This is a genomic window from Citrobacter sp. CK199 (assembly GCF_030333285.1).
GTDB classification, from domain to species: Bacteria; Pseudomonadota; Gammaproteobacteria; order Enterobacterales; family Enterobacteriaceae; genus Citrobacter_B; species Citrobacter_B koseri.
The window spans coordinates 1-57,671 of the sequence record NZ_JAOWGF010000023.1; the positions used below are offsets into that span (position 1 = coordinate 1).

General features: G+C 54.9%; 54 protein-coding genes and 4 tRNA genes (1 of these 58 running past the window's edge). 14 read left to right on the top strand and 44 right to left on the bottom strand.

Annotation, left to right across the window (positions count from 1 at the left end; translation table 11 throughout):
- Window positions 1-100 precede the first annotated feature (100 nt).
- From hemG to pepQ, 4 genes are read right to left on the bottom strand one after another with little or no spacing between them, the layout of a single operon-like run.
- Window positions 101-646 (bottom strand): menaquinone-dependent protoporphyrinogen IX dehydrogenase, encoded by a 546-nt coding sequence (gene hemG, locus OGX75_RS03770; RefSeq protein WP_047459942.1) that lies wholly within the window; start codon window positions 644-646, stop codon window positions 101-103.
- Window positions 647-657: 11 nt separating this feature from the next.
- Complete coding sequence (gene trkH, locus OGX75_RS03775; RefSeq protein ID WP_012131195.1) at window positions 658-2,109, bottom strand: Trk system potassium transporter TrkH; 1,452 nt, start codon at window positions 2,107-2,109, stop codon at window positions 658-660.
- Window positions 2,110-2,146: 37 nt separating this feature from the next.
- Entirely contained in the window at window positions 2,147-2,761 is a 615-nt protein-coding gene (locus OGX75_RS03780) for an IMPACT family protein (protein ID WP_012131194.1), read from the bottom strand.
- Entirely contained in the window at window positions 2,761-4,092 is a 1,332-nt protein-coding gene (gene pepQ / locus OGX75_RS03785) for a Xaa-Pro dipeptidase (protein WP_286451060.1), read from the bottom strand. Before pepQ ends, OGX75_RS03780 begins: the two co-directional genes overlap by 1 nt.
- A gap of 188 nt (window positions 4,093-4,280) precedes the next feature.
- On the opposite strand from pepQ, the gene fadB reads away from it, so the two are divergent.
- Window positions 4,281-6,470 carry a fatty acid oxidation complex subunit alpha FadB gene (fadB, locus tag OGX75_RS03790; RefSeq protein WP_071258148.1) on the top strand — a complete coding sequence of 730 codons (2,190 nt, stop codon included), beginning with the start codon at window positions 4,281-4,283 and terminating at the stop codon, window positions 6,468-6,470.
- A gap of 9 nt (window positions 6,471-6,479) precedes the next feature.
- On the top strand, window positions 6,480-7,649 hold the full coding sequence (gene fadA, locus OGX75_RS03795; RefSeq protein ID WP_286451061.1) for an acetyl-CoA C-acyltransferase FadA: 1,170 nt from the start codon (window positions 6,480-6,482) through the stop codon (window positions 7,647-7,649).
- A gap of 156 nt (window positions 7,650-7,805) precedes the next feature.
- On the opposite strand, the gene fre is transcribed toward fadA, so the two are convergent.
- Both fre and ubiD read right to left on the bottom strand, forming a co-directional pair.
- Window positions 7,806-8,507 (bottom strand): NAD(P)H-flavin reductase, encoded by a 702-nt coding sequence (fre, locus tag OGX75_RS03800; protein ID WP_012131188.1) that lies wholly within the window; start codon window positions 8,505-8,507, stop codon window positions 7,806-7,808.
- Window positions 8,508-8,548: 41 nt separating this feature from the next.
- The gene (gene ubiD, locus OGX75_RS03805; RefSeq protein ID WP_286451062.1) at window positions 8,549-10,033 is read right to left on the bottom strand and encodes a 4-hydroxy-3-polyprenylbenzoate decarboxylase; all 1,485 of its coding nucleotides are present in this window, start codon (window positions 10,031-10,033) and stop codon (window positions 8,549-8,551) included.
- A gap of 243 nt (window positions 10,034-10,276) precedes the next feature.
- Between ubiD and rfaH the strand changes: the two genes are divergently transcribed.
- Window positions 10,277-10,765, top strand: coding sequence for a transcription/translation regulatory transformer protein RfaH (gene rfaH / locus OGX75_RS03810; RefSeq protein ID WP_104867953.1), 489 nt, complete (start codon window positions 10,277-10,279; stop codon window positions 10,763-10,765).
- 7 nt (window positions 10,766-10,772) lie between these two features.
- On the opposite strand, the gene tatD is transcribed toward rfaH, so the two are convergent.
- The 9 genes from tatD to udp all read right to left on the bottom strand — a co-directional run bounded on the left by tatD (window position 10,773) and on the right by udp (window position 18,705).
- Window positions 10,773-11,555: a 3'-5' ssDNA/RNA exonuclease TatD gene (tatD, locus tag OGX75_RS03815; protein ID WP_058668356.1), complete on the bottom strand. Its 783-nt coding sequence runs from the start codon at window positions 11,553-11,555 to the stop codon at window positions 10,773-10,775.
- A 41-nt stretch (window positions 11,556-11,596) separates the two neighbouring features.
- Complete coding sequence (tatC, locus tag OGX75_RS03820; RefSeq protein ID WP_012131184.1) at window positions 11,597-12,376, bottom strand: Sec-independent protein translocase subunit TatC; 780 nt, start codon at window positions 12,374-12,376, stop codon at window positions 11,597-11,599.
- 2 nt (window positions 12,377-12,378) lie between these two features.
- On the bottom strand, window positions 12,379-12,927 hold the full coding sequence (gene tatB / locus OGX75_RS03825) for a Sec-independent protein translocase protein TatB (RefSeq protein WP_012131183.1): 549 nt from the start codon (window positions 12,925-12,927) through the stop codon (window positions 12,379-12,381).
- Window positions 12,928-12,930: 3 nt separating this feature from the next.
- Complete coding sequence (tatA, locus tag OGX75_RS03830; RefSeq protein ID WP_012131182.1) at window positions 12,931-13,197, bottom strand: Sec-independent protein translocase subunit TatA; 267 nt, start codon at window positions 13,195-13,197, stop codon at window positions 12,931-12,933.
- 73 nt (window positions 13,198-13,270) lie between these two features.
- Entirely contained in the window at window positions 13,271-14,911 is a 1,641-nt protein-coding gene (ubiB, locus tag OGX75_RS03835; RefSeq protein ID WP_012131181.1) for a ubiquinone biosynthesis regulatory protein kinase UbiB, read from the bottom strand.
- Window positions 14,908-15,513 carry a ubiquinone biosynthesis protein UbiJ gene (gene ubiJ, locus OGX75_RS03840; RefSeq protein WP_012131180.1) on the bottom strand — a complete coding sequence of 202 codons (606 nt, stop codon included), beginning with the start codon at window positions 15,511-15,513 and terminating at the stop codon, window positions 14,908-14,910. The genes ubiB and ubiJ overlap by 4 nt, the downstream gene beginning before the upstream one ends.
- Window positions 15,514-15,526: 13 nt before the next feature.
- A complete protein-coding gene (ubiE, locus tag OGX75_RS03845) occupies window positions 15,527-16,282 on the bottom strand; it encodes a bifunctional demethylmenaquinone methyltransferase/2-methoxy-6-polyprenyl-1,4-benzoquinol methylase UbiE (protein WP_012131179.1) in 756 nt (251 codons plus the stop codon).
- Between the two features lie 94 nt (window positions 16,283-16,376).
- On the bottom strand, window positions 16,377-17,804 hold the full coding sequence (gene rmuC / locus OGX75_RS03850) for a DNA recombination protein RmuC (RefSeq protein WP_024130102.1): 1,428 nt from the start codon (window positions 17,802-17,804) through the stop codon (window positions 16,377-16,379).
- A gap of 139 nt (window positions 17,805-17,943) precedes the next feature.
- Window positions 17,944-18,705, bottom strand: a complete 762-nt coding sequence (gene udp / locus OGX75_RS03855) for a uridine phosphorylase (RefSeq protein ID WP_012131176.1) — start codon at window positions 18,703-18,705, stop codon at window positions 17,944-17,946.
- Between the two features lie 258 nt (window positions 18,706-18,963).
- Here udp and OGX75_RS03860 point away from each other — a divergent pair, with 258 nt between their 5' ends.
- Window positions 18,964-19,773, top strand: a complete 810-nt coding sequence (locus tag OGX75_RS03860; RefSeq protein WP_286451063.1) for a dienelactone hydrolase family protein — start codon at window positions 18,964-18,966, stop codon at window positions 19,771-19,773.
- 96 nt (window positions 19,774-19,869) lie between these two features.
- Here OGX75_RS03860 and metE read toward each other — a convergent pair whose 3' ends face one another.
- On the bottom strand, window positions 19,870-22,131 hold the full coding sequence (metE, locus tag OGX75_RS03865) for a 5-methyltetrahydropteroyltriglutamate--homocysteine S-methyltransferase (protein WP_012131174.1): 2,262 nt from the start codon (window positions 22,129-22,131) through the stop codon (window positions 19,870-19,872).
- A gap of 248 nt (window positions 22,132-22,379) precedes the next feature.
- Between metE and metR the strand changes: the two genes are divergently transcribed.
- Window positions 22,380-23,333: an HTH-type transcriptional regulator MetR gene (gene metR, locus OGX75_RS03870; protein ID WP_012131173.1), complete on the top strand. Its 954-nt coding sequence runs from the start codon at window positions 22,380-22,382 to the stop codon at window positions 23,331-23,333.
- Here the strand turns inward: metR and OGX75_RS03875 are convergent.
- The 3 genes from OGX75_RS03875 to pldB all read right to left on the bottom strand — a co-directional run bounded on the left by OGX75_RS03875 (window position 23,221) and on the right by pldB (window position 26,037).
- Window positions 23,221-24,120 carry a carboxylate/amino acid/amine transporter gene (locus OGX75_RS03875; protein ID WP_115609805.1) on the bottom strand — a complete coding sequence of 300 codons (900 nt, stop codon included), beginning with the start codon at window positions 24,118-24,120 and terminating at the stop codon, window positions 23,221-23,223. The genes metR and OGX75_RS03875 overlap by 113 nt on opposite strands.
- 80 nt (window positions 24,121-24,200) lie before the next feature.
- A complete protein-coding gene (gene yigL / locus OGX75_RS03880) occupies window positions 24,201-25,001 on the bottom strand; it encodes a sugar/pyridoxal phosphate phosphatase YigL (protein WP_012131170.1) in 801 nt (266 codons plus the stop codon).
- A 43-nt stretch (window positions 25,002-25,044) separates the two neighbouring features.
- Window positions 25,045-26,037 carry a lysophospholipase L2 gene (gene pldB / locus OGX75_RS03885; RefSeq protein ID WP_012131169.1) on the bottom strand — a complete coding sequence of 331 codons (993 nt, stop codon included), beginning with the start codon at window positions 26,035-26,037 and terminating at the stop codon, window positions 25,045-25,047.
- A 111-nt stretch (window positions 26,038-26,148) separates the two neighbouring features.
- Between pldB and rhtB the strand changes: the two genes are divergently transcribed.
- The gene (gene rhtB, locus OGX75_RS03890; protein ID WP_047459975.1) at window positions 26,149-26,769 is read left to right on the top strand and encodes a homoserine/homoserine lactone efflux protein; all 621 of its coding nucleotides are present in this window, start codon (window positions 26,149-26,151) and stop codon (window positions 26,767-26,769) included.
- A 165-nt stretch (window positions 26,770-26,934) separates the two neighbouring features.
- A complete protein-coding gene (locus OGX75_RS03895) occupies window positions 26,935-27,807 on the top strand; it encodes an Rpn family recombination-promoting nuclease/putative transposase (RefSeq protein WP_047459979.1) in 873 nt (290 codons plus the stop codon).
- 40 nt (window positions 27,808-27,847) lie between these two features.
- On the opposite strand, the gene rhtC is transcribed toward OGX75_RS03895, so the two are convergent.
- The 3 genes from rhtC to pldA form a co-directional block, all read right to left on the bottom strand.
- Entirely contained in the window at window positions 27,848-28,468 is a 621-nt protein-coding gene (rhtC, locus tag OGX75_RS03900) for a threonine export protein RhtC (RefSeq protein ID WP_012131165.1), read from the bottom strand.
- 63 nt (window positions 28,469-28,531) lie between these two features.
- The gene (recQ, locus tag OGX75_RS03905; protein WP_012131164.1) at window positions 28,532-30,361 is read right to left on the bottom strand and encodes an ATP-dependent DNA helicase RecQ; all 1,830 of its coding nucleotides are present in this window, start codon (window positions 30,359-30,361) and stop codon (window positions 28,532-28,534) included.
- Window positions 30,362-30,451: 90 nt separating this feature from the next.
- Window positions 30,452-31,321, bottom strand: coding sequence for a phospholipase A (pldA, locus tag OGX75_RS03910; protein ID WP_012131163.1), 870 nt, complete (start codon window positions 31,319-31,321; stop codon window positions 30,452-30,454).
- A 165-nt stretch (window positions 31,322-31,486) separates the two neighbouring features.
- On the opposite strand from pldA, the gene yigI reads away from it, so the two are divergent.
- On the top strand, window positions 31,487-31,954 hold the full coding sequence (gene yigI / locus OGX75_RS03915) for an acyl-CoA thioesterase YigI (protein ID WP_024130101.1): 468 nt from the start codon (window positions 31,487-31,489) through the stop codon (window positions 31,952-31,954).
- A 43-nt stretch (window positions 31,955-31,997) separates the two neighbouring features.
- A complete protein-coding gene (gene rarD, locus OGX75_RS03920; protein ID WP_047459986.1) occupies window positions 31,998-32,891 on the top strand; it encodes an EamA family transporter RarD in 894 nt (297 codons plus the stop codon).
- Between the two features lie 77 nt (window positions 32,892-32,968).
- Here rarD and corA read toward each other — a convergent pair whose 3' ends face one another.
- The 8 genes from corA to lptM all read right to left on the bottom strand — a co-directional run bounded on the left by corA (window position 32,969) and on the right by lptM (window position 40,029).
- Window positions 32,969-33,919, bottom strand: coding sequence for a magnesium/cobalt transporter CorA (gene corA, locus OGX75_RS03925; protein WP_012131160.1), 951 nt, complete (start codon window positions 33,917-33,919; stop codon window positions 32,969-32,971).
- A 154-nt stretch (window positions 33,920-34,073) separates the two neighbouring features.
- Complete coding sequence (gene ysgD / locus OGX75_RS03930) at window positions 34,074-34,130, bottom strand: YsgD/CorL family protein (protein WP_213164972.1); 57 nt, start codon at window positions 34,128-34,130, stop codon at window positions 34,074-34,076.
- Window positions 34,131-34,396: 266 nt separating this feature from the next.
- The gene (uvrD, locus tag OGX75_RS03935) at window positions 34,397-36,559 is read right to left on the bottom strand and encodes a DNA helicase II (RefSeq protein WP_110494856.1); all 2,163 of its coding nucleotides are present in this window, start codon (window positions 36,557-36,559) and stop codon (window positions 34,397-34,399) included.
- 86 nt (window positions 36,560-36,645) lie between these two features.
- On the bottom strand, window positions 36,646-37,362 hold the full coding sequence (gene yigB / locus OGX75_RS03940; RefSeq protein ID WP_012131157.1) for a 5-amino-6-(5-phospho-D-ribitylamino)uracil phosphatase YigB: 717 nt from the start codon (window positions 37,360-37,362) through the stop codon (window positions 36,646-36,648).
- Window positions 37,362-38,264, bottom strand: a complete 903-nt coding sequence (xerC, locus tag OGX75_RS03945; protein WP_012131156.1) for a tyrosine recombinase XerC — start codon at window positions 38,262-38,264, stop codon at window positions 37,362-37,364. Before xerC ends, yigB begins: the two co-directional genes overlap by 1 nt.
- Complete coding sequence (locus OGX75_RS03950; RefSeq protein WP_286451064.1) at window positions 38,261-38,968, bottom strand: DUF484 domain-containing protein; 708 nt, start codon at window positions 38,966-38,968, stop codon at window positions 38,261-38,263. The genes xerC and OGX75_RS03950 overlap by 4 nt, the downstream gene beginning before the upstream one ends.
- Window positions 38,965-39,789: a diaminopimelate epimerase gene (gene dapF / locus OGX75_RS03955; RefSeq protein ID WP_024130100.1), complete on the bottom strand. Its 825-nt coding sequence runs from the start codon at window positions 39,787-39,789 to the stop codon at window positions 38,965-38,967. Before dapF ends, OGX75_RS03950 begins: the two co-directional genes overlap by 4 nt.
- Before the next feature lie 36 nt (window positions 39,790-39,825).
- Complete coding sequence (gene lptM, locus OGX75_RS03960; RefSeq protein WP_286451065.1) at window positions 39,826-40,029, bottom strand: LPS translocon maturation chaperone LptM; 204 nt, start codon at window positions 40,027-40,029, stop codon at window positions 39,826-39,828.
- A gap of 138 nt (window positions 40,030-40,167) precedes the next feature.
- Between lptM and cyaY the strand changes: the two genes are divergently transcribed.
- On the top strand, window positions 40,168-40,488 hold the full coding sequence (cyaY, locus tag OGX75_RS03965) for an iron donor protein CyaY (protein ID WP_047459992.1): 321 nt from the start codon (window positions 40,168-40,170) through the stop codon (window positions 40,486-40,488).
- Between the two features lie 79 nt (window positions 40,489-40,567).
- Here cyaY and cyaA read toward each other — a convergent pair whose 3' ends face one another.
- Window positions 40,568-43,114, bottom strand: a complete 2,547-nt coding sequence (gene cyaA, locus OGX75_RS03970; protein WP_012131151.1) for a class I adenylate cyclase — start codon at window positions 43,112-43,114, stop codon at window positions 40,568-40,570.
- A gap of 387 nt (window positions 43,115-43,501) precedes the next feature.
- Between cyaA and hemC the strand changes: the two genes are divergently transcribed.
- From hemC to hemY, 4 genes are read left to right on the top strand one after another with little or no spacing between them, the layout of a single operon-like run.
- Window positions 43,502-44,443 carry a hydroxymethylbilane synthase gene (gene hemC / locus OGX75_RS03975; RefSeq protein WP_286451066.1) on the top strand — a complete coding sequence of 314 codons (942 nt, stop codon included), beginning with the start codon at window positions 43,502-43,504 and terminating at the stop codon, window positions 44,441-44,443.
- Window positions 44,440-45,180 carry a uroporphyrinogen-III synthase gene (gene hemD, locus OGX75_RS03980; protein ID WP_049008262.1) on the top strand — a complete coding sequence of 247 codons (741 nt, stop codon included), beginning with the start codon at window positions 44,440-44,442 and terminating at the stop codon, window positions 45,178-45,180. The genes hemC and hemD overlap by 4 nt, the downstream gene beginning before the upstream one ends.
- A 21-nt stretch (window positions 45,181-45,201) precedes the next feature.
- On the top strand, window positions 45,202-46,383 hold the full coding sequence (gene hemX / locus OGX75_RS03985; RefSeq protein WP_012131148.1) for a uroporphyrinogen-III C-methyltransferase: 1,182 nt from the start codon (window positions 45,202-45,204) through the stop codon (window positions 46,381-46,383).
- Window positions 46,384-46,385: 2 nt separating this feature from the next.
- Window positions 46,386-47,582: a protoheme IX biogenesis protein HemY gene (gene hemY, locus OGX75_RS03990; RefSeq protein ID WP_047460000.1), complete on the top strand. Its 1,197-nt coding sequence runs from the start codon at window positions 46,386-46,388 to the stop codon at window positions 47,580-47,582.
- A 624-nt stretch (window positions 47,583-48,206) separates the two neighbouring features.
- Here hemY and OGX75_RS03995 read toward each other — a convergent pair.
- From OGX75_RS03995 to rffG, 13 genes are all read right to left on the bottom strand, one after another.
- A tRNA-Pro gene (locus OGX75_RS03995) sits at window positions 48,207-48,283 on the bottom strand.
- Window positions 48,284-48,326: 43 nt separating this feature from the next.
- Window positions 48,327-48,413, bottom strand: a tRNA-Leu gene (locus OGX75_RS04000).
- 19 nt (window positions 48,414-48,432) lie between these two features.
- Window positions 48,433-48,508: transfer RNA gene (locus OGX75_RS04005), tRNA-His, on the bottom strand.
- Window positions 48,509-48,562: 54 nt separating this feature from the next.
- Window positions 48,563-48,639 (bottom strand) — tRNA-Arg (locus OGX75_RS04010).
- A gap of 102 nt (window positions 48,640-48,741) precedes the next feature.
- Complete coding sequence (gene thrP, locus OGX75_RS04015) at window positions 48,742-50,127, bottom strand: bifunctional threonine/serine APC transporter ThrP (RefSeq protein WP_199972392.1); 1,386 nt, start codon at window positions 50,125-50,127, stop codon at window positions 48,742-48,744.
- Window positions 50,128-50,333: 206 nt separating this feature from the next.
- The gene (wecG, locus tag OGX75_RS04020; RefSeq protein WP_012131145.1) at window positions 50,334-51,074 is read right to left on the bottom strand and encodes a lipopolysaccharide N-acetylmannosaminouronosyltransferase; all 741 of its coding nucleotides are present in this window, start codon (window positions 51,072-51,074) and stop codon (window positions 50,334-50,336) included.
- Window positions 51,075-51,076: 2 nt separating this feature from the next.
- Entirely contained in the window at window positions 51,077-52,429 is a 1,353-nt protein-coding gene (wzyE, locus tag OGX75_RS04025; RefSeq protein WP_012131144.1) for an ECA oligosaccharide polymerase, read from the bottom strand.
- Window positions 52,426-53,505: a TDP-N-acetylfucosamine:lipid II N-acetylfucosaminyltransferase gene (locus tag OGX75_RS04030; RefSeq protein WP_248623318.1), complete on the bottom strand. Its 1,080-nt coding sequence runs from the start codon at window positions 53,503-53,505 to the stop codon at window positions 52,426-52,428. Before OGX75_RS04030 ends, wzyE begins: the two co-directional genes overlap by 4 nt.
- On the bottom strand, window positions 53,502-54,752 hold the full coding sequence (gene wzxE, locus OGX75_RS04035; RefSeq protein WP_049009038.1) for a lipid III flippase WzxE: 1,251 nt from the start codon (window positions 54,750-54,752) through the stop codon (window positions 53,502-53,504). The genes OGX75_RS04030 and wzxE overlap by 4 nt, the downstream gene beginning before the upstream one ends.
- A 1-nt stretch (window position 54,753) precedes the next feature.
- Window positions 54,754-55,884, bottom strand: coding sequence for a dTDP-4-amino-4,6-dideoxygalactose transaminase (gene rffA / locus OGX75_RS04040; RefSeq protein WP_049009039.1), 1,131 nt, complete (start codon window positions 55,882-55,884; stop codon window positions 54,754-54,756).
- Window positions 55,885-55,888: 4 nt separating this feature from the next.
- Window positions 55,889-56,566: a dTDP-4-amino-4,6-dideoxy-D-galactose acyltransferase gene (gene rffC, locus OGX75_RS04045; RefSeq protein WP_286451068.1), complete on the bottom strand. Its 678-nt coding sequence runs from the start codon at window positions 56,564-56,566 to the stop codon at window positions 55,889-55,891.
- Entirely contained in the window at window positions 56,544-57,425 is an 882-nt protein-coding gene (gene rfbA, locus OGX75_RS04050; protein ID WP_012131139.1) for a glucose-1-phosphate thymidylyltransferase RfbA, read from the bottom strand. The genes rffC and rfbA overlap by 23 nt, the downstream gene beginning before the upstream one ends.
- A gap of 17 nt (window positions 57,426-57,442) precedes the next feature.
- A protein-coding gene (gene rffG, locus OGX75_RS04055) for a dTDP-glucose 4,6-dehydratase (RefSeq protein WP_049009044.1) crosses the window boundary here: on the bottom strand, window positions 57,443-57,671 show its 3' portion. 839 nt of this gene lie beyond the right edge of the window; only the last 229 of its 1,068 coding nucleotides appear in the window; its start codon lies off the right edge, out of view; it ends in the stop codon at window positions 57,443-57,445.

Consider the following 57,671-nt stretch of genomic DNA (forward strand, 5'->3'; position numbering starts at 1 on the left):
TTGTTCCGTGTCAGTGGAGGCGCATTATAGGGAGTTATTCCGGCCTGACAAGGGGAAATTCAAAATTATTTTCCGACTGCGTGTTTTTTATTCTTTACGTTTATTTTGCCAACGATTTGTTGGTTAATTGGGCGATGTCGCGGGCAAAATTCGCCACTTGCTCCCAGTCGGTATAGACCACTTCTTTACTCGTATCCGTTTCACCGCCAGACATCTTCATAATGAGTTTAATCATCAGACGGTCATACCAGCGGTAACGAGGGTAACGAAGCGCGCCTGCAATAACAGCGCAAAGATCGGGTCGCCACTGCGAACTCATCAGAAACTTACGCGCGTAGCTGTTGGTCTGCGGTGTGCGCTTTTCAGGTTTACGCGCGACCAGGTTAACGGAATAAAACGCACTCGGCATCGCGTTCAGGCGCGTAGCGTGCTTCTTCACAAACTCCTGGAAAGCGGCATGGTAATGACCATAACGAATAGAGGCGCCAATCACCACGCGATCGTAACTTTGCCAGTCCAGCTCTTCAGTACGATGGAGATTAATCACATCCGCCCAGATCCCCAACTCCTTTAATTCCGAGGCCAGATAAGAAGCTATCTCGCGCGTTTGTCCGTCCCGGGTAGAAAAAAGAATCAATGTTTTCACGTGTTACTCCATTATTCACGCCAGAAGGTAGGGGTAAAAAGTACCAGCAAAGTAAAGACTTCAAGACGACCAAATAACATATTGGCGATCAGAATCCATTTCGCAACAGGGTTCATGCTGGCAAAGTTGTCCGCAACCACACCTAACCCTGGCCCCAGGTTGTTAAGGGTCGCCACAACGGAGGCAAACGCGGAAAAGTCATCCACGCCAGTCGCGATGATGGCCAGCATACTGACAATAAAGACTAAGGCATAAGCAGAAAAGAATCCCCATACCGCTTCGAGGATACGTTCCGGCAGCGCACGGTGCCCCAGTTTTATACTGTAAACCGCATTCGGATGGACCAGACGCTTCAGTTCACGGTTCCCCTGTTTGAACAGCAGCAGGATGCGGATCACCTTCAGCCCGCCGCCCGTTGACCCCGCACAGCCGCCGATAAACGCAGAGCATAACAGCAGCACCGGCAGAAAGAGCGGCCAGCGGGCGATGCTGTCAGTGGTAAACCCGGCGGTTGTCGCCATTGATACGACCTGAAAGAACGCCTGGTTGAGCGTGGTCAGCGCCGAGTTATAGATATCGTGGAACCACAGCACCAGCGTACAGATCACCACCAGCGTCAACTGAACGCCAATGAACATGCGAAATTCAGGGTCACGCCAGTAAACTTTCAGGCTGCGCCCGCTTAATAAAGAGAAGTGCAGACCGTAGTTACAGCCAGAGATCAGCAAGAAGATAGCCATGATGCTGTTAATGGTCGGGCTATCGAAATAACCGACGCTGGCATCGTGCGTAGAGAAACCGCCGATCGCGATAGTAGAAAAACTGTGCCCAATGGCGTCAAACGCGGGCATTCCGGCGAACCATAGTGCCAGCGCGCAGGCCACCGTCAGTAACACATAAATCAGCCATAGCGTCTTTGCCGTTTCCGCAATACGCGGGCGCATTTTATTGTCTTTCAGCGGCCCCGGCATTTCTGCGCGGTAGAGCTGCATCCCCCCAACGCCGAGGATAGGAAGAATCGCCACCGCCAGCACAATGATCCCCATCCCGCCAAACCATTGCAGCATCTGGCGGTAAAAGAGAATCGCGTGCGGTAAAGAGTCCAGCCCCACCAGCGTCGTCGCGCCCGTTGTCGTTAAGCCGGAGAATGATTCAAAAAAAGCATCGGTAATGGTGAGGTTCGGGCTTTCAGAGAAGATAAACGGCAACGCCCCCACGCTTCCCAGTACGGTCCAGAACAGCACCACAATGAGAAACCCTTCGCGGGATTTAAGCTCGCCTTTCTCCCGGCGGTTGGGCCACCACAGCAGAGAGCCGATCACCAGTGCGACAAAGAATGTCTGCGTGAATGCCCGCCCCGCCCCATCACGGTAGATCAACGCAACCAGTCCAGGGAGGATCATTGTTCCCGAAAATAAAATGACCAGCAGTCCAACGATTCGGGTAATGGCGCGAAAATGCATCTCTGCCGCTTCCTTTGTTCTTCAAAATGAGGTGGGATTATTCTTCAATCGCTAACAATTGCAATGAACCACGGCTAAAATCCGCCAGCCTTGCTGAAAATTCATCCACATTTGCATAAGGAAGCGCCACCCTGAGCCGAACGAATGCCTGATAATCGCTGGTAACGATTTGACCGGCAAACTGCCCTAATAATGCTTCTATTCCGGCCAGTTGGCCGTACTCACACTGCAAAGTATATTCGGTTAACGGCGTCTTGCGCTGCGTCGTTAACTGACGCAACGCCTGATTCACGCCGCCGCCGTAGGCTTTTACCAGCCCACCGGTGCCGAGCAGAATACCGCCATAGTAACGCACCACGACAGCGGTGATCTCGCCAACGCCGCTGCCCATTAGCTGGGCAAGCATCGGTTTGCCCGCCGTTCCCGCCGGTTCGCCATCATCAGAAAATCCCAGCTGTTGTGAATCATCCGGCGCGCCCGCCACCCATGCCACGCAATGATGACGCGCATCTGGATGCGCCGCTCTGACAGCATCAACAAAGGCTTTCGCCGCTTCAACACCGTCCGTGTGGGCGAGCAGCGTAATGAAGCGGCTTTTTTTGATCTCTTCCTCGACAGTGACCGGCGCCGCAGGGATTAACCAGCTGTCCATCACGCCAGTTTCAAATCCCGCGTCATATTTTCAACACCGTTTTCGTGAATCGCCACGTTGTCTTCAATACGAATGCCGCCGAACGGTTTCAGCGCTTCAATTTTCTGCCAGTTGAAATGCTTGCTGAATTGCCCCTCGCGCCACGGCACCAACAGCGATTCGATAAAGTAGATCCCCGGCTCAATGGTCAACACCATGCGCGGTTGCAGCACGCGGGTGCAGCGCAGATAAGGGTATTTCGACGGCGCGGCCAGATGCGTCCCGGTATCGTCCTGCATAAAGCCTGCAACATCATGAACCTGAAGACCCAGTTGATGGCCAATACCGTGCGGCATAAACGGCCCGGTGAGATTGTTCTCGACCATCGCTTCTTCGCTGATATCGGTGACAATCTGATGCTTACGCAGCAATTTCGCGATGCGTTGATGGAACTGAATGTGATAATCCACGTAGCTGACGCCCGCTTTCATGGTCGCAATCAGCGCCAGCTGTTCGTCATTCACATCTTTGATTAACTGAGCGTAATCGGTGTCATTGTTTGCCGCCCAGGTACGCGTCAGGTCTGCGGCGTAACCGTTATATTCCGCCCCGGCATCCAGCAGGAAGCTGCGCATTTCAGACGGCGCGCGATGATCCAGTTTGGTGTAATGAAGAACCGAAGCGTGCTCGTTGAGCGCCACGATATTGCTATAAGGCACATCGGTGTCACGGTGGCCGGTTGCGGTCAGGTAAGCCAGGTTAATGTCGAACTCGCTCATACCGGAACGGAACGCTTCTTCTGCGGCACGGTGTCCATTCACCGCCGTTTTCTGCGCTTCACGCATACAGGCCAGTTCGTAATCCGTTTTGTACGCACGGTAGTAATGCAGGTAATCGATCACCCCTTTCGGGTTGATGTTGCTGGCGGTGATATCCAGTTGCAGCGCACGCTCCGGCACCGGACCGATGTAACCGATATTACCGCGCGCGGCAGGGAGCTGGCTGCCAATACCGTCGGCTTTCGGCAGGGCAATCACCTCTACCTCTTCTGTCCAGAATGACGTGGGCAGCGGCTCAACGTTGTGCCAGTAATCCACCGGCAGGTAGAACCACAGTTTGGGTTTATTCACGCCATCGACCAGCAACCAGCAATTTGGAACCTGTGTGACCGGTACCCAGGCTTTAAACTGCGGGTTAACTTTAAACGGATAGGGATGGTCGTCGAGGAAGACGTTGATAAGCTCGCCGGAGTGAATAAGTAGCGCATCCAGCTTAAAACGCGCCAGTGCGTCACGCGTCCGTTCTTGTAAGGTAACGATATGATTTTTATAGAGTGCGGCCAGTGATTCCATTTTCTACCCTTCTGTTTTTTTGACCTCGAGTCTCCGCATCTTAGCACATCGCTCCGGGAGAGCGTGATTTCTGCCGAGCGTGATCGCATCGGCATTTTTTTAATCTCTCATTTGCATTTTTTTAACACAAAATACACACTCGCTTCATCTGGTATGACCAGATCACCTTGCGGATTCAGGAGACTGACATGCTTTACAAAGGCGACACCCTGTACCTCGACTGGCTGGAAGATGGCATCGCCGAACTGGTGTTCGATGCCCCAGGATCGGTCAATAAACTCGACACTGCGACCGTCGCCAGCCTCGGCCAGGCGCTGGACGTGCTGGAAAAGCAAACAGATTTAAAAGGGCTGCTGCTGCGCTCTAACAAAGCAGCCTTTATTGTCGGTGCCGATATCACCGAATTCCTTTCGCTGTTCCTTGTTCCTGAAGAACAGTTAAGCCAGTGGCTGCACTTTGCCAACAGCGTCTTTAATCGCCTCGAAGATTTACCGGTGCCAACGCTTTCCGCCATCAACGGCTATGCGCTGGGCGGCGGCTGCGAGTGCGTACTGGCGACCGATTATCGTCTGGTGACGCCGGATCTGCGCATTGGCCTGCCAGAAACGAAGCTGGGCATCATGCCGGGCTTTGGCGGTTCTGTCCGTATGCCGCGTATGCTGGGCGCTGACAGCGCGCTGGAAATTATTGCTGCCGGGAAAGACATCGGCGCTGAGCAGGCGCTGAAAATCGGCCTGGTCGACGGTGTCGTGAAACCGGAAAAACTGCTTGATGGCGCAATAGCGGTATTACGTCAGGCGATTGACGGCTCACTGGACTGGAAAGCCAAACGCCAGCCGAAGCTGGAACCGTTGAAGCTCAGTAAAATTGAAGCGGCGATGAGCTTTACCATCGCCAAAGGTATGGTGGCGCAGACAGCCGGGAAGCATTACCCCGCCCCGATGACCGCCGTGAAAACGATCGAAGCCGCCGCACGCTTTGGCCGTGAAGAAGCGCTGAATCTGGAAAATAAAAGCTTTGTCCCGCTGGCGCATACCAATGAAGCCCGCGCGCTGGTCGGCATCTTCCTCAACGATCAGTTCGTGAAAGGTAAAGCGAAAAAGCTGACCAAAGACGTTGAAACACCGAAGCAGGCAGCCGTACTGGGCGCAGGTATTATGGGCGGCGGCATCGCTTACCAGTCAGCCTGGAAAGGCGTGCCGGTGATCATGAAAGATATCAACGACAAATCCCTGACGCTGGGCATGACCGAAGCGGCGAAACTGCTGAATAAGCAGCTGGAACGCGGCAGGATCGACGGACTGAAACTGGCGGGCGTGATTTCAACAATTCACCCAACGCTGAACTACGCCGGTTTTGATCGCGTTGATGTGGTGGTCGAAGCGGTAGTGGAAAACCCGAAAGTGAAGAAAGCGGTACTGGCGGAGACCGAAGACAACGTCCGCCCGGATACCGTGCTGGCGTCAAATACGTCCACCATTCCAATTAGCGAACTGGCAAGCGCGCTGAAGCGCCCGGAAAACTTCTGCGGCATGCACTTCTTTAACCCGGTACACCGGATGCCGCTGGTTGAAATCATTCGCGGCGAGAAAAGCTCGGATGAAACCATCGCTAAAGTCGTCGCCTGGGCCAGCAAAATGGGCAAAACGCCGATTGTGGTCAACGACTGCCCCGGCTTCTTTGTTAACCGCGTACTGTTCCCGTATTTCGCCGGTTTCAGCCAGCTACTGCGCGACGGCGCCGATTTCCGCAAAGTCGACAAAGTGATGGAGAAACAGTTTGGCTGGCCGATGGGCCCGGCTTATCTGCTGGATGTGGTCGGGATCGATACCGCGCATCATGCACAGGCAGTCATGGCGGCCGGTTTCCCACAGCGTATGCAGAAAGATTATCGTGATGCCATCGACGCGCTGTTTGACGCCAGCCGCTATGGTCAGAAAAACGGTCTGGGTTTCTGGCGCTATAAAGAAGACAGCAAAGGCAAGCCGAAGAAAGAAGAAGACGCGGCCGTAGACAGCCTGCTGGCAGAGGTCAGCCAGCCGAAGCGCGACTTCAGCGACGAAGAGATTATCGCCCGCATGATGATTCCGATGGTTAACGAAGTGGTGCGCTGTCTGGAAGAAGGCATCATCGCCAGCCCGGCAGAAGCGGATATGGCGCTGGTTTACGGTCTGGGCTTCCCTCCGTTCCACGGCGGCGCGTTCCGCTGGCTGGATACGCTCGGCAGCGCAAAATATCTCGATATGGCGCAGCAGTATCAGCACCTCGGCCCACTCTATGAAGTGCCGGAAGGTCTGCGTAACAAAGCACGCCATAACGAACCGTACTATCCCCCGGTTGAGCCAGCCCGCCCGGTTGGCGACCTGAAAACGGCTTAAGGAGTCACAATGGAACAGGTTGTCATTGTCGATGCAATTCGCACCCCGATGGGCCGTTCAAAGGGCGGCGCATTTCGTAACGTGCGGGCAGAAGATCTCTCCGCACACTTAATACGCAGTCTGCTGGCGCGTAATCCCGCGCTGGAAGCAACCGCTATCGACGACATTTACTGGGGCTGCGTGCAACAAACGCTGGAGCAAGGTTTTAACATCGCCCGCAACGCCGCGCTACTGGCTGAAATCCCCCACTCCGTTCCGGCGGTCACCGTTAACCGTCTGTGTGGTTCCTCCATGCAGGCGCTGCACGATGCCGCACGGATGATCATGACCGGTGACGCACAGGCGTGCCTGATTGGCGGCGTGGAGCATATGGGCCATGTGCCAATGAGTCATGGCGTCGATTTCCATCCCGGCCTGAGCCGCAACGTAGCCAAAGCCGCCGGGATGATGGGGCTGACGGCAGAAATGCTTTCCCGTATGCACGGCATCAGCCGTGAAATGCAGGATGCGTTTGCCGCACGTTCACACGCCCGCGCCTGGGCAGCCACGCAGTCCGGCGCGTTTAAAAACGAGATCATCCCGACCGGCGGTCATGACACCGACGGCGTGCTAAAGCAGTTTAGCTACGACGAAGTCATCCGCCCGGAGACCACCGTCGAAGCGCTGTCGACTCTGCGCCCCGCGTTTGATCCGGTCAGCGGCACCGTGACCGCAGGCACTTCTTCCGCCCTCTCCGATGGCGCAGCCGCCATGCTGGTAATGAGCGAAAGCCGTGCGCGTGAGCTGGGTCTGCAACCACGCGCCCGCATTCGTTCAATGGCGGTTGTCGGTTGCGATCCCTCGATTATGGGTTACGGCCCGGTTCCGGCGTCAAAACTGGCGCTGAAAAAAGCAGGGCTTGCCGCCAGCGACATCGATTTGTTTGAAATGAACGAAGCGTTCGCCGCGCAGATCCTGCCGTGTATAAAAGATCTGGGACTGATGGAGCAGATTGACGAGAAGATCAACCTCAACGGCGGCGCGATCGCACTGGGCCACCCGCTGGGTTGTTCCGGGGCGCGCATCAGCACCACGCTGTTGAATCTGATGGAGCGCAAAGACGCCCAGTTTGGCCTGGCGACGATGTGTATCGGATTAGGTCAGGGTATCGCGACAGTATTTGAGCGAGTTCAATCATAGAGCGTTATTTATTGCAGGCCGGGCAAGCGAAGCGCCCCCGGCGACCATGCCGGATGACGACGCTCAGGCGTCTTATCCGGCCTACAACGCAAATGCCACTCTATAACAATTTAGTTGCCGTTCTTCCCGCCTGTCAGGGGCGGGTTTTTTTATTGCTTAGATAAAGGCAAACGCATCGCCAAACAGGCGATCTTCCCGCGCGTTACGCTCATTGCAGAACAGGTCACGAGCGATTTTCGCCATCTCAAAACGACCGGCAATGTAGATATCATGCCCCGCCAGCGTACCGTGATCCTGCAATACCGCAGTTAATACCGTACCCGTGCGGCCACGCCAGCCTTCTTCCGGTTGTTCAACCACCGGCTCAACGCGCAGATTCGGATGTTGAACCGAAAGCGCCTCCAGCTCAGCGAGATCGTAGAGATGCTTCTCTTCACGTCCGCCCCAGTAGATCGTCACGTCGCGATTCGGATTACGCGCAAGCGCCGTCAGCAAAATTGAACGGACATAGGAGAAACCCGTTCCCCCCGCAATCAGAATCAGCGGGCGTTCTTCATCATCACGCAGCCAGGCTTCGCCATGCGGAATATCGACGACAATTTCTCTGTCTTTCAGAATGCGATCCATCACCGCCATCGCATACAGATTAAGCTCCGAAGCGCCAATGTGCAGCTCAATGAATCCGTGCTCATCCGGCGTGGAGGCCATAGAGAACGGACGCTTATCCCTCTCATCCATTACGACCATCAGATACTGACCAGCGCGAAAGGAAAACGCCGCGTCTGGCACTAAACGAACGCGATATACGGTATCGGTGATAGCTTCTACCGAGGTCACTTTACAGCTTAAGGTTGTCATGCGCTCCCTCTGTCGGGTCTATAGGGCAAAACGATCGCGCCTCAGGCGCCTTTACCGTCGTTAAAGATGGCCAACTCATCCCAAATCGCGTCAATACGCGCAGTCACTTCAGGATCTTTCTTGATAGGACGCCCCCACTCACGTTGGGTTTCGCCCGGCCATTTGTTTGTGGCATCCAGTCCCATTTTTGAACCTAGCCCGGAGATCGGCGAGGCAAAATCCAGATAATCAATGGGGGTGTTTTCTACCAGCACCGTATCCCGCGCCGGGTCCATACGGGTGGTGATCGCCCAAATCACATCATTCCAGTCGCGTGCGTTGACGTCGTCATCGCAGACGATAACAAATTTGGTATACATAAACTGGCGTAAAAATGACCAAACGCCCATCATGACGCGTTTCGCATGACCCGCGTACTGCTTTTTCATCGTTACAACGGCCAGTCGATAAGAACACCCTTCCGGCGGAAGATAGAAATCAACAATTTCCGGGAACTGCTTTTGCAAAATCGGGACGAAGACTTCATTCAACGCCACACCGAGCACAGCAGGTTCATCAGGCGGTCGGCCGGTATAAGTCGAGTGATAAATGGCGTCTTCACGCTGCGTAATGTGCGTAACGGTGAAAACCGGGAAGTTATCCACTTCATTGTAATAACCGGTGTGGTCGCCATACGGCCCTTCCGCCGCCATTTCGCCCGGTTCAATATAACCTTCCAGGACGATTTCCGCACTTGCAGGTACTTCAAGATCGCTGGAGAGACATTTAACCACTTCCGTCTTTGTGCCACGCAGCAGCCCTGCAAACGCGTATTCCGACAGTGTATCCGGTACGGGAGTCACTGCGCCGAGAATGGTGGCCGGATCGGCGCCCAGCGCCACGGCAATCGGGAAACGCTCGCCAGGATGCGCCGCGCACCACTCCTGGAAATCCAGCGCGCCGCCACGATGCGACAACCAACGCATGATCAACTTGTTTTTGCCGATCAGTTGCTGACGGTAGATCCCCAGATTTTGCCGCTCTTTGTGAGGGCCACGCGTCACGGTCAGCCCCCAGGTAATAAGCGGCGCGGCATCTTCCGGCCAGCAGGTCATGATGGGAATACGCTGTAAATCAACGTCGTCGCCAGAGAACACTTTCTGCTGGCACGGCGCGCCGCGTAGTCGTTTGGTCGGCATGTTCAGCACTTGCTTAAACTGCGGCAGCTTATCAAACAGGTCACGGAACCCTTTCGGCGGCTCCGGCTCTTTCAGAAACGCCAGCAGCTTGCCGACTTCGCGCAACGCGGTGACATCTTCCTGGCCCATACCCATTGCGACGCGTCTGGGCGTGCCAAACAGGTTGCACAGCACCGGCATCGCATAGCCTTTGGGATTTTCAAACAACAGAGCTGGCCCGCACGCACGCAGCGTACGGTCAGCAATTTCAGTCATTTCCAGATGAGGATCTACCGCAAGCGTAATGCGTTTGAGTTCACCCTGCTGTTCCAGCAGCGTCAGGAAGTCGCGTAAGTCGTGATATTTCATGGCGTCAGTTGTGGCCTCTTTGTAAGCGCCTCATTATACGGCGTTCATCATCGTGATGCTGTATTTTTGTTAAATTAGCGTGAACTCTGACGGTACAGGGGAACCCGGGGGTTATCTACCCAATAAATTTCAGATTGCGGCGAGGTAGCCAACAAAGAAGCAGCCTGAAATACAACGGGTATAATTAACTTAGCGCATGGCTTTTGTTATGCTTGCGCCCCGGACAAGCGGATAAGAGTTATTATGCAATCCTGGTATTTACTGTACTGCAAGCGCGGGCAACTTCAGCGTGCCCAGGAACACCTCGAAAGACAGGCGGTAAATTGCCTGACGCCGATGATCACGCTGGAAAAAATGGTGCGCGGCAAACGTACCGCCGTTAGCGAACCGCTCTTTCCTAACTATCTGTTTGTTGAATTCGACCCGGAAGTGATTCATACCACCACGATCAACGCCACGCGCGGCGTCAGCCACTTCGTGCGGTTTGGCGCGCACCCTGCCACCGTTCCGTCCAACGTGATTCATCAGCTTTCTGTCTACAAACCGGAAGGCATTGTTGATCCCGAAACGCCCTACCCAGGGGACAGCGTGATTATCACTGAAGGCGCATTTGAAGGTCTGAAGGCGATTTTTACCGAACCGGATGGCGAAGCGCGCTCCATGCTGCTGCTTAACCTGCTGAATAAAGAGGTGAAGCAGAGCGTGAAAAACACCGCGTTTCGTAAAGTTTAAGCGCGCTTTAGAAGGCAATCCCAAACAGCGTTTTGACATTGGCATCCGTTGTGGCCGCCAGCCATTGCGGGTCTTCCCCGCGCCAGTGGGCAACGCGCGCAAGAATGTGCGCCAGATGCGCCGGTTCGTTACGCCGCGAAGCCGGTTTAGGCGTGAGATCGCGCGGCAACAGGTAAGGGGCGTCGGTCTCAATCAACAGTTTTTCCGCAGGGATGAAGGGCAGCAACTCACGCAATTCAAGACCACGACGTTCATCGCAGACCCAACCCGTGATACCGATATAAAGCCCTCTGTCTATGCACTCCTGCATCTCCTTACGCGTACCGGTAAAGCAATGCAATACCGCGCCTGGGAGTTTATCCAGCCACGGCTCAAGCAGCGCCAGAAAACGCGCATGCGCATCCCGACAGTGCATAAAAACGGGCATCTGCAACTCAGCGGCAATGCGCAACTGCGCCTGGAAGGCGCGTTCCTGTTCTTGCGGCGTGGAAAAATTACGATTGAAGTCCAGACCACATTCGCCAATCGCCACCACGTCCGGCTGGCTCGCCAGAGCCACGATCGCGTCTTCAGTTTCTGATTGCCACTGGCTGCTGTCATGCGGATGTACGCCAGCCGTCGACCAGCAGCAGGCGTAACGCTGCGCCAGTTTTTGCGCCTGCTGGCTTTCATGTAGATTGGTTCCGGTCAGAAGCATACCCGACACCCCGGCCGCCAGCGCGCGCGTCACCACGTCATCGCGATCTTTCGCAAATTGCGAACTGGTTAAATTAACGCCGATATCAAACATGCTTCCTCCCATATAACAACCGCCCTGACGGGCGGTTGCGTTTATTCTTCAGTTTTCCCGGCCTGCTCAGTCTCGGCCTCGTCATCTTCTTCTCGTGGACGTCGTTTACCGACATAGAAGCGAGAGAAGAACACGCCAACCTCAAACAGGCAGTACATCGGTATCGCCAGCAATGTTTGTGAGAAGACATCTGGCGGCGTCAACAGCATCCCCACGACAAACGCGCCAACCACGACGTAAGGACGCTTCTTACGCAAGTCCTCAGGGGTAGTTACCCCCATCCAGCAGAGCAGGACAATCGCGACGGGCACCTCGAAAGAGACGCCGAATGCCATAAATAACGCCATCACAAAGCTGAGGTAACTGGCGATATCGGTAGAAACCTGTACGCCCTGCGGCGCGGTATTGGCAAGGAAACCAAACGCGAGCGGGAAGACCACAAAGTAGGCGAACGCCATGCCGATATAGAACAGCAGCGAGCTGGACACCAGCAGCGGCACGACAAGACGACGTTCATGCTTATACAGCGCAGGGGCAATAAACGCCCATACCTGGTACAAAATCACGGGCGCAGACAGGATCAGCGACACCATGAAAGTCAGTTTGATAGGGGTGAAAAACGGCGAGGCCACGTCGGTGGCGATCATCGTCGCACCCTGCGGCATCTGTTCGATCAGCGGCGCGGCAACCATGTGATAAATGTCATTGGCGAAATAGACCAACGCCAGAAAAATCACAATAACCGCAATAATGCAGTTCAACAGACGCTTACGCAGTTCAATCAGATGCGTAATAAGAGGTTGGGTATCATCTACAGCCATGTTTACGATTTATCACTCGACGAGGGGGAGGATTCGACAACAGTCGCGGCGGATTTCTTTTCTGCGTCCATCTCGTTTACGGAAGCGGCTTCCGTCTGTTCAGGCTGCCCGGCATCAGCCGTTTCCGGTGTTTGCTCAGGAGAATTGGCCTGGGTTTCAGCGGCGGCAGGTGTAACCCCTTCATGCTGCGCTTCGTTATCCTTCACCACCGGATTATGGATGGTATGCGCTTCATCGCTCGCTTTTTCAGGATCGTTGGCGCTGTAGGAACGCTTCATCGACTCCGCGGCCTGACGAAGTTCATCCATCGAGGCTTTCAGTTCTGGAGTCAGGTTCTGGAGGCTCGCTTTTTCGACCTTCTTCAGACTGTCCTGAAACTCCTGGAGCTTCAGCTCCTGGGTCAGTTCATTCTGCACCGTGGTCGCAAGGGATCGCAACGCGCGTACCCAGCCCGCTACCGTTTTTACCGCTACCGGCAATCGTTGAGGCCCCAGAACGATGAGGCCGATCACGAACACCAACAGCAGTTCGCTAAAACCGATGTCAAACACGAATTATACCTGCTCTTTATCGTGACTTTTGGCGTCTTCTTTCTTCGCTTCGCCTTGCGCTTCACCTTGCTTATCAGCGATAGATTTAGCGGTAAAGTCAGCGTCCTGACTGGTTTTATCCTGCTTCGCATCATCATCGCTCATCGCTTTTTTGAAGCCTTTAATGGACGCGCCAAGATCGGAACCGATGGAGCCGAGCTTTTTGGTGCCAAATAGCAGTACAACGATGACGGCAATGATCAACAACTGCCAAATACTGATACCACCCATACGAGTTCCTCTGTGATAGATGATGAATTATTAAGGTCGCATTATACACGACTTGCCTTGAGCGATGAAAAAATCAGCGAGTTTTACGCCAGCCAATCAGCCAGGCGACCAGGCCTCCGGCCATTAACCAGCAAGGCATCAGCCCCCATTCCGGGCGGCTGACAAGCAGGAATGTCCCACTTAACAACAACGTCGCGCCAATGCCCAGTAAATAGCGGGATTGTCCCTGACGCACATGATTCTCCTGAAGCTCGCGCGCAATCTTATCAACACTGTGCTGTAAATATTTGCCCTGGCGCAAACTGTCATACACCAGTTCAGGTATTTCTGGCATTTTTTCGACCCAGAACGGCGCTTTTTCCTTAAGTGCTCTGGTGAGCGCAGGAATGCCAACCTGATCTTTAATCCAGGATTCAAGAAACGGCTTTGCCGTTTTCCACAGATCCAACTGTGGATAGAGCTGGCGTCCAACCCCTTCAACATACAGCAATGTCTTTTGTAACAATACCAGCTGTGGCTGGACTTCCATGTTAAATCGACGCGCCGTATTGAAAAGGTTTAATAAAACGTGACCAAACGAGATTTCCGCCAGCGGTTTTTCGAAAATAGGCTCGCACACGGTGCGGATAGCGAACTCAAACTCTTCAACATTGGTATCCGGTGGCACCCACCCTGAATCCACATGCAGTTCCGCTACTTTGCGGTAGTCACGGTTAAAGAACGCGATGAAATTCTCCGCCAGATAGCGTTTGTCCTCTTTGTTCAGCGACCCCACAATGCCGCAATCAATCCCAATGTATTTCGGATTTTCAGGATGCTCATAGCTGACGAAGATATTGCCAGGGTGCATATCCGCATGGAAAAAACTGTCGCGGAACACCTGGGTAAAGAAGACCTGTACGCCACGCTCAGCCAGCAGCTTCATGTTGGTGCCGTTCTTTTCCAGCGTCGCCACATCCGAAACGGGAATGCCGTAAATCCGCTCCATGACCATCATGTCCTGACTACAGTAGTCGGAATAGACTTCGGGAACATACAGCATGGGGCTGTTTTCGAAATTACGCCGTAGCTGGATGGCGTTTGCCGATTCACGCAGCAAATTCAGCTCATCGATCAGCGTTTTTTCATACTCGCGAACGACTTCGGTCGGGCGCAGGCGTCGTCCGTCCGGCAGCAGGCGCGGCACCCAACGGGCAAGACGGTAGATCAGTTTTAAATCGGCTTTAATAACCGGCAGAATATCCGGGCGGATAACCTTAATCACCACCTCTTTACCATTCGACTTCAGCCGCGCGGTATGTACCTGGGCAATCGACGCAGAGGCTAATGGCTGGATGTCAAAGTCATCAAACCACTCTTCAACAGGCAGGCCGCCCATTGCTTCTTCAATTTGTGCTTTCGCCAGCGCGCCATCAAAAGGGGCGACTTTATCCTGCAATAGCGCAAGCTGATCGGCAATCTGAGGCGGGAAAAGGTCACGACGGGTGGAAAGCATTTGACCAAATTTGATCCACACCGGCCCCAGCTCCTGCAAAGCCAGCCTTAATCGTTCACCCAGCGGTTTGTCTTTATGCCGGTTCGGCATCCAGAATAATGAGTAACGCCATAACCGAAGCGGCAGCGTGATACGCATTTTGGGGATCAGCTCATCAAGGCCGTAACTTAAAAAGGTGCGAATGATGAAATAAAGGCGCCGTACTTCACCTGGCGTCATTTGGCCTCCAGTTTTTCCAGCCGTTTAGTCAGCGCGTCTACTGCACGCTCAACGGCTGCCGTTTCTTCTGCAAACCATGCCACTTCCAGCGGCCCAGGCGCCATACGCCACTCTTCAGTCATCGCCTCAGCGATATAACGCTGCTGACGCTGAATGTTATGACGTAAAAACTTAGCGCCGCCACGCAGGACTTTGCTGATCCCTTCCGCCGCGATATCGCCGGTATAAGGCGCTAAAAGCTCTGCGGGATCGAATTCCGCCAGATCGGCCAGCGCCACAAAATTCTGTACCACCTGAATATCGCCCTGAACCTCCAGCTCGCCGCTGCGAATAAGCGCGGTAAGCCGCTGGCGATCGCGCAATTCAGGCAACACGCTGGCATGCGTGATAACCGTGCAATCAGCCTCGCCTTCCCATGCCCCCAGCACATCGACCTGGCGTTCACTGAACACCAATACGAGCGGCGTCGAAAATCCTTTGAGCTCCACACGCAGCACCTTGTCCTGCAAACGCGCTCTGGCGGATTTCAGCGCCGGTGAACGGTACAGAAAGGTATTGAGCAGATTTTCGATTCCTGCGGTCACGAAGGGTGTAAAAGGCATCCCCGGTCTCCTGTCAGAACTTATAGCCACGATGCAGCGCAACAACGCCCGCCGTCAGGTTGTAGTAATCGACGCTTTCAAACCCGGCGTCCTGCATCATCGCTTTTAAGGTGTCCTGATCCGGATGCATACGGATAGATTCCGCCAGATAGCGGTAACTGTCCGCATCATTCGCCACGACTGAGCCAATACGCGGCAAAATGTGGAATGAATATGCGTCATACGCTTTGCTCAGCGGCTCGATAATTGGTTTAGAAAACTCAAGCACCAGCAAACGCCCGCCCGGTTTCAGTACACGGTACATGGAGCGCAGCGCTTTCTCTTTTTCCGTCACATTACGCAGACCAAACGAAATGGTGATGCAATCGAATGTGTTATCCGGGAAAGGTAGCGCTTCGGCGTTGGCCTGCACGTACTTAACATTGCCAATCACGCCAATGTTACGCAGTTTCTCGCGGCCCATTTTGAGCATTGAGTCATTGATATCCGCCAGGATAACGTTGCCGGTTTCGCCAACCAGACGCGAGAATTTGGCTGTCAGGTCGCCTGTACCGCCCGCCAGGTCAAGAACGGTCTGACCACGACGTACGCCGCTACAGTCGATGGTGAAGCGCTTCCACAAGCGGTGAATGCCAAATGACATCAAGTCATTCATGACATCGTACTTTGACGCCACAGAATGAAAAACGTGGGCCACCATGTCAGCTTTCTGCTCTTTAGCGACGGTCTGAAAGCCAAAGTGCGTCGTTTCTTGTGAATCTTCCACCATCTCAGTGCCTGCTCATCAATAAAATGTTCGAGAAGTGTAACAGATTGGGCCAATTTGCCCTACCCTTCAACCGGGCTCCGCTACCCCGAATGAACTAGTGCGATTGCTGATTTACCCGCTCATCATCAGCACAAGGCGTATCCTGTTGATCTTCAGGAACCGCGCGTAAACGATACTCTTCATCCTGCGAGGTCGCACGTTCAACCAGATCCGGATTTATCTCGCGTTTGATTTCCACCCCCAGCTCACGAAAAGCCTCCGCCTGCGCCAGCACATTTCCACGCCCTGAGGAGAGTTTTTTCATGGCTTGCCGGTAGTTGTCCTGCGCTTTGTCCAGACTCTGGCCGATGGACGACATGTCATCGATAAATAAGCGCATCTTGTCGTAGAGTTTGCTGGCTCTGTCTGCGATGTGCTGCGCGTTACGGCTTTGATGCTCATAGCGCCATAAGTTGGCAATCGTACGCAACGCCACCAGCAACGTCGTCGGGCTGACCAGCATAATATTATTTTTAAGCGCTTCGGTAATCAGTTCGGGCTGTCTGTCCAGCGCCAGTAAAAACGCAGGCTCGACAGGAATGAACATCAGCACATAGTCGAGCGTGCGTAACCCCGGCAACTGCTGGTAATCCTTGCGCCCCAGCAAGCGAATATGGTTACGTACTGACGCGATGTGCTCCTGCAACGCGCTTTCGCGCGTGTACTCATCTTCAGCGTTAAAATAGCGCTCATAGGCAACCAGCGTCATTTTGGCGTCGATGACGACATCCTTCCCTTGCGGCAGACGCACAATGACATCCGGCTGCATACGCGAGCGGGCGTCATTTTCAATACTCACCTGGGTTTCATACTCATAACCTTCACGCAGACCCGAGGCTTCAAGTACGCGCGTCAGCACCACTTCTCCCCAGTTACCCTGGGTTTTATTATCGCCTTTCAACGCGCGCGTCAGGTTCACCGCTTCCTGCGTCATCTGCGCATTCAGCTGTTGTAGATTGCGGATCTCATGCGCCAGGGTGTGGCGTTCACGCGCCTCCTGACCAAAGCTGTCCTGCACCTGGCGACGGAAGCCATCCAGCTGTTCGCGCAGCGGCGTTAACAGGCTATTCAGACTCTGGCGGTTTTGCTCATCAACCCGGCGGTTGCTCTGCTCGAAGATGCGGTTGGCAAGGTTCTCAAACTGCTCGCTTAAGCGCTGTTCGCTGTTGATCATCTGGCGGATTTTATCTTCCGCATGCAGCTGAGTGGCCTCCAGCCGCGTGGTAACTTCACGCAGATCCGCTTCCAGCGAGGTGTTGATGTCCCGCAGATTGCGCAGTTCGTTATTGAGCAGTTCACACTCTTCGCGCCAGTGTTCGCTTAACGCAACCTGCTGTCTTGCAGCGCTGAGCGACGCCACAATCTCTTCACGCTCCGCCAGCTGTTCGGCCTTATGCTGCGCCTGTTGATAACTGGCGATCAGCCAGCCTACCCCCACACCTGCCAGCGCCAACACGGCATACAAAATGATTGTGATATCCACCACGCCCCCTGCATCAAGGAATTACCCGCACAAAATAGAATTGTGCTGTATAAACGTCCAGTTTGAAAGGGTTTTCCTGCGAGGCGCTACGCAAAAAGAAAAGGCCGAACGCGTCGGCCTTTCGTGGGGAAGGGAAGAATTACAGCAGACGACGCGCCGCTTCCACGACAATTTTCACCGCATGGCTTTCGGTCTGTTTCATCGTTTCCGCATTCGGGATCTCTTGCTGAGTGCGGTTAACGATAACGCCCGCCACCATACCGGCACGCAGACCCTGGCTCGCGCACATGGTCAGCAGCGTGGCGGATTCCATTTCGTAGTTCATGACGCCCATCGATTGCCACTCTTCCATAGAACCTTTGAAACGACGAACAACGCGGCCAGAGAAGGTGTCGTAACGTTCCTGACCCGGATAGAAGGTGTCAGAAGAGGCGGTAACGCCAACGTGAGTGGTCGCGCCCACGGATTTCGCCGCTTCAACCAGCGCAGTCGTACATTCAAAATCGGCGACGGCCGGGAACTCCATCGGCGCAAAGTGCAGGCTCGCTCCGTCCAGACGTACAGACGCGGTTGTGACCAGCACATCGCCCACGTTGATATGCGGCTGAATAGCGCCAGTGGTGCCGATACGCAGGAAAGTACGAATACCCAGTTGCGCCAGTTCCTCTACCGCAATAGAGGTGGACGGGCCGCCAATACCGGTAGAGCAGACGATGATAGCTTTACCATCCAGCTCAGCACGCCAGGTGGTGAATTCGCGATGAGATGCCAGCTTAACCGGCTTTTCCATCAGCGCGGCGATCTTTTCCACACGCTCCGGGTCGCCAGGGACGATAGCCAGCGTAGCCCCTTGTAAATCATTTTTGGTGAGGCCGAGATGAAAAACATCAGACTTGGACATAAAAACTCCTCTGTGAATCGGGTTTGTCAGAAGAAGCAAAAAGACACTTTACCGAAGAGCTAAAAATAGTTTCGTGACGCTCATCACCATGAAGTAAATAAATTGCATTGAATTACCATGAAATAGTGATGTTAGTCACATAAACATATCAATACCGCGCACCATTGCACAAAAGATAGCCTGTTTCAGGCAATGTGATTTGTTGCATGCTGTCTATATTTAACATTGCGCTATTTCCTTAAGGGTACGGAGAATACCATGACAACGATACAACAATCTGGCTTTGCACCTGCTGCTTCCCCCCTTGCTACCACAACGGTTCACACCCCTGATGACGCCATTATCGCAGGCGTAACATCTATTCCTACTCAGGGTGATGAGATGCCCGCCTGGCACGCGCGGCCAAAAGTGAACGATGGCGCGTTACCCGTTGTCATTGTGGTGCAGGAGATCTTTGGTGTTCATGAACATATTCGCGACGTTTGCCGCCGCCTGGCGCTGGAAGGGTATCTGGCTATCGCACCAGAACTCTATTTCCGCGAAGGCGATCCGAATGATTTTGCCGATATCCCAACGCTGTTAAGCGGTCTGGTGGCCAAAGTACCGGACTCTCAGGTACTGGCGGATCTGGACCACGTCGCCAGTTGGGCCTCCCGCAACGGCGGCGATGTGCATCGTCTGATGATAACCGGCTTTTGCTGGGGCGGGCGCATTACCTGGCTGTATGCTGCACACAATCCACAGTTAAAAGCCGCGGTAGCATGGTATGGAAAGCTGGTCGGGGACAAAACCCTAAACTCGCCCAGACACCCGGTGGATATCGCGACCGATCTGAACGCGCCGGTTCTGGGGCTGTATGGCGGGCAGGACACTGGCATTCCCGTGGATACCGTCGAAACCATGCGGCAGGCGCTGCGCGCAGCAAACGCCAAAGCGGAGATCGTCGTTTACCCGGATGCAGGACATGCTTTTAATGCGGATTATCGTCCGAGCTATCATGAAAAGTCGGCGAAAGATGGCTGGCAAAGAATGCTGGAGTGGTTTGCGCAGTACGGCGGGAAGAAATAAACGTTAATTGCCCGGTGGCGGCTACGCCTTACCGGGCCTACAACAGTTGCGATTTCCTGTAACCCGGGTAAGCGCTAGCGCTTCCCGAGCAGCGAATTACGCCTGACGCAGATTCTGCGCGGCTTTGACCATGTTCGCCAGCGCGGCGCGGGTTTCCGGCCAGCCACGGGTTTTCAGGCCGCAGTCCGGGTTCACCCACAGACGTTCCGCCGGAATACGCTGAGCGGCTTTATTCAGCAGGGCTTCAATCCACTCGACGCTCGGTACGTTCGGCGAGTGAATGTCGTAGACGCCCGGCCCGATTTCGTTCGGGTATTCAAATTCTTCAAACGATTCCAGCAGCTCCATATCAGAACGCGACGTTTCAATGGTAATCACGTCCGCATCCAGCGCCGCGATAGAATCCATGATGTCATTGAACTCGCAGTAACACATGTGGGTATGGATCTGGGTATCATCCTTCGCCACCGCAGCGTTGATGCGGAAGGCTTCCACACCCCATTGCAGGTAAGCATCCCAGTCGCTGCGACGCAGCGGCAGCCCTTCACGCAGTGCCGGTTCATCAATCTGAATGATGCCGATTCCCGCCGCTTCCAGATCGGCAACCTCATCACGCAGCGCCAGCGCAATCTGTTTAGCGATGGTTTCACGACTCACATCTTCACGCGGGAATGACCAGCAGAGGATCGTCACCGGACCGGTCAGCATCCCTTTCACCGGTTTATCAGTCAGGGACTGCGCGTATTTCGCCCACTCCACGGTGATCGGTTCCGGGCGGCTGACATCGCCAATGACGACCGGCGGTTTCACGCAGCGGGAGCCATAGCTCTGCACCCAGCCATTCTGGGTGAAAACAAAACCGTCCAGATGCTCACCGAAATACTCCACCATGTCGTTACGCTCGGCTTCACCGTGTACCAGTACGTCTAAACCTAAACGCTCCTGCTCAACGATCGCCTGTTTGATGTGTTCAGCGATGCCGGTACGGTAGTGATTTGCATCAAGGTTGCCCTTTTTGAAGTCCAGACGCAGGCCGCGGATTTCCGTCGTCTGCGGGAATGAGCCGATCGTGGTGGTCGGCCATGACGGCAGGTTAAAACGGTTACGCTGCGCCTGGGCACGTGCGGCATAAGGGCTGGCACGCTGGCTGTCCTGGGCGGTAATTGCCGCCAGACGTTTCTCCACCGCCGCGTTGTGCACGCGGGTGGAGTGGCGACGAGCCTGAATCGGCGCGCTCCACGCTTCAAGTTTTGCCGTGTCGCCGCTGTTCAGCGCATCGCGCAGCAGCGCCAGTTCACCACATTTTTGCAGCGCGAAAGCAAACCAGCTCTTCACTTCCGCATCCAGACGGGTTTCGACGCTCAGGTCGATCGGGCTGTGCAGCAGAGAACAGGACGAGGCCACCCACAGGTCGCGTTTGCCGACAATGTCCTTAATTTGCGCATATTTTTCCGTAAGATCGGCGCGCCAGACGTTGCGACCGTTAACCAGCCCCGCAGACAGCAGCCAGTCAGACGGCAAACGCTTGTGCAGTTCGGCAACGTCATCTTTACCGTGTACCAGATCAACATGCAGACCCTGCACCGGCAGCGCGGCGATGGTATCCAGATTCGGCGTGACGCCTTCAAAATAGGTCGTCAGCAGCAGCTTCACCTGGCCTTGCAGCGCATCATACGCAGGCTTGTAAGCATCCAGCCATTCCTGCGGCAGTTCCAGCACCAGCGCAGGTTCATCAATCTGTACCCATTCAACGCCGCGTTTCGCCAGCTCGGTCAGTACCTGTTTGTAGACCGGCAGAATGTCGTTCAGCAGGCTCAGACGGTCGAACGACTCACCTTTCACTTTACCCAGCCACAGGTAGGTTACAGGCCCCAGCAGTACCGGTTTCACCTTGTGACCCAGCGCCAGCGCTTCGTCCACTTCATCCAGAAGCTGAGTCCAGGTCAGTTTAAACTGCTGACCCTTCACAAACTCCGGCACCATATAGTGATAGTTGGTGTTAAACCATTTGGTCATTTCCGCCGCCGCAGCCGGCTCACCGGTCGGCGCGCGACCGCGGCCAATGCGGAACAGAGTGTCGATATCCACCGAGCCGTCACTGTTCTGATGACGAGCCGGTACATTGCCCAGCAACAGGCTGGTGGTCAGAACATGGTCGTACCAGGCGAAATCGCCCACCGGCAGCAGGTCGATGCCCGCCTGCTTTTGTTGATCCCAGTGGCGCGCACGCAGTTCACGTCCAGTTGCCAGCAGGTCTTCACGGGTGGCGTTGCCCGCCCAGTAGCTCTCTTGCGCTTTTTTTAACTCACGACGCAGGCCAACGCGAGGAAAACCGAGGGTGTGATTGCGGATTGTCATGTTTATTCCTCTCTTATTTCATTGAATCTGAAGAAAAACTCTAAATAGTTCGGCTTGCAGGAAGGCGGCAACGATGCGCATCCCCAGGATGCTTACTGAAGTAAGTGACTGGGGTAAGCGAGGAAGCCAACGCATCTGCAAGTCGAAATATGACGAGTTTTAGCCGTCCAGATGTTTACACATCTATAATTGGCAGGTACTGTATATTCCTCAAGCGCAATTTACTCATGCCGAAGTGAAGGACTTTCATGATCGAGATTAAACACCTGAAAACGCTCCAGGCGTTGCGGAATAGCGGTTCGCTGGCGGCTGCGGCGGCTACGCTGCACCAGACCCAATCCGCCTTGTCTCACCAGTTCAGCGATCTGGAACAGCGCCTTGGCTTCCGGTTATTTGTCCGTAAGAGTCAGCCGCTGCGTTTTACGCCACAGGGGGAAATTCTCCTGCAACTGGCAAACCAGGTACTGCCGCAGATTAGCCGCGCCCTACAGGCCTGTAACGAACCACAGCAGACCCGATTACGCATTGCGATTGAATGCCATAGCTGTATTCAGTGGCTGACCCCGGCGCTGGAAAACTTCCACGCCAGGTGGCCGCAGGTTGAGATGGATTTCAAATCCGGCGTGACGTTTGATCCCCAGCCCGCGCTGCAACAGGGGGAGCTGGATCTGGTGATGACATCAGACATCCTGCCGCGCAGCGGGCTGCACTATTCGCCGATGTTCGATTTTGAAGTACGACTGGTGCTGGCGCCCGATCATCCGCTGGCCAGTAAGACGCAGATTACGCCGGAAGATTTAGCCAGTGAGACGCTGTTGATCTATCCGGTACAGCGCAGCCGACTGGATGTCTGGCGGCATTTCCTGCAACCCGCCGGCATCAGCCCGTCACTGAAAAACGTGGATAACACCCTGCTGCTGATTCAGATGGTCGCCGCCAGAATGGGTATTGCCGCCCTGCCGCACTGGGTAGTGGAGAGTTTCGAACGCCAGGGGCTGGTCGTCACCAAAACCCTGGGCGACGGTTTATGGAGCCGCCTCTACGCTGCGGTGCGCGATGGCGAGCAGCGTCAGGCGGTGACTGAAGCGTTTATTCGCTCGGCGCGGAACCACGCATGCGACCATCTGCCGTTTGTACGGAGCGCGGAGCGACCCACTTCCGATGTACCCACAGGGAAGCCAGTATCACAAGCGCGCCTGTAATAAAACTCGGCCAGTGGGGCTGTTGATGCCAGATAGCCAGATTAACCAACAGTCCCGCAGGCACATGCATATTGTTCATTATGCCTAACGTACCGGCATCCACCTGGGTCGCGCCATAGTTCCACATGAAGTAGCCGATGCCCGACGCCGCCACGCCCAGGAAGATCAGAATGCTCCACTGTAGCGTCGTTTCCGGCATATTCTGCGCGTTCCCCAGCATAGACCAGGCGACAATGGCCACCAGAAACGCCCCGACGTAAAACCAGGCGAACGCGTTATGCTGCGGCATAGGCCGGGTTTCCATCAGACGCTTGTAGCCCACCATCCCGATGGCAAAACTGATATTGGAAAGCTGTACCAGCAGTAACCCCGTCCAGAAATGATCGGTAACCTGGTCGTAACGAATAATCCCAGCACCGATGACCGCCAGCAACGCGCTGAAGGCATAACCCCAGCGCAGGCGACGCTTGCTCATCAAATCATAAATCAGCGTGATATAAAGCGGCGTGAGGACGGTAAACAGCAGCAGTTCGGAGACCGTCAGATAGAGATAGGCGCGGAAACTCAGCATATACATAATGCCAAGCTGCATCGCTCCCACCAGCATATACAGGCCAATGGTTTTTACGCTATGCCCACGGGTACGCAGAAACGGGAGAAACACCAGCGCTGCCAGCCCAACACGCACCAGCACCGCAAAATAGCTATCAACATGACCCGCGAGATACTCGCCGAACAGGCTAAAGGAGAAGGCCCACAGGATAGTGGTAATGATGAGTAGCGCCACAATGGATGTCTCTTTGAATAAGGGGCACCCATTGTAGCGGAGAGTTTAGTTGACAACTGGTCAACTAAAGAGCAATCGCATTACCGCAAAAAGAGCTTACGCAGATAATGCGGTACGGCATCGTCGGCATTGATGCCAATGATTTCCAGGCCCGGATGCAGATCTTTCAGGCGCTGATGGGCATTGCCCATAATGCAGCCTTTCCCCGCCATCGAGAGCATTTCCGCGTCGTTCATGCCATCGCCAAACGCAATGCAATCCTGCAATTTGTAACCCATCGCTTTCGAGACGGCTTCCAGCGCATGCCCTTTCGACACGCCTCCCGCCATCACTTCCAGACAGGTCAGCGTAGAGAAACTGACGTTCACGCGATCGCCCCAACGTGCGTTAATCGCCTGCTCCAGCGGCAGTAGTTTTTCATGCGCATCGCTGGTGAAGAACACTTTGCTGACCCCTTCAGGCTCCAGCATCGCCGGTTCGAACAGCGAATAGTGAAATACCGCTTCTTTGAAGAAACGCATTTCATCCGGGCGGTGGCGGTTCATAAACCACTCGTCATCGCGATAGACGTTAGTCACGATATCCGGGCTTGCATTCACTACGCCAAACAGATCGCTGGCGATGTCGCGGTCAAGGTTGTGAGTGAACACCAGGTTCCCGTCGGTGTCATGCACGCGCGCGCCGTTGGAGGTAATCATGTAAGACTTAATCTCAAGATTATCGCGGATTTGCCCCACATCGACGTGGTGGCGGCCAGTCGCGAACACAAAATTCACGCCACAGGCGGTCAATAATTTCAGCGTCTCTTTCGCGTAAGGGGACAACGTGTGATCGGGAGAGAGCAGCGTACCATCTAAATCAGACGCAACAACCTGATACATAAGAAAATTAAACCTCAAGGCAAAGCGGTTTCCGCTGGATGAATTAGTTATGCCTGTCGAAAAATTCGACAATGGCGTTAAGCGCGACTGAGCGCATTGCGTCCTTTTCAAAAAGGATCTCATGGTACGCGCCTTTTATGACAAGCGGTCGCTCTCCCTCTACGGGATGGCCCGCTGCGGCGCGGATTTCACAAAAACGGTCATGCGCGCGGTTATCCACCACACGCTCTTCTTCAGCCTGAACGAGTAGCACAGGGGTTGCGTCATCACCCGCCCCCGCCAAAGCCTGCTCACCGGCCAGAATACCTTCACGCACCCAGTGGTAAGTCGGCCCCCCGACGCGCAGCCGGGGTTCATCGGCATAGAAACGTAAATTGCGCCGATAGCGCTGCCGACTGTGCGTTAGCACATTCATACTAAAGGGCAGCGCTCGCCAGCGCCCGGTGCCAATGGCATACCCTTCACGGATTCGCTGATGCCCCTCGGCCCAGTCAAGAATGTGGCGCACCATCCATTCCGGTAAGCGCATCACGATACCAAACATCGGCGCGCAAAGCGCGATGGCATCACACTGGACGGCGTTGCGTTGCAGGAACAGCGTGGCGATAGCGCCCCCCATAGAGTGCGCCAGAATGTAGCGTTTCCGCCACGGCCCCGATTGCACTTCCTGCTGCCAGAATGCGGTTAAGTCATCGACATAATCGTTAAAATTGACCACATGACCACGGTGCGTATCCGACAGCAAACGCCCGGAGCGCCCTTGCCCGCGGTGGTCAATGATGAGGACATCAAAACCAAGATGGAACAGGTCATACGCCAGTTCGGCATACTTTACGTAGCTTTCAATACGACCTGGACAGATGACGATGACACGATCGTTTTTCTGTGCGTGAAAGCGGACAAAGTGTACGGGAACGTCGTCCACGCCCGTGAATTCGGCTTCTTCCCGCTGACGCCAGAAATCTGTCAGTGGCCCCATAGAAAAAGCAGCGAACGCGTTTTCTCTCGTTTCCCAGTCCTTTTGCTGCTGAAACATCGGGTATCCAGCCTCGTTTACCAGGTAAAAATCGTTTTCTTTATGATGCCTGACACAATACAGCGACAGTAGGGTATTGTGGCATAAAAACAGACAATCAGGGAGTTCCTCATGACCTTCGAATGGTGGTTCGCTTATCTGCTGACATCCATTATTTTGAGCCTTTCTCCCGGCTCCGGCGCCATCAATACCATGACCACGGCAATCAGCCACGGCTATCGCGGCGCAACGGCGTCTATTGCGGGTTTACAGACCGGGCTTGGCATTCACATCGTACTGGTTGGCGTGGGCCTGGGGACGCTGTTTTCACGTTCCGTCGTCGCATTCGAAGTCCTGAAATGGGCGGGTGCCGCTTATCTGATCTGGCTGGGTATCCAGCAATGGCGTGCCGCAGGCGCCATCGATCTCAACACGCTGGCGCACGCACAGTCCCGAAGCCGTCTGTTCAGGCGCGCGGTATTTGTAAACCTGACCAACCCAAAGAGCATTGTTTTTCTCGCCGCGCTATTTCCGCAGTTTATCAAGCCGCAGGAGCCGCAGCTGATGCAGTACGTCGTGCTCGGCATCACAACCATTGTCGTTGATATCATTGTGATGATCGGTTACGCGACGCTGGCGACACGTATCGCAGGCTGGATTAAAGGGCCGAAGCAAATGAAGGCGTTGAATAAGGTATTTGGTTCGCTGTTTATGCTGGTGGGTGCGCTACTGGCGTCCGCAAGGCATGCCTGAGAAATTGCCGGATGGCGCTCGCAACATAATGTTAATCATATGAGCGCCTGAACCTGGCCTTTCGGGAAGGGTCGCAAACAAAGAAAATTATTTTTTATCATGCTATTGCGTTGCTGACGCCAGTGCCAGAATACCGCCGGACTCTCTTATTCATGGATGATAACGATGGCGGAAGCGACAACTCCACATGATGCGGTTTTTAAAACTTTCCTCTCCTGCGTGGAGACCGCGCGGGATTTTATTAAAATCCACCTGCCGCCCTCATTACTTGAGATTTGCAAACTGGATACGCTTCGCCTGGAACCCGGTAACTTTGTAGAAGATGATCTTCGCCCTTATTTCAGCGACATTCTGTATTCTCTGGAAACCACCAGCGGTCGTGGCTATGTACATGTCCTGATTGAACATCAAAGCTCACCTGACAAACTTATGTCGTTTCGCTTGATGCGCTATGCCGTGGCGGCAATGCACCAACACCTGCAAGCTGGCTACAAAACTCTACCGCTGGTTATCCCAGTGCTCTTTTATCATGGACAACAAAGTCCCTATAAAGGCGCCATGAACTGGCTGGATCACTTTGACGATGCGGATGCTGCCCGGAAGCTGTACAGCAATGCGTTTCCACTGGTAGATATTACGGTCATACCTGATGATGAGATTATGCAGCATCGTAGTATGGCCGCGCTGACGCTGGTGCAAAAACACATCCGCCAGCGTGATATGGTGTTGTTGCTGGATAAACTGACTCATCTGTTTATGCTAAAGGAGATGAGCGGACAACAAATAACCGTGCTGGTAAACTACATGGTGCAGGCAGGGAATACGCAAGATGTTCGAACATTACTGTATGAGCTGGCACAGCGCGTGCCGCAGCATGGAGAAAAACTGATGACAATAGCGGAGCAACTTCGGGAAGAGGGCAAACACATTGCCCTGTTAGATGTCGCAAAAGCAATGCTAAAGCGAGGTTTTGAAATCGAAGCAATTATGGAAATGACCGGTCTTTCACAGGATGAATTGCGGCAACTCCAGAATTAAAGAGCATTACCCGCGCGGAGGCCTCCGGCGGGTAACAGGCTTAACGCGAAATAATCAGGTGAATGCCGAAACCGGCAAACAACGCACCGGCAAAACCGTCGATCCACTTCGCCAGGCGCTGATAACCGCGACGCATTTTCGGTAGCGCGAACAGGCTGGCGACCACGGTAAACCAGGCCAGCGTTTCCACGATAATCAATGCGAAAATGCCCCAGCGCGCGGCTACGCCGACGTTATCGCCAACGAACAGTGAAAAGACCGATCCGAAATAGATGATCGCTTTCGGGTTCGCCAGGTTCGTCAGCAAACCTTTCACAAAGCTACGACCGCTTTGCGCCAGTTCAATCTGCGGCGCAGGCGCGGCGACGTCCTGTTTTTTCAGCGCGCCACGCAGCATCTGATAGCCCATCCAGCACAGGTACAAACCACCACCCACCATAATGATGGTATGCAGCCAGGCCATTTTCTCGATAATCAGATGCAGGCCGAGCAACGCAACGCCCGCCCAAACCATGACGCCGCAGGTAATACCCAGCACGCCCATCATCGCTTCCTTGCGCGAGCGGCTCACGGCGGTTTGAGAGACAAAGAAAAAGTCCGGTCCAGGACTCATTAACGCAACGATATGCACCATCGCCACGGTGAGAAATAGCATCAACATAAAAATGACTCGCGGGGGAATAGTTTACCGAGTCACCATCCTGGCACTTTTTTACCTGGCTGACTACTCTTCGTCGTCACCATCGACATGCGCGCGGATCAGCGCCATAAACTCTTTACCGAAACGCTCCAGTTTGCGCATGCCGACGCCGTTAACGCTCAGCATTTCGCTCGGCGAAACCGGCATCTGTTCGGCCATTTCAATCAGCGTCGCATCGTTAAAGACGACATACGGCGGGATATTCTCTTCATCGGCAATGGCCTTACGCAATTTGCGCAGTTTGGCGAACAGTTTGCGATCGTAATTGCCGCCGAAGGATTTCTGCATCACTCGCGGCTTCAACGCGACGATACGCGGCACGGCAAGCTGCAACGGCACTTCGCCACGCAGCACCGGACGCGCCGCTTCGGTTAACTGCAACGCCGAATGTTGGGCAATATTCTGCGTAACCATACCCAGATGAATAAGCTGACGAATCACGCTGACCCAGTGCTCATGGCTCTGATCGCGACCAATGCCGTACACCGGCAATTTGTCATGAGCTAAATCGCGGATACGCTGATTGTTCGCGCCGCGCAATACTTCCACCACATAGCCCATACCAAAACGCTGATTAACGCGATAAATCGTCGACAGGGCTTTACGCGCATCCATCAGGCCGTCGTACTGTTTTGGCGGGTCGAGGCAAATATCGCAGTTGCCGCAGGGTTCCTGCCGCCCTTCGCCAAAGTAGTTCAGCAGCACCAGACGACGACAGGTCTGCGCTTCGGCAAACGCCCCCATCGCGTTCAGCTTATGCCGTTCAATATCCTGTAGCTGCCCGGCGGGTTTCTCCTCCAGACAGCGGCGCAGCCACGCCATATCAGCCGGATCGTAGAACAGCATCGCCTCTGCGGGCAGGCCGTCACGCCCGGCGCGGCCGGTTTCCTGATAGTAGGATTCAATGTTGCGGGGAATATCGAAATGCACCACAAAGCGCACGTTAGGTTTGTTAATGCCCATACCAAATGCGACGGTCGCCACGACGATTTGCAGATCGTCGCGCTGGAACTTCTCCTGCACATCGGCGCGCACGTTATTTTCCAGACCGGCATGATACGCCGCCGCGCTGATGCCGCGACTTTGCAGACGTGCGGCGGTGTCCTCCACCTTCGCCCGGCTGTTACAGTAGATGATACCGGACTTGCCGCGCTGTTCCTGCACATAGCGCATCAGCTGATCGAGCGGCTTAAATTTCTCCATCAGCATGTAGCGGATGTTCGGACGGTCAAAGCTGCTGATCTGGATTAACGGATCGTTCAGCCCCAGCAGGCGAACAATATCCAGTCGGGTGGTGTCATCTGCGGTGGCGGTCAACGCCATAAACGGCAAGGAAGGAAAACGCTGGCGGAGCTGACCGAGCGCGGCGTATTCCGGGCGGAAGTCATGCCCCCACTGCGAGATACAGTGTGCTTCATCGACGGCCAGTAAGACCGGATTCCAGTGCGCCAGATGCTCAAGGAAGTTATCCAGCATCAGGCGCTCCGGCGCAATATACAGCAGGCGAACCTGCCCGGTTCGGCAACCGGCCATCACCTCATGCTGCTGTTCACGGCTCTGCGTCGAGTTCAGGCACGCCGCCGCCACGCCGTTTGCCAGCAACTGGTCGACCTGATCTTTCATCAGGGAGATAAGCGGCGAAACGACAACGGTGAGCCCGTTAAGCAGTAAGGCTGGAATCTGGTAACACAGGGATTTGCCGCCGCCGGTCGGCATGACAACCAGGCAATCACGACCCGAGACGACCGTCTCAATGATCTCTTCCTGGCCTGGGCGAAACTGTTGGTAGCCAAAGGTTTCCTGTAAAACCTGTTTAGCCCCCAATTCCAGATTCAACACTTCCGCCTGCGCCACATTAACCCCGTTTGCCTGAAATAAAAACAGGCGCTATTTTCAGCGCCTGCGAAAGAAACTGCAATGTTTTAAACACAATCATTGCGCAGATCAGAATATGTCATTCAGCATAACACCCACGCCGACACGCGTCTGATTAAAGTTATAGTCGATTAACGATTCGCCATAGCCGCTGTATACCTGGGTATAGAGACGCACATGTTTCGTCATCGGGTAACTTAACCCCACTTCCGCCCCGCCGTAACCGGTATTCCAGTTGTACTGGCCCTTCGCACTCAGCACCGCATCTCCCAGGTGATAGCCGATTTTAAGCTGATAGTAGCCCATATATTTAGTGATATCGGGGTTATCGCCGGTGCCGCCAACGACGTACCACGGTTTCACTTCCATCAGCCAGTTACCGTTTTGCGCCATCAGACGCGTATACAGGCGGTTCCAGCTCCGCGAAGTCGGATCGGAACGCCCGTTGGAGTTATGGTTATACCCCATCTCCACATCGCGCAGCGTCCAGCCTGCAAAGTGGTAATCCGTGGCAAAGCCGAGGAACAACTGCGGTTCGTAGTTAGTCTCACGAAACGGCGAGGACTCTTCGCTGTTGGACAACTGCCACCAGGATTTCTGCGTGTACGACGCCCCCAGCACCGAGTTTGGCCCAACAATCCCACGCCAGAACGGGAAGGCCAGGCTCAGCTGAAACTTCACTTCGTCTTTGCGCGCGTTTTCAGACCAGTTATAAGAGCTGATCGCTTCTTTGTTCAGATCGCTGGTATTGGTGTAGATCAGGTAGTTCGTATCATAAGGATAAAGCGTGAAGGGATTATCATGCACCTGCAACATGTTTGCGATAATACTGCCCTGTACCGCAGGCGCGTCATGAATTTCTTTCACTGTCGCTTCCTGCGCATATACAGCCAATGGCAGCATTGCTGCTGGTAATAACCAACCCAAAATCGCCCGCATCGGTCGTGTTCTCCTGAACGCAATAAGTGTTGAATGGTATAATTATCTGCCAGCCATTCTACATACTTACTTAATCCCTGTTTAGTTATCCTCTCTTAAAGTAGAAAACAACAAATAAGAAGCATAATATCAACATTTCATTAACCAATGGAGTGTCTGGATCGTATGTCTTCCGTACTTACCGCTGAGCAGGCCCTGAAACTGGTGGGCGAGATGTTTGTTTACCATATGCCTTTTAACCGGGCATTAGGACTGGAGCTGGAACGCTATGAAAAGGAGTTTGCCCAACTGGCCTTTAACAATCAGCCGATGATGGTAGGCAACTGGGCGCAAAGTATTTTACACGGTGGGGTGATCGCCTCCGCGCTGGACGTCGCCGCCGGACTGGTGTGCGTGGGCAGCACGCTGACCCGCCATGAGACCATTAGCGAAGACGAGCTACGCCAGCGCATGTCGCGTATGGGAACTATCGATCTGCGCGTTGACTACCTGCGCCCGGGCAGAGGCAACCGCTTTACCGCCACCAGCAGCCTGTTGCGCGCGGGCAATAAAGTTGCTGTGGCGCGTGTGGAACTGCACAACGAAGAACAGCTTTACATTGCCAGTGCGACCGCAACTTATATGGTGGGATAAAAACAGGTAAACTGTTGTTACATTTCTGATATGAGTTTTCCCGATGGATGCTAAGCAAACGCGGCAGGGCGTGTTACTCGCTCTTGCCGCCTATTTTATTTGGGGCATCGCACCCGCGTACTTCAAACTGATTTACTACGTGCCCGCAGACGAGATCCTGACGCACCGCGTGATCTGGTCATTTTTCTTTATGATCGCGCTGATGAGCATCAGCCGCCAGTGGTCTGGCGTTAAAACGCTGCTGCAAACGCCGAAGAAAATTTTCATGCTGGCGCTGTCAGCCGTGCTGATCGGTGGAAACTGGCTGCTCTTTATCTGGGCGGTCAATAACCACCATATGCTGGAAGCCAGCCTCGGGTATTTTATTAACCCGCTGGTTAACATTCTGCTGGGAATGCTGTTCCTCGGCGAGCGCTTCCGTCGTATGCAGTGGCTGGCGGTGATTCTGGCGGCCTGCGGCGTACTGGTGCAGCTCTGGACCTTCGGCTCTCTGCCGGTCATCGCTCTGGGGCTGGCGTTTAGCTTTGCGTTTTACGGCCTGGTACGTAAGAAGATTGCGGTTGAAGCACAAACGGGGATGCTGATCGAAACGCTGTGGCTATTGCCGGTCGCCGCGATTTATCTGTTTGGCATCGCGGATAGCCCAACCAGCCATATGGGGCAGAATCCGCTGTCGCTGAATCTGTTGCTGATTGCGGCAGGTATTGTCACTACGGTGCCGCTGCTGTGCTTTACCGGGGCGGCGACGCGCCTGCGCCTCTCCACGCTGGGTTTTTTCCAGTACATTGGCCCAACCCTGATGTTCCTGCTGGCCGTGACGTTCTATGGAGAAATACCGGGCGCCGATAAGATGGTGACGTTTGCCTTTATTTGGGTGGCGCTGGCGATTTTTGTGATGGATGCGATTTATACACAAAGACGCAAAGTTCGAGGATAAAAGCGTGCCGATGGCGCGTCGCTTATCCGGCCTACGGATCAGTAGGCTCGGTAAGCGACGCACCACCGGGCGCAATATTACAGCCAGTTCTTACGCTTGAAGTACAAATACGGCGCCAGACCCGCAAGGATCATAAAGATAATCGCGCCAGGGTAACCAAAGCTCCACTTCAGCTCCGGCATAAACTCAAAGTTCATCCCATAGCTGGACGCCACCAGCGTCGGCGGCAGGAACACCACGGATACCACCGAGAAGATCTTGATAATGCGGTTCTGCTCGATGTTGATGAAGCCCATCGCCGCCTGCATCAGGAAGTTCACCTTCTGGAACAGGGATTCGTTGTGCGGCAGCAGGGACTCGATATCGCGCAGAATCTCACGCGCCTGCTCCAGTTGCCCCCCCGGAAGACGCGCCTTGCGCACCAGGAAGTTAAGCGCGCGCTGGGTATCCATCAGACATAAGCGAACTTTCCAGCCGATATCTTCCAGTTCTGCCAGCGTGGAGAGCGCTTCGTCATATTCATCGCCCTGATGCCCTTCCATGATCACGCGGCTTAGTTCTTCCAGATCGCTGTAGATGTTTTCAATTTCATCCGCCAGCTGTTCGATTTTGGTTTCAAACAGGTCGAGCAGTAATTCATAGGCATTGCCGTCCACCATCGCCTGGTTACGGGCGCGCATACGGTACAAGCGGAAAGCGGGCAGTTCGCGTTCACGCAGCGTAAACAGGCGGCCATCGCGAATGGTGAATGCCACCGTGGAGTTACCGGCGTGGTCTTCCGCATCTTCGAAAAAGAAAAAGGAGTGGATGTGCAGCCCGTCTTCGTCTTCAAAGAAACGCGCGGATGCTTCGATGTCTTCCAGTTCAGGACGTGTCGCCAGGCTTTGGCCCAGCTCAGATTGTACGCGCAGTCGCTCGTCGTCGTCCGGTTCGACCAGGTCGACCCATACGGCATCAATCAGGGTTTGTGACTCTTCGACTTCCAGCCGGGTCAGTCGATTATTTTCCAGTTGAAATGCGCTCAGCATGACCGGGACTCCCAATGCTTAAAAATATCGGACAGTTCGGGTGGGCACACAGAAACAAATTGGGTTTCAGACCATTAAACAGCCTGACTCAGCGCGACGGGAAAAAGAGAAGGTCGCTGACAACCGCTAAGGCTATCAGCAAAAAGGGATAGCCTTAGGAGTTGATCCTGAATGACAGGATAATGAGCCAGCATCTACTGGGTGTGTCCAAGGCGAATGTCCTCTTAGCGTAATCGTGCGCGCATGTTACGCCAGCAAAAATTTGACGTCAACACGCAACGAAACGCGAAAAAGTAATAATTTCCCCTTATGCAAAAATGTTAGCAGAGGGGAGTTATTTATCTATGATATTCAGAATATTAACCGACAGATAGCCGGATGGCGGCTTCGCCTTATCCGGCCTACAAATCAAAATGTTACCCGGTCTGTAGGCCGGATAAGACGCGCCAGCGTCGCCATCCGGCAAAGCCAAACCGATTAAACCGTTTCCAGTCTGGCATAGGCCGCTACCAGCCATTTGATCCCCTGCCCCTGGAACGCGACCTGTAACCGGCTGTGCTCGCCGCTGCCTTCCAGATTAACGATCGTGCCTTCACCGAATTTCGGGTGACGCACACGCTGTCCCAGCTTGTACCCGGTGTCGTTTTCCGCCATCGGGGTTCCCATCCGCTGGTGACTCACCGGACGACTGACCGTGGCGCGCAGCCGCACTTCTTCCACACAGTCTTCCGGCAATTCGCCGATAAAACGCGACGGGCGGTGGTAGACCTCTTTGCCATACAGACGGCGGGTTTCCGCATAGGTCAACGTCAGCTTCTGCATCGCGCGGGTTACGCCGACGTAGGCCAGGCGACGCTCTTCTTCAAGGCGCCCGCCTTCATCCAGCGACATCTGGCTGGGGAACATCCCCTCTTCCATGCCGACGATGAACACCTGCGGAAACTCCAGCCCTTTCGCCGAGTGCAAGGTCATCAGTTGAACCGCATCCTGCCACGTATCCGCCTGCCCTTCGCCCGCTTCCAGCGCGGCGTGAGAGAGAAACGCCTGCAACGGCATCAGGTCTTCATCTTCTTCGTTGTAGCTGAACTGGCGCGTCGCCGTCACCAGTTCTTCTAAGTTCTCAATACGCGTCTGGCCTTTCTCGCCTTTTTCCTGCTCGTACATCATGCGCAGACCCGAGTCTTTAATCACCCGATCGGTCTGAACATGCAGCGGCATATCTGCCGTCTCCTGCGCCAGCGCGTCAATTAGCTCGATAAAGCGTTGCAGGGCGCTTGCGGCGCGGCCAGCCAGCGCTTTCTCCTGCAACAGCTCGCGGCACGCCTGCCACAAGGTTAACTGACGGTCGCGCGAGGTCTGGCGCACAACGTCCAGCGTGCGATCGCCAATACCGCGCGTCGGGGTGTTCACCACGCGCTCAAACGCCGCATCATCATTACGATTGGCGATCAGGCGCAGATAGGAGAGCGCATCTTTAATTTCCTGACGTTCGAAGAAGCGCATACCGCCATAAATACGGTACGGCATACTGGCCTGCAACAGCGCCTCTTCCAGCACGCGCGACTGGGCGTTGCTGCGATAGAGAATGGCGCACTGTTCCAGCGCCCCGCCGTTGTCCTGCCAGGTTTTGATGCGGTTAACGACAAAACGCGCTTCATCCAGCTCATTAAACGCGCAATAGAGTGAAATCGGTTCGCCATCAATGCCATCGGTCCACAGCTTTTTCCCCAGACGGCCATTGTTGTTTTCAATCAGGGTATTCGCCGCGCTGAGGATGTTGCTGGTCGAGCGGTAATTCTGCTCCAGACGAATGGTTTCCGCGCCCGGGAAATCCTTGAGGAAACGCTGGATGTTCTCCACCTGCGCCCCGCGCCAGCCGTAAATAGACTGGTCATCATCGCCGACGATCATCACTTTGCCGGTATCGCCTGCCAGCAGACGGATCCACGCGTACTGGATGTTGTTGGTATCCTGAAATTCGTCCACCAGGATATTGGTAAAACGTTCGCGGTAGTGCTGAAGGATATGCGGCTTGTTGAGCCACAGTTCATGCGCGCGCAGCAGCAGTTCGGCAAAGTCCACCAGCCCTGCGCGATCGCACGCTTCCTGATAGGCCTGGTAAACCTTCTGCCAGGTCTGCTCCACCGGGTTGCCGTAGCTCTGAATATGGTGCGGACGCAGCCCTTCGTCTTTCTGGCTGTTGATGTACCACATTGCCTGACGCGGCGGCCACTGCTTCTCGTCAAGGTTCATCGCTTTAATAAGGCGCTTGAGCAGGCGCAGCTGATCTTCGCTGTCGAGGATCTGGAAATCCTGCGGCAGGTTGGCGTCCATATGGTGCGCGCGCAGCAGACGGTGCGCCAGACCGTGGAAGGTGCCGACCCACATCCCGCCCTGCGTGGTTCCCATTAACTGACCGATACGGTGGCGCATTTCCGCCGCCGCCTTATTGGTGAAGGTAACGGCCATAATGGAATAGGGTGAATTATTCTCTACGCTCAACAGCCAGGCGATACGGTGCACCAGCACGCGAGTTTTGCCGCTCCCCGCTCCCGCCAGCACCAGCATGTTGCTACGTGGCGCAGCCACCGCTTCGCGCTGTTTATCATTAAGGCTTTCGAGCAGGTAAGAAACGTCCATTGGCACCGCCGCGTAAAAGTGTGTTGGGCGGATAAGCGCAGCGCCATCCGCCAAAAAGCTGGGTATATATACAATACTGCTGGTGATTATATCAGCGAGGTCAAAGATGCCAACCGTGAAATTTCGATATGCGGCAGTAAACGGCTGTCAGTGGTCTGCATCAGGTCGGCATTTTCCGGTTTGATCCAGCAGGCCTGCATTCCACAGCGGATCGCCCCGGCGACATCGGTCGTCAGATCGTCGCCGACGTGGAGGATCTCGCCGATCGGCATGTTGAGCTTCTCCGCCGCCAGAGAGTACATGTCGCTGAACGGTTTAGAGCGCCCGTCCGGGCCTGCGCGCAGCACAAATTCGAAGTAATCGCCCAGCCCAAACAGTTCCGGCTGCGCATTGCCGTTAGTAATGGCCACCAGCGGCCATTTTTTTGCAAGCCGCTTCAGCGTGTCATGCGTCACTTGCGGAACATCGATACGGCTGCGCCACTTTGCAAAATTGATCATTGCGGCGTTCGCCCCCGCCATTGCCTCTTCCGCCGACAGGCCTGCTTCCAGCATGGCGCGCTCCACGGCGCGATGACGCCATCGCGTCACATCATGATAAATTTCCGGCTCTGCTTCGCGTACCGCCTGACGCAGGCGATACAGGTCGGCATTCTGCAATGTACGCAGCGCAGGATGGTAGTTTTGCACAAAGGTGAGCGCTTCCTGCTCGGTGCGCAGGATAACCGGACGGTTATCATAAAGGGTGTCATCCAGATCGAACGTGAGTGCTGAGATGTGTCCCAAAGGCCGGTAAAAACGCATTATTTCCCCCGTTTGGCGCGTGGATGCGCCGCATCGTACACCGAGGCCAGGTGTTGAAAATCAAGATGAGTATAGATTTGCGTGGTGGACAGATTGGCATGGCCTAACAGCTCCTGCACGCCGCGCAGGTCGCCGCTCGACTCCAGCATATGGGTCGCGAACGAGTGACGCAGTTTATGCGGATGGACATGGCTGTTCAGCCCTTGCTTAATGCCCCACTCCGCAAACCGTTTTTGTACATTGCGCGCGGAGATCCGTTTCCCGAGCTTCGAGAGAAACAGCGCATCGTCATCGCTGCCGAACAGGCCGCGCAGATCCAGCCAATGCTCAATCCACGCCACCGCATTGCGGCCAATGGGCAGACGCCGTTCTTTGCTGCCCTTCCCCATCACCCACACTTCGCCCGTATCGAGATCGAGGTGTTTGATGTCTAACCCTACCAGTTCAGACAAACGCAACCCCGCGCCGTACATCACCTCCAGCATCGCCCGATCGCGCACGGCAAGCGGATCGTTAAGGTCGATATCCAGCAGGCGGTTAATATCATCCACGTCGATATTTTTCGGCAGGTGGCGAGGCGCTTTCGGCGCGGAAACGCCTTTCGCCGGGTTGGCGTTGAGTTCACCCTGGCTCACCAGCCAGTCAAAGAAACTGCGTAAAGCAGAGAGGCGCAACGCCAGGCTGGCGGGCCCTAACCCTTTACGGCGGCTACGTACCGCGAAAGCGCGCACCATCGCAGCGTCACATTGTTGCCAGCTTTGCAGACCGGTTTCTCCGGCTAAAGCGATAATGGCATCAAGCTGACGCTGATAGTTCAGTAGCGTGATGGGGCTAAGTTGCCGTTCTACGCCCAGGTAACGCAAGAAGCGCGCAACGTCCTGAGAAAGCGATAATTCGGTCATACACGTTCAATCCAGCGCTCCAGCAGTTCCGGCAACATCAAGGCGATTTCTTGCAGTAACTGTGTCCCCTGCCCCTGCTGGTAATGATGCACATCGCGGCTACTGAAGAGTATGACCCCCAGATCGCCATCGCGCCCCAGCATCGACATCGCCACCGAGCCAATCGCTTTGGCTTCAGGCAGCACCACCAGCAGTTCCGGGCCATTCAATGGGCCAAGATAGTGTTGCGCCTGCCCCAGACGCTGGATACGCAGCGGTTCAAAGGCCTGACGGCTTAACGCCAGATGGGTATGATTCGACGGCGCGCCGAGTCGCCAGCGATCGGGAAACAGCCGGATGGTCGCGCCCGCCAGCCCCAGCTCCCGCGCCCAGCGATGAAACCGCATCAGCATTTCATCCAGGCTACTGGCGGAAACCAGCCGTCCCTGCAAATGCAGCAGACGGTAGAACAGGCTTTCGTTGGCATTCGCCTGTTCCATTAGCAGCGTCATGTTCTCTTCAAGAACATGGATATGATTCCGGGCGCGGGCCATATGCCACTCAACAAGCGACACCGTACCCCGCACGGGATGCGGAACGCGCATCACCTCAACGGCGCGCGCATTACGGATAAAAAACTCAGGGTTACGCAGTAGATAATCGACGACCGCCCGGTCGTCCAGTTCCATCTGTGTTTCCTGTAGTTCTTCCCCTGGTTGCTTCATAGATGAATAAATCCGTCGTAGACATGTGCCGCCGGGCCAGTCATATACAACGGATGACCCGGGCCTTTCCAGGCGATATCAAGGCGACCGCCAGGTAATTCCACGCGTACTTCTTCTGCCAGCAAACCCTGCTGAATGCCCACCGCAACGGCGGCGCATGCGCCGCTGCCGCAGGCCTGAGTTTCTCCTGCCCCACGTTCATAAACGCGTAATCGGATATGCTCGCGCTTCACAACCTGCATAAACCCAATATTCGCTCGTTCTGGAAAACGCTCATGGCTTTCCAGAACCGGTCCCAGCGTTTCGACTGCCGCCGTGTCGATATTATCGACCTGAATCACGCAGTGCGGGTTCCCCATTGAAACCACGCCGCACAATATTGTCTGCTCGGCCGCTCGCATAATATAGGTCTTTTCCGCTTTGTTGGCGCGAAAAGGAACCTGCGCGGGTTCAAAGTTTGGCTCACCCATGTTCACCCGCACCAGCTCATCATCTGTGACGCTCAGCACCATCCGGCCATTGGCCGTGCTGACGCGGATATCGCGCTTATTGGTCAGCCCTTTCAGACGCACAAATCGCGCAAAGCAGCGGGCGCCGTTACCGCACTGCGACACTTCGCTGCCATCGGCGTTGAAGATGCGGTAATGAAAATCCAGTTCAGGATCGTAAGGAGGCTCGACAACCAGAAGCTGGTCGAACCCCACGCCCAGATGCCTGTCTGACAGGCGGCGGATCAACTCCGGCGAGAAAAAGACATTCTGCGTTACCGCGTCGACGACCATAAAATCGTTGCCAAGGCCATGCATTTTAGAGAATTGCATCATTCACTCCATTTACGCGGGGACAGAAACGTACCGTCAATAGTTCACCTGAGAAGGGCCGTCTCCCGTAGCGCGATCGTTTTGATCGGGCGTCGTCGATTGGATTTGCGAATCAACCTCATGCGTCGGCGTCGGCGCGTTTTTGTCAGCAGGTGGAAAATAGAGCGGGCCTTTCAGACCGCAGCCGGTCAGGCTGAACAGAGTGAGAAGTACAGCGAGTGCCTGAAACACATTTTTCATTATGGATTGCCTGTAAGTTCATGCTTTCTGTTTTCTATCATCGCAGGAGAAGACGTAAAAGCAAGAGTTGGCTGAAAACTGCATCATGAATTCTTCCAGGTTATACTGCCGCCATCACGTAAAAAACGGGAAACAACAATGAACGACAGTGAATTTCATCGCCTCGCAGACACCCTGTGGATGACCATTGAAGAACGTCTGGACGACTGGGACGGCGACAGCGATATCGACTGCGAAATCAACGGCGGCGTGCTAACCATTACCTTTGAGAACGGCAGCAAAATCATCATCAACCGTCAGGAGCCGCTGCACCAGGTATGGCTGGCGACCAAACAGGGCGGCTACCATTTTGACCTGAAAGGCGACGAATGGATTTGCGATCGCAGCGGCGAAACCTTCTGGGATCTGCTGGAGCAGGCCGCGACACAACAGGCTGGAGAAGCGGTGAGCTTCCGCTAAGTTTTATTGCCGGATGGCGCTGTGCTTATCCGGCCTACGTATCTCGCGTCATTTGTAACACCGCCATCCGGCATCATGTTCACGAGAAATACTGCTGCAACAGCGGCGCGTCGTTGTCCTGGTTTGCCGGTGGCACGGCGCTGATGGGCTGGGTACGGAACGGAATGACCTGCTCGCGACCGTCGGTATTCACAATCTGGTAGAACTGCGGCAGGTTGAAGTTGATGAAGCTGGAGCCGTAGGTGAAGCGATCGTGCGACGACGAATAGAAGCGGCTCACGTCGCGTACCAGCTCTTCTTTGCTGCCTTCGCAGTGGTGATACACTTCCGCTCGGTTACTCTCGTCCAGAATATAAATATTAAAGCCTTTCTCATCACCGGTTTCTTCAAAGAAGAACTGGATGATCCCTTCGCTGGCGAACCCATCCACCACCGACGGTAATTTCACATGGTTGGTCTCAACCTGAACGGAAAGCCCGTGAAGTTTGTTGTGCGAAATCGCGCCGTAAAACTCAATGGCGTTTTCCAGTTTCTGCACCGAAACATTCAGGCGCTCGAAGAACAGCCCCCAGGTTTGGCCCGAAACGCGCAGCGCTTTAAAACGTCCGGTTTCCTGGCGGGTGCTGGAGAGGCGCAGTTCAATGCACTCGGAGACCAGTTGCTGTACGCGGGTGCGGATCAGGCCGCGCAGATGCTGGCTATAGCAGAACACTTCCACGCTGTCCGGCGGCGCGGCATCCTGGTGCATTTTGCCGAGAATCGTTTTCAGCGCTTCAATCATCGCCTGTTCGCCGTTGAAGTGCAGGGTACGCACTTCGTTCCACGAGTTGCGATACAACAGGTCGACACTGCCGACCAGGCAGTTTTGCTCTTCGCCAAAGCTGAAGACATCCAGCTTACGGAAATCGAAATGCACCACCTGATTGCGGAACGCCGCCGTCGGGTCATATTCAAGGTTAACGATGATCGCCAGATGGCGAATTTCACACGGACTGTAGAGCGCTTTCGGCGTTGGCGCAGGCAAACGCAGCGGGAAATGGTGCGACACATCGGCCACCATCTCCTGCAACTTAGGCAGGTCCACAATGCCGTTGCCCTTAATAAACAGGTGGGTACGCGACGTCAGCAAACCGTTAAACCAGGCCCACGCTACCAGTTTGTTCAGGTAGCGGTTATATTCCAGCGGCTGATGGCTGATGATCGAATCCATGTTCGGCGCACGGTTGTAGAGATACCAGCCAGAACGGTTGGCCCGGCCCGGCGGCACATGGATAAAGGTCAGGTTCGGTTCGGAGAGATCCGGTGAAATCTGCGGGTTCACCAGCGTCACTTTGCCCGGCAGGGCTTCAAATGCGGCATACAGTTTACGCGTCAGCACGCCAATATCCTGCGGGCTGGCGCTAACGCTGAGATTGTTACGGCGGGCAAAACGGATCAGATTACGATAGCTCTGCATCATGGCGTCGAGCAGTTCGTTATGCGCTTCGCGTACCTGATCGATCTTCCAGTTCGCCCGGTTGTCGAGCATTGTCAGACGGGCGTCGTCCCATCCCCACTCGTTCACTAACTGACTTAACACTTCACGACGCCAGCCAACACAGGCGCGTTCGCGGCTCAGTTTCTCACACACTTTTAAGTAGAAACATCGACGGACTAAATCAAGACGCGTCGGATCTTCAATAGCCGTGAGGTATTCGGTCACGCGTTCCAGCATCATGCAATACGGGTCGAGACCAAACGAAACGATCTCGCCGTCATGCAGGCGCTGTTTAATGTCTTTCGCCAACAGGCGCGGATTGGGATATTCCCAGGAGTAGGCTTCCAGCAGCAGTGTTTTCAGCACCGCTTTGTACGGGGAATCGATACTCTTGTACAACTGCCAGAGGCTGGCGCCAAAGTACTCTTCGGCGGAGAGCGAGCTTAATCCGCCCAGGTCCAGCCATTCGTTTGGCGTGAGGACACCCTGCGCGTAAAGCGTCATGACGTAGTCGTCGTAATGCTCTTCTTCGTCGCACGGCACCATATTCCACAGAATACGCTTACCGGCCAGACGCACAGCGGTGCGATAAAATTCGTCGAGCAGCAGGATGTGCTGCGTCGAGCCGCAGTCTTCACCACCCAGACTGCCGCTTTCATTATGGCGGAAACGGTTTTCGTCGATCAGGAAGAAGCTGACTTCCACGCCCAGCGAAGCGGCCCAGCTTTCCAGCAGGCTGCATTTACGTTGCAGCAACTGGCGCTCTTCGCTATCAAGCCAGGACTGGTGGCAGACCCAGATATCCAGGTCAGAAGAACAGCTTTGCCCTACTGAAGATGTACTGCCCATTGAGTACACGCCGGTGATCGGCAGCTCGCCTTTCGGCGGGTCCTGCGGGGACATACCCCGGTACAGTTCAAGTTCATTCAGGTAGTGGCGTTGGGTTTCATCAGGCGTGTAAAAGCATATGCCCTTGGGAACGTTACCGTCGAGGTAACCCGGCATCAGCGGATTATGGTAGTGCAATAATGTCGGCAGCAGACTGTATACCTGCTGGAAGGCAGGGCCCATGGCAGCAAGCGCGCGATCCACACGCAATTGATTGATGGCATCCAGTCTCTGTTTCAAAGTCTCAATATAGAGGTACAAGACGTATCGCCTGATGTTGCTACCCGTCATGCGTCTGATTGCCATCGCGAGTGCGGACAACCAAACCATTCGGGATAAACCGTATGTCAAAAATAACCGTTACCTTTTTCATCCTTCTCCCCATTAAGGGGTAAAGACGAAAAAATGGTCTAAAACGTGATCAATTTAACACCTTGCTCATTGACCGTAAAGAAAGATGCACTACATACAAGTGTAGCACCGTTAGCTACGTGTAAATTCCTTAATACGGTCAGGCGGTTTCTCGTCATTATTCACTGCCAGTCGCGACGCCGCGCCTGATCCTCTTACTCACCTTTGACCGTAACACTGACATCCCACTTGTAAGGATGTTAGGATGGTCCACGGACGATAATGACGGTAACAAGCATGTTAGACAATGTTTTAAGAATTGCCACACGCCAAAGCCCCCTTGCGCTCTGGCAGGCACATTATGTCAAAGACGCGTTGATAGCACAGCATCCGGGACTGGTCGTGGAACTGGTGCCGATGGTAACGCGCGGCGACGTGATTCTGGACACCCCTCTGGCAAAAGTGGGCGGTAAGGGCTTGTTTGTAAAAGAGCTGGAAGTCGCGCTGCTGGAAAAGCGCGCCGATATCGCCGTGCATTCGATGAAAGATGTGCCGGTAGAATTCCCGCAAGGGCTTGGCCTGGTCACGATTTGCGAACGCGAAGATCCACGCGATGCTTTCGTCTCGAACCAATACAACAATCTGGATGAACTGCCCGCAGGCAGCATCGTCGGCACATCAAGTTTGCGTCGCCAGTGCCAGTTGGCCGAGCGTCGCCCGGATCTCGTCATCCGCTCGCTGCGCGGCAACGTCGGCACACGCCTGAGCAAGCTCGATAACGGCGATTATGACGCAATTATCCTGGCGGTTGCCGGGTTAAAACGGTTAGGTCTGACGTCGCGTATTCGCACCGCGCTGCCTCCCGAAATCTCTCTCCCTGCCGTAGGGCAAGGCGCAGTGGGCATTGAATGCCGACTGGATGACGCACGTACTCAGGCGCTGTTAGCGCCGCTGAATCATGAAGAAACCTCGCTACGTGTAAAAGCCGAACGCGCCATGAACACCCGCCTGGAAGGGGGCTGTCAGGTGCCGATTGGCAGCTATGCTGAAATCATTGATGGTGAAGTCTGGCTGCGTGCGCTGGTTGGCGCGCCTGACGGTTCGCAGATGATTCGCGGAGAACGTCGTGGATTGCCGCAGGACGCCGCGCAAATGGGCATTTCCCTGGCGGAAGAGCTATTGGAAAACGGCGCCCGCGCGATTCTGACCGAGATTTATAACGGAGAAGCGCCCGCATGAGTATTCTGGTCACCCGCCCGTCTCCCTCCGGGGAAGAGTTAGTGAGCCGTCTGCGCACACTGGGGCAGGTGGCCTGGAGTTTTCCGCTTATTGAGTTTACGCCGGGCCGGGAACTGGCAACGCTTGCCGATCGCCTGGCGGCGCTCACGGACAACGATCTGGTGTTCGCCCTCTCGCAACACGCCGTCGCCTTTGCCCACGCCCAACTGCAACAGCAGGGGCTGGACTGGCCTGTGCAGCCACGCTACTTCGCTATCGGGCGCACAACGGCGCTGGCGTTGCATACCGTTAGCGGATGCGATATTCGCTATCCTCTGGATCGGGAAATCAGCGAAGTCTTGCTACAATTACCTGAATTACAAAATATTGCGGGAAAACGAGCGCTTATTTTACGGGGCAACGGTGGGCGTGAACTGTTAGGCAAAACCCTCACAGAACGCAGCGCTGAAGTCACCTTTTGTGAATGTTATCAACGCAGTGCAAAACATTACGATGGCGCGGAAGAGGCGATGCGCTGGCACTCTCGCGGCGTGACGACGATTGTTGTCACCAGCGGCGAAATGCTGCAACAGCTCTGGTCGCTGATCCCGCAGTGGTATCGTGAGCACTGGTTACTACGCTGTCGGCTGCTGGTCGTCAGTGAGCGTCTGGCGCACCTCGCCCGGGAACTGGGCTGGCAAGATATTAAGGTCGCTGATAACGCCGACAACGATGCGCTACTGCGCGCATTACAATAACTCTCATAATGGGATGCCATAATGACGGAACAAGAAAAATCCTCCGCCGTGGTTGAAGAGACCAGGGAGGCCGTGGAAACCACGCCGCAGCCAGTCAATGCAGAAAAGAAGAGTAAGAACGGCGCCGCGCTGGTATTGAGTGCGGTGGCAATCGCCATTGCCCTGGCCGCGGGCGTCGGTCTGTATGGCTGGGGAAAGCAGCAGGCCGTTAAACAAACGGCCACCAGCGATGCGCTGGTTAACCAACTTACGGCGCTGCAAAAAGCCCAGGAAAGCCAAAAAGCGGAGCTGGAAGGCATTATCAAACAGCAGGCGACGCAACTGGATGATGCAAATCGCCAACAGGCCGCGCTGGCGAAACAGCTGGATGAAGTGCAACAGAAAGTCGCGACGATCTCCGGCAGCGATGCCAAAACCTGGCTGCTGGCGCAATCTGATTTTCTGGTCAAACTCGCCGGACGTAAATTGTGGAGCGATCAGGATGTCACCACCGCTGCGGCGCTGCTCAAAAGCGCGGATGCCAGCCTGGCGGACATGAACGACCCCAGTCTGATCGCCGCGCGCCGCGCCATTACCGATGATATTGCCAGCCTGTCGGCGGTGGCGCAGGTGGACTACGACGGCATTATCCTCAAAGTGAACCAGCTCTCTAACCAGATTGATAACCTGCGTCTGGCCGATAACGACACCGACGATTCGCCAATGGACTCCGACAGCAGCGAGCTGTCCAGCTCGATCAGCGAATGGCGCGTTAACCTGCAAAAAAGCTGGCAGAACTTTATGGACAGCTTTATTACTATTCGCCGTCGTGATGACACCGCCGTCCCGCTGCTGGCGCCGAACCAGGACGTTTACTTACGTGAAAACATCCGCTCCCGCCTGTTAGTGGCGGCGCAAGCCGTGCCGCGTCATCAGGAAGAGACTTACCGTCAGGCGCTGGATAATGTCTCCACCTGGGTACGCGCGTACTACGACACCGACGACGCAACGACCAAAGCGTTTCTTGATGACGTGGATAAACTGAGTCAACAGAGCATCACGATGGACGTGCCGGAGACGTTACAGAGCCAGCCGATTCTTGAAAAACTGATGCAGACTCGCGTGCGTAACCTGCTGGCGCAACCGGCGGCAGCCACGACCGAAGCGGCTCAGGCCCCTGCTCCGCAGGCAGAAGCACCGGCAGCCGCGCCGCAAGGAGAATAATGATGCTGAAAGTATTATTGCTCTTTGTGTTGTTGATCGCCGGTATCGTCATAGGCCCAATGATCGCCGGTCATCAGGGCTATGTTCTGATCCAGACCGATAATTACAACATTGAGACCAGCGTAACGGGGCTGGTGATCATCCTGATCGTTATGATGGTCATTCTGTTCGCCATTGAGTGGCTGCTGCGACGCGTTTTCCGCACCGGCGCGCACACTCGCGGCTGGTTTGTCGGGCGTAAACGCCGCCGCGCACGTAAGCAGACCGAACAGGCGCTGCTTAAGCTGGCGGAAGGCGATTACCAGCAGGTTGAGAAGCTGATGGCGAAGAATGCCGATCACGCTGAACAGCCGGTGGTGAACTATCTGCTGGCCGCCGAAGCCGCGCAGCAGCGTGGTGACGAAGCGCGCGCTAATCAGCATCTGGAACGTGCCGCTGAACTGGCGGGCAATGACACGATTCCGGTGGAGATCGCCCGCGTACGTCTGCAACTGGCGCGCAACGAGAATCATGCGGCGCGTCACGGCGTGGATAAACTGCTGGAAGTTACCCCGCGTCATCCAGAAGTGCTGCGCCTGGCGGAACAGGCTTACATCCGCACCGGAGCATGGAGTTCGCTGCTGGACATCATCCCGTCAATGGCGAAGGCCAACGTCGGCGATGAAGAACATCGCGCCATGCTGGAACAGCAGGCCTGGATTGGGCTGATGGATCAGGCGCGAGCCGATCAGGGCAGCGAAGGATTACGCGAATGGTGGAAGAACCAGAGCCGTAAAACTCGCCACCAGGTTCCGCTGCAAGTGGCAATGGCAGAACATCTGATTGAGTGTGACGATCACGATATGGCGCAGCAGATCATCATCGACGGCCTGAAGCGCCAGTATGACGACCGCCTGGTTCTGCCGATCCCGCGCCTGAAAACCAACAACCCGGAGCAGCTGGAAAAAGTGCTGCGCCAGCAGATTAAAACCGTTGGCGATCGCCCGCTACTGTGGAGCACGCTGGGTCAGTCGTTGATGAAGCATGGCGAATGGCAGGAGGCTACGTTCGCTTTCCGCGCCGCGCTCAAGCAACGCCCTGACGCCTACGACTACGCCTGGCTCGCCGATGCGCTGGACCGGTTGCATCAGCCGGAAGAAGCGGCCACCATGCGCCGCGACGGTCTTATGCTGACCTTGCAGAACAATCCTCCGCAGTAATTCCCATTGCCCGGTGACGCTACGCTTACCGGGCCTGCCAGGTCACCGTAGGCCGGATAAAGCGAAGCCGCCATCCGGCAGTTTTCTCCCGCTTCCCCATAAAAAAACGCCTGCTCAAATGAGCAGGCGTCAAAACAGGTCTGTATGACAACATAAATGGGTGCTTCACTCAACGTTATGTCCATGGTGTTTGATGAGGCGTAAACGACATCTGTCTGTGGACGATAAGCACCGTAAACGGCTCTGCATCATTCCTGAGTTTATGAGGCACTAAGGCGAACATAAGAGATGGAATGAGCATCTACAGAGATATTATTGCACATTGCATGCCAGGATTGCACCGCCAAAAATAAGGATTCAGACTTTTTAACGTATCAGGCCATTCGCGGCTCTGCGGCGGTTTCTGCCAGCCTTCTTCGCCATAAAAATCCCCTCTTTGTCTCTGAACGGAGACAAATAACACGCAATACCAATAATTATTGATAAATCATGATGTTAGATGTCACCAGATAACGACAACAGAAGCCTGGAATGTCTCAACATTGCGACAGCGATACAGGGGATCGGGAAAGAAGAGGAAGAAGAGGTGAAAACAAAAAACCCCGCCGAAGCGGGGTTCAAAATTGGTCGGCGAGAGAGGATTCGAACCTCCGACCCACTGGTCCCAAACCAGTTGCGCTACCAAGCTGCGCTACTCGCCGATGTACTGCTTTTTTTGAATTTTTAGTTCAACTCTTTAAGTCGTGGTGCGAGGGGGGGGACTTGAACCCCCACGTCCGTAAGGACACTAACACCTGAAGCTAGCGCGTCTACCAATTCCGCCACCTTCGCATTTCACAACTTTTAATAATGGGGTGGCTAATGGGATTCGAACCCACGACAACTGGAATCACAATCCAGGGCTCTACCAACTGAGCTATAGCCACCACTGAAATCTTTTACGCGGTATTAAAACCACCGCAGCTCCAGCACCGGGTAAATGGTGCGCCCGACAGGATTCGAACCTGAGACCTCTGCCTCCGGAGGGCAGCGCTCTATCCAGCTGAGCTACGGGCGCTTAGCGCCGTTGCGGGGGTGGATAATACGGACTTCCCACCCCTCTGTCTAGTGCCTTTTTAAATAAAATGCGCGTTTGGTTACGCTTTGCGCGTTTTGCTGCTTATTCCCCCACCTTGTGGGCAGTTCCGGCGCGATTCAGGCCGAAAACCTTGTAGACGAGCGTGACGGCAAGCAGGAAGATGATGCCGACAAACAGCGACATACGGGTATCTTCATTCAAGTACATGCCAATTAAAACGCAAACCAGGAACGCCATCGTCAGATAATTCGCCCACGGGAACATAATAGAACGGAAAGGATGGCTGACCATCGCGTCTTTATGAGCACGACGGAAACGCAACTGGCTAATCAGGATCACGAACCACGGCACCATACCCGGCAATACGCTGGCGCTGTAGACATACACAAACACCCGCTGCGGGTTCGGAATAATGTAGTTCAGGCATGAACCAATCAGCAGAATCGCGATCGACAGCGCCACCCCGGCGACCGGTACGCCATGACGGGAGACTTTCGCCATCGCCGCCGGAAGCTGTCGGTTTTTCGCCAGGGCATACAGCATACGTCCGCAGCTATACATGCCGCTGTTACAGCCGGAAAGCGCGGCGGTCAGCACCACGAAGTTAATAATGCCCGCCGCAGCGGTAATCCCGATTTTGGCAAAAGTGAGTACAAACGGGCTGCCGTTACTGCCGATTTCGTTCCACGGGAAGATTGTCACGATAACGAAAATCGCCCCTACATAGAAAATCAGGATACGCCACAGTACCTTGCCTACCGCGCTGCGCAGCGTAACCTGCGGATTCTTCGCTTCACCCGCGGTAATGCCGATCAGCTCCACGCCCTGATAGGAGGCGACCACAATACACAACGCCGTCAGGAACCCTTTCCAGCCACCGGCAAAGAAGCCGCCATGTTCCGTCAGGTTGCCAAAACCGATCGCCTGGCCGCCATTGCCAAAGCCAAAGAAAATCACCCCCAGTCCGACCACAATCATCACAATGATGGTGGTGACTTTGATCATCGCAAACCAGAACTCGATTTCGCCGTACAGACGGACAGCGGCCAGATTAGCCAGCGCCACCAGCCCAACGGCGATCAGGGCGGGTATCCATTGCGCCATATCCGGGAACCAGAACTGCACGTATACCCCGATAGCGGTTATTTCCGATATCCCCACCGCCATCCACATAAACCAGTATGACCACGCGGTGAGATAGCCAAAGAAGGGGCTCATGTAACGGTGCGCATAAACGGCGAATGAGCCAGTAACCGGCTCCAGGAACAGCATTTCGCCCATTGAGCGCATGATGAAAAAGACGAACAGCCCGGCAACGATATACGCCAGCAGCACGGAGGGCCCCGCCCATTTCAGCGTACTGGCGGCACCCATAAACAGCCCAACGCCAATCGTGCCTCCAAGGGCGATCAATTCGATATGACGAGCTTCCAGCCCACGCTGTAGCTCCGGTTTTTTCTCTGCCATAAATCCTCTTGTCGTGTTTGCACTCGTTCCGGCGTTGTTGCCGGTTATTGTTATGGGTACATCAAGCGATGCGAATGGTTTCTTAAATTTGGCAAAATGGCAAATGAAGCATTAAAAAAATGCATGTTTTGTGTAAAAAAGGAGCAAAAATGTGGGAGGCGGGCAACGCATTAAGCAGAATGCGCTACCCGTAAGAAAAGCAGCGTTCAGAGATTGCCGGTGTAATGCCAGCGGAGATAGCGCAACAGACGCAGCTGGCGGGTGATACGGCTCGGCTGAGACAGCAGGCGATACAGCCACTCCAGCCCCAGCGTCTGCCACATTTTGGGCGCGCGTTTCACATGACCGGTAAAGACATCGTAGGTGCCGCCCACCCCCATATATAAGGCCTGAGGATGAATCACCCGACAGTCGCGCATCAGGATTTCTTGTTTCGGCGATCCCATCGCCACGGTCACAATCTTCGCCCCGCTGGCATGGATGCGCTCAAACAGCGCCTGGCGCTGCTCAGGTTTAAAATAACCGTCCTGGCTACCGACAATATTGACGTTCCACTGCGCACGCAGTTTTGCTTCCGTCTGCGCCAGCACCTCCGGCTTACCGCCGACCAGAAAAACAGGCGTCCCTTCTTTACCGGCGCGCGCCATCAGTTCTTCCCAGAGATCGGCCCCGGCCACCCGTGAAACCTGCGCCTGGGGGAATTTCTTACGCACTGAGCGCACGACGCTAATGCCATCCGCATATTTAAACTCGGCGGCATCAATCAACGCCCTGACTTCCGGGTCATCTTCTGCGGTCAGCATTTTCTCAGCATTGATCGCCACCAGCGTACCCTGCTTCATTTGCCCATCGGCAAACAGGTAATTCAGCGCATGTTGCATATCGCGCCAGCCAATCAGCTGCAATCCACGAAGTGAATAGAGCGGCGCTGTCGTGTTATCCGTCATTATTATCCTTCAACCTGAGTCTGCGGCTGCGGTTTCGCCCGTTGATGGACCAACCCGGCACAATCGAAAAGCCAGAACAAGAGTTTTGCCACCAGCAGGCAGGCACCAAAAATCACGAGGAAAAAGACCACTCGCGAGACAAAAGAATCCAGCCCTTCTCGCGCCAGAACAATCATATTGAAGATTGCGCCAAAGCAGAAACTGTGCAAAATCGCCGCCTTATAGCGATTCGTCTCGCGGTTGCCAAGCTCATACAGCCAGTCAAACCATTTGATAATCAGCCCAACCGCGACCGCCCCCAGAGGGATAAACAGCGCGCCGCCCATCACCACCAGCGAACCAATCAGCGTGGGGGAAATGGCGAGGCCAGAGTGGTTGTTCAGCACTTCCCAGGTAAAGTAGTTGGCTGAATTCAGCACAATGCCCGGACGCCCAGGCCACAGCCACGAAGGAATAAAGACATAAAAATCACGGACGATCGGCGCCAGTCCCTGGAAATCGATGTTGTCGTAGTTTTGCAACAGCAGCGCCAGGTTCTCCCACGGCGAGAAGGTATCGCGGGTCAGATACAGGAAAGTGTAAAACGCCTCATCGCCGCTCACGTTCAGCCCATAGCGCTTCAGCGCCAGCCAGAACATCCCGACAATTCCCAGCACACCCGCCGCCACCAGCATCCACAGCGAGATCCAGCCACGAATAATGCCGATAAACAGGAAGATGGCAAACGCGATAATAATGTTAGCGCGCGTGCCGCCAACAATCATGTAGGTCAGCAGGCCAAACGCAACGGTACTCACCAGGAAAAACAGCCACGCTTTACTGTCCTGGCGCAGGAAGTAGATCACCAGCATCGCCGGAATAAAGAAGTAGAAGAAGCGTTTCAATGCCACGCCGGAGACTTCGCTGGAGAAGATCTGGCTGTAAGAGTGCAGCCGGAACAGCAGGAACCCATTGTGCATAAAGAAGATGCCAACGCTCACCAGTGCAATCCCCATCAGCATGACCCAGGTAAGGTGAGTCTCCACCCGGTTCATGGTAAATAGCGGCTTGCGCGGCACATCCGTCACACGTTTACGTAAGCGGGTTTTATAGGTCACGTAATAAACGGCATAAAAACACGCGGCGGACAATAACGCCTGCAACAGGATTTCCGGCGGCGCCACGCCGACGTCAAAGCGGAACACCAGCACGCTGGTCAACGGGAAGCCGAAGAAAAAGGTCAGCAAAAACAGCAATGAAAAGAATACGTTGAAGTTAAAGCGCACGCGGCGAAACTCAAACCAGGTCAACGTGGCGATAAACAGCGTAGAGAGCAGCCAGACGACCAGTAACCCGCTAAATTGCATCAGGCTCATGCGGCGTCTCCTGCGGCAATGCGTAACGCGTTATGCCACGGTTCAAGGTAATTTGGGCTAAAGAAGGTGATCCCGCTTTTATCCACGGACGCCAGCTGCCGCTGCGCCTCACGAACCACGCCCTCATTAAGCGCGTCCGTCGTGAACAACACGGGCAGATGCTGTTCCGCCATATCCTGCCAGAACGGGTTCTCACGGTTAAGCACGCACGGGACACCGGCCTGGATAAGCAGGCACAACGTGCCGATTCCCTGCTGACGGGCAAAGATGAAATACCCGAGGTCGCACTGGCGAAGCAGCGCCAGATAGGCATCGAATTCCAGTTTTTCGCTGAGGATATGTAAATTTTCCGCACTGAACAGCGCCAGTCCCGCCTGACGGACTTCATCAATGTACGCGTCGTTATTGGCCGGATAGCCCATCGGCACGATCACATTTACCGTGTCGCCGAACTGCTGATACACCGCGCGTAACGCCGCAATATGTTCGTTACTGCGATCGCCGGAGTTACCCACCAGAACCGTCATTTTCCCTTCACGCGGACGATCGTTTGCCATGTTATTAAGCGAAGAGTCCATTCGCGTCGGGAAATAGAGCAGTTCACCACGCACGCGCGGGTGCTGACGGGCGAAATAGCTCAAATCACCACGAGTAGCGAAAACACAGCCCACTCGATTTTGCGCCATGCGACGAACGGGGTAAAACAGACGGAATTTCAGCCCACGGGAAACTTCATACAGATCCGCACCCCAGATGTGCCAGTAAAACTGCTCAGGTTTGATTCCGCCACTTAGCAGCGCCAGCCACAGGCTGGTATTGAACTGACCGTGGAAGAAGAAACGTTGCCGGCGATTGGCTTTCGCTTTGGCGATGACCGCCTCAGCCAGCGTTTTTTTCCCGGCGTAGAAACTCAGCGACAGAGCCGGGCAGCTTTCCCTGAGCCCCGCATCCTGACCTGCAACCATAAACACGCGCGCATGCTCGCTTGTCGCGGCCAGCGCATCATTGAAAAACCGCAGCACGGTTTGATTATGGTGAGGGATATCCGATCCCAGTACGTGAATCAGTACAGTCATGCCCGCCTACGCCAGAGTAAAAACACGCCACAACAGAGAGAGAAATAGACCACATAGGTGGCCATATACGCCTGTGCCGCCCCCAGCGCGCCATGCGCGGGGATCAGCCAGTGAGCGAATGCCGTCAACAAAATGAACTGGCTAATCTCAGCCAGAATATAAAACCGCAGCGACGCTTTTGCGATCACCAGATAGCCAAATACGTACGCGCCCACTTTCAGCACATCGCCCACCAGTTGCCAGGCGAACAGATCGCGCATGGCGGTGAATTTGGCGGAAAAGAGCAGCCAGATGGCGAAATCACGCAGCAGCCAGACCGTAAAACTCGCCGCCGCCACCGCAGGCAGAACAAATTTCAGCGATTTCACCACTTCGCGCGTAATCGCCTGCTTTTCGGTCAAACGCGACAGCGTTGGCAACAAGTACACGCTAAACGAGGCGGTAATAAATTGTAGATAGGCATCGGAAATACTGCTTACGCCCTGCCAGATACCAACATCATCCCAGCTGTAATGCGCCGCCAGCAGGTTTCGCATCATCACATAAGCCACCGGTAGCGTGACGGACGTAATCAGCGCCATCAGCGTAAATTTGCTGAGCTGTCCGGCAAGCCCTTTATCCCACGACGGTTTCAGGTAGCTAAGCGGGATCGCGCCGCGTTTAATCAGCATAATCGCCGCCGGGATCACCACCAGCGCAGGCACCAGCGCCAGACCCAGCAGCGCACCTTCATAGCCGCCCAGACGGTAGCAGCCATAGTAGGCAACAACTCCCACCAGGCTCCCCACAATCAGCGACAGCGCATTCCCGGCAGCGTCACGAAACCCTTTCATCAGCGCCAGCAGCAGGTTCGCCCAGGCGATCCCCATCTGCACCAGCGCCACTAAACGCACCAGCCCCTGGTAGTGGCTATGCCCAAACAGCCCTTGGCTAATGGGGGCCGCCGCCAGCACGAAGACCAGCGCCAGTAGCGTGGAGAACCCCATCACCATTGCGGATGAAGTGCCCACCACGTTACGCAACCGGGCAGGGTTATCATGATGCTGAGCGACATACTTCGTCACCCCGTTAAATATCCCGGCCCCGGCCAGCACGCCGAGCACGGTCACCATCTGGCGGAAGTTACCCGCCTGGCCGACGCCCGCAGGGCCAAACGACACCGCCAGCAGTTTTACGACCAGTAAGCCTGCGCCAATTTTCACCAGCGTACTGGCGGCCGTCCACAGGGACGCTTTCGCAAGCGACATATCAGGAGAAATAGTTCAGCAAGGTCGAAATCACCGTTCGCTGATTAACGGGAGACAGATTATAAAACAGCGGCAAGCGCAGCAGGCGCTCGCTCTCTTTGGTGGTGTACCGATCTTCGCCACGGAACTCGCCAAACTTGTCGCCTGCCGGACAATCATGTAGCGGGATGTAATGGAACACCGCCATGATTTCCGCTTCTTTCAGGAAGTTGATCAGCGCGCTGCGATCGGTAATATCCCGCAACTTGATATAAAACATATGCGCGTTGTGCCTACAGTCGTCCGGGATAGAGGGCAGGTCAATACGTCCCGCGCGCGCCAGCGGCGCCAGTGCGTCATAGTAGGTCTGCCACAGCGCCAGACGCTGTTGATTGATGCGATCGGCCGCTTCCAGCTGCGCCCACAGATACGCCGCCTGGAGATCGGACATCAGATAGCTGGAGCCGATATCCCGCCAGGTGTATTTATCCACCTGTCCCCGGAAGAACTGGCTGCGATTGGTGCCTTTTTCACGGATGATTTCCGCCCGTTCAATCAGGGAACGGTCGTTAATCAGCGTCGCGCCGCCTTCACCACCTGCCGTGTAGTTTTTGGTTTCGTGAAAACTGAAGCAACCGATATGACCAATCGTCCCCAGCGCACGGCCTTTCCAGGTCGACATCACGCCCTGCGCGGCATCTTCCACCACAAACAGATTATGACGCTTCGCAATCGCCATAATGGTGTCCATTTCGCAGGCGACGCCCGCGTAATGCACCGGGACAATGACACGCGTCTTGTCGGTAATCGCCGCTTCAATCAGCGTTTCATCAATGTTCATGGTATCCGGGCGGATATCGACGAAAATGATTTTCGCCCCGCGCAGCACAAAGGCGTTGGCGGTAGAAACGAAGGTGTAGCTTGGCATAATGACTTCATCGCCCGGCTGGATGTCCAGCAGCAATGCCGCCATTTCAAGTGACGCCGTACAGGATGGCGTCAGCAACACTTTAGCGCTGCCAAAACGTTGCTCCAGCCACTGCTGGCAACGGCGCGTAAAGCCGCCATCTCCGCAAAGTTTGCCGCTTCCCAGCGCTGACTGCATGTAATCGAGTTCGGTTCCCACCACCGGCGGCGCGTTAAATGGAATCATTTTGTCACCTGTATAACCAGTACGCGGTGCTTTCTACGTTGCCACCGCTCTGTATATAACGTTTAAGCGCGGCGGTGTTGCCCATCTGGGTCGCCACCCGCAATGTTGTCTTTCCGCGAGACTGCGCCCACGCGAGCGCCGCCTGCATTAATTCTGCTCCTGTGCCACGCCCGGCCAGCAGGCCGATGCGCGCATCGGTGTCGTTCAGTTCGCGCAGCGAGACAAACCCGCGAATATCGTTATTTGCCGCCCGGATAACCAGACACTGGTGATCGAAGGTGCCGCGCACGGCATTTTCAATCCACTGAGCATAAAAACGGGCGCTGGCGTCCGGCGCATACCACGGTGCGCGGAAACGGCTTTGCGCAAACGCGGCGGACGCCTGTTGACGTAACGCGGGAATATCAGCAATTTGTGCAATTTCCACGCCAGAAATACGTTCAATGCCAGCGACCGGCAGGCTGAAGTCGACTTCACCTTCTACCAGCGAAAACCCCAACTGTTGCAGCGCATCTAATTCATCCGTGCGCGCAGCAGAAATTTTCGCCTGCACGCGCGACCAGGGTTGCAATGCCTCTGGCGTTAACACCGGCGCGGCAGGGTCCACGCGAACAATGGCGCTATTGACGCCAAAGAACGTATTTTCCCACGTTAATGGTTCAATACTGGCGCGGACGGGCACGGAGTAGCTCCAGTAAATATTGGCCGTAGCCGGTTTTCGCTAAAGAACTGGCGGCGCGTTTTACGCCCTCGTCATCCAGCCAGCCGTTGCGCCAGGCGATCTCTTCCAGACAGGCGATTTTGAAGCCCTGGCGTTTTTCAACCGTCTGCACAAACGTGCTCGCTTCAATCAGGCTGTCATGGGTGCCGGTATCCAGCCACGCAAAGCCGCGACCGAGCAACTCAACCGTCAGCTTGCCGTCATTAAGGTACATCTGATTAATGGACGTAATCTCCAGCTCACCGCGCTCGGAAGGCTTCACGCGCTTCGCGTACTCTACTACCTTGCTGTCGTAAAAATAGAGACCGGTCACCGCCCAGTTTGATTTCGGCTGTTTCGGCTTCTCTTCCAACGAGACCGCGCGAAAATTGTCGTCGAACTCCACGACGCCAAAACGTTCCGGGTCCATAACCTGATAACCAAAAACGGTCGCCCCTTCGGTTCGCGCCGCCACATGACGCAATTTCGGGCTGAAACCCTGACCAAAGAAGATATTGTCGCCCAGTACAAGACAGGACGGCTCGCCGTTAAGGAATGTTTCACCAATGATAAAGGCCTGCGCCAGCCCATCCGGGCTGGGTTGTTCGGCATACTGCAACTCAATGCCAAACTCCGAACCATCGCCCAGCAGACGCTGAAAATAGTGCTTATCTTCCGGTGTGGTGATAATCAGGATTTCCCGGATACCCGCCAGCATCAGTACCGACAGCGGATAGTAGATCATCGGCTTGTCATAAATCGGCAGAAGCTGCTTCGACACGCCGCGCGTAATCGGATGCAGGCGGGTGCCAGAGCCGCCCGCCAGAATGATACCTTTCATGCGTTCCTCCTCCGGGTTTAGCCCTTCAGACCTAAACGTTCACCCTGATAGCTGCCATCCTGCACGGGCTTCCACCAGGCCTCATTCGCCAGATACCACTGCACGGTTTTCCGCATTCCGCTTTCAAAGGTTTCCTGCGGCGTCCAGCCGAGTTCACGCGCAATTTTCGCTGCGTCGATGGCATAGCGTAAATCATGGCCTGGACGGTCATCCACAAAAGCGATCAGGGAGCGATAATGCGCCACG

Bases quoted from the DNA above. Each gene is read 5' to 3' on its own strand.
- wzxE (WP_049009038.1), bottom strand. From the start codon at position 54,752: ATGTCGCTTGCGAAAGCGTCCCTGTGGACGGCCGCCAGTACGCTGGTG.
- ubiD (WP_286451062.1), bottom strand. From the start codon at position 10,033: ATGAAATATCACGACTTACGCGACTTCCTGACGCTGCTGGAACAGCAG.
- pldB (WP_012131169.1), bottom strand. From the start codon at position 26,037: ATGTTTCAGCAGCAAAAGGACTGGGAAACGAGAGAAAACGCGTTCGCT.
- OGX75_RS03895 (WP_047459979.1), top strand. From the start codon at position 26,935: ATGGCGGAAGCGACAACTCCACATGATGCGGTTTTTAAAACTTTCCTC.
- rhtB (WP_047459975.1), top strand. From the start codon at position 26,149: ATGACCTTCGAATGGTGGTTCGCTTATCTGCTGACATCCATTATTTTG.
- hemD (WP_049008262.1), top strand. From the start codon at position 44,440: ATGAGTATTCTGGTCACCCGCCCGTCTCCCTCCGGGGAAGAGTTAGTG.
- wzyE (WP_012131144.1), bottom strand. From the start codon at position 52,429: ATGAGCCTGATGCAATTTAGCGGGTTACTGGTCGTCTGGCTGCTCTCT.
- rfbA (WP_012131139.1), bottom strand. From the start codon at position 57,425: ATGAAAGGTATCATTCTGGCGGGCGGCTCTGGCACCCGCCTGCATCCG.
- lptM (WP_286451065.1), bottom strand. From the start codon at position 40,029: ATGAAAAATGTGTTTCAGGCACTCGCTGTACTTCTCACTCTGTTCAGC.
- hemC (WP_286451066.1), top strand. From the start codon at position 43,502: ATGTTAGACAATGTTTTAAGAATTGCCACACGCCAAAGCCCCCTTGCG.
- thrP (WP_199972392.1), bottom strand. From the start codon at position 50,127: ATGGCAGAGAAAAAACCGGAGCTACAGCGTGGGCTGGAAGCTCGTCAT.
- rffA (WP_049009039.1), bottom strand. From the start codon at position 55,884: ATGATTCCATTTAACGCGCCGCCGGTGGTGGGAACCGAACTCGATTAC.
- uvrD (WP_110494856.1), bottom strand. From the start codon at position 36,559: ATGGACGTTTCTTACCTGCTCGAAAGCCTTAATGATAAACAGCGCGAA.
- tatC (WP_012131184.1), bottom strand. From the start codon at position 12,376: ATGGCTGTAGATGATACCCAACCTCTTATTACGCATCTGATTGAACTG.
- tatD (WP_058668356.1), bottom strand. From the start codon at position 11,555: ATGTTTGATATCGGCGTTAATTTAACCAGTTCGCAATTTGCGAAAGAT.
- fadA (WP_286451061.1), top strand. From the start codon at position 6,480: ATGGAACAGGTTGTCATTGTCGATGCAATTCGCACCCCGATGGGCCGT.
- pldA (WP_012131163.1), bottom strand. From the start codon at position 31,321: ATGCGGGCGATTTTGGGTTGGTTATTACCAGCAGCAATGCTGCCATTG.
- fre (WP_012131188.1), bottom strand. From the start codon at position 8,507: ATGACAACCTTAAGCTGTAAAGTGACCTCGGTAGAAGCTATCACCGAT.
- ubiE (WP_012131179.1), bottom strand. From the start codon at position 16,282: ATGGTGGAAGATTCACAAGAAACGACGCACTTTGGCTTTCAGACCGTC.
- trkH (WP_012131195.1), bottom strand. From the start codon at position 2,109: ATGCATTTTCGCGCCATTACCCGAATCGTTGGACTGCTGGTCATTTTA.
- rfaH (WP_104867953.1), top strand. From the start codon at position 10,277: ATGCAATCCTGGTATTTACTGTACTGCAAGCGCGGGCAACTTCAGCGT.
- yigL (WP_012131170.1), bottom strand. From the start codon at position 25,001: ATGTATCAGGTTGTTGCGTCTGATTTAGATGGTACGCTGCTCTCTCCC.
- hemY (WP_047460000.1), top strand. From the start codon at position 46,386: ATGCTGAAAGTATTATTGCTCTTTGTGTTGTTGATCGCCGGTATCGTC.
- rhtC (WP_012131165.1), bottom strand. From the start codon at position 28,468: ATGTTGATGCTATTTCTCACCGTGGCGATGGTGCATATCGTTGCGTTA.
- yigI (WP_024130101.1), top strand. From the start codon at position 31,487: ATGTCTTCCGTACTTACCGCTGAGCAGGCCCTGAAACTGGTGGGCGAG.
- tatA (WP_012131182.1), bottom strand. From the start codon at position 13,197: ATGGGTGGTATCAGTATTTGGCAGTTGTTGATCATTGCCGTCATCGTT.
- OGX75_RS03780 (WP_012131194.1), bottom strand. From the start codon at position 2,761: ATGGACAGCTGGTTAATCCCTGCGGCGCCGGTCACTGTCGAGGAAGAG.
- ubiJ (WP_012131180.1), bottom strand. From the start codon at position 15,513: ATGCCTTTTACACCCTTCGTGACCGCAGGAATCGAAAATCTGCTCAAT.
- pepQ (WP_286451060.1), bottom strand. From the start codon at position 4,092: ATGGAATCACTGGCCGCACTCTATAAAAATCATATCGTTACCTTACAA.
- metR (WP_012131173.1), top strand. From the start codon at position 22,380: ATGATCGAGATTAAACACCTGAAAACGCTCCAGGCGTTGCGGAATAGC.
- dapF (WP_024130100.1), bottom strand. From the start codon at position 39,789: ATGCAATTCTCTAAAATGCATGGCCTTGGCAACGATTTTATGGTCGTC.
- OGX75_RS04030 (WP_248623318.1), bottom strand. From the start codon at position 53,505: ATGACTGTACTGATTCACGTACTGGGATCGGATATCCCTCACCATAAT.
- xerC (WP_012131156.1), bottom strand. From the start codon at position 38,264: ATGACCGAATTATCGCTTTCTCAGGACGTTGCGCGCTTCTTGCGTTAC.
- yigB (WP_012131157.1), bottom strand. From the start codon at position 37,362: ATGCGTTTTTACCGGCCTTTGGGACACATCTCAGCACTCACGTTCGAT.
- udp (WP_012131176.1), bottom strand. From the start codon at position 18,705: ATGTCCAAGTCTGATGTTTTTCATCTCGGCCTCACCAAAAATGATTTA.
- OGX75_RS03950 (WP_286451064.1), bottom strand. From the start codon at position 38,968: ATGAAGCAACCAGGGGAAGAACTACAGGAAACACAGATGGAACTGGAC.
- OGX75_RS03860 (WP_286451063.1), top strand. From the start codon at position 18,964: ATGACAACGATACAACAATCTGGCTTTGCACCTGCTGCTTCCCCCCTT.
- metE (WP_012131174.1), bottom strand. From the start codon at position 22,131: ATGACAATCCGCAATCACACCCTCGGTTTTCCTCGCGTTGGCCTGCGT.
- fadB (WP_071258148.1), top strand. From the start codon at position 4,281: ATGCTTTACAAAGGCGACACCCTGTACCTCGACTGGCTGGAAGATGGC.
- corA (WP_012131160.1), bottom strand. From the start codon at position 33,919: ATGCTGAGCGCATTTCAACTGGAAAATAATCGACTGACCCGGCTGGAA.
- ubiB (WP_012131181.1), bottom strand. From the start codon at position 14,911: ATGACGCCAGGTGAAGTACGGCGCCTTTATTTCATCATTCGCACCTTT.
- hemX (WP_012131148.1), top strand. From the start codon at position 45,202: ATGACGGAACAAGAAAAATCCTCCGCCGTGGTTGAAGAGACCAGGGAG.
- wecG (WP_012131145.1), bottom strand. From the start codon at position 51,074: ATGACGGATAACACGACAGCGCCGCTCTATTCACTTCGTGGATTGCAG.
- rarD (WP_047459986.1), top strand. From the start codon at position 31,998: ATGGATGCTAAGCAAACGCGGCAGGGCGTGTTACTCGCTCTTGCCGCC.
- cyaY (WP_047459992.1), top strand. From the start codon at position 40,168: ATGAACGACAGTGAATTTCATCGCCTCGCAGACACCCTGTGGATGACC.